Origin of the sequence: Rhodococcus sp. NyZ502 (assembly GCF_041464245.1) — a bacterium.
Classification (GTDB): Bacteria; Actinomycetota; Actinomycetes; order Mycobacteriales; family Mycobacteriaceae; genus Rhodococcus_F; species Rhodococcus_F qingshengii.
Map to the genome: position 1 here is coordinate 1,054,821 of NZ_CP167155.1, position 57,671 is coordinate 1,112,491.

The window sequence follows — 57,671 nt, forward strand, 5'->3', positions numbered from 1 at the left end:
CCACACAGATTTCCGTGAAAACCCGCGCGGATTTGAGATACGAATCGACGGAGATACGGCGGGCTGCTACCGAGGCTCCGGGCATCATGCCCTCGAACCCCTCGACTCCGGTGAGTATCAACGAAGGTGCCTGCGATGCTGCGCGTGCGACGTCGAGTGCTTGCTCGACAGTGCGAGCGCCCGCGCGTCCGCTGTCGTAGCCGAGTTCGACGAGAACCCGGATACGGCTGGCCGGTGAGACTTTCGCGATCAACTGTTCCATCAGGCGGACGCTCTCGACCGAGTCCACGAGGGTGGTGACGAAGAAATCGGGGTCGGTGGCCTGGGCGTCGCAGATCCACCGAATACCGGCGGGATCGAGAACCTGGCTGGCGATGATGATGGTGTCCACACCGAACTCACGCAGAATGCGTGCCTGCGCAACGGTTGCGGCCGTCATCGCCCAAGCCCCGGCGTCGAGTTGCCGTCGAACCAGTTCGGGGCTCATCGTGGTCTTCGCGTGAGGCGCCAGATCCACATCGTGGTCGGAGCAGAACTGCGCCATGAGGTCGACATTGTGCGCGATCGCTGCACGGTTGAGTGTCATCACGGGTAGCAGGAGGTTGCCGTCGAGTGCCGAGATCCCCAGCGGCTCGAGGTCGGAACCGTCGCGACCTTCGAGGTCTGTGCCGAAGGCCTTGTGCTGCCAACCGATCGGGGGGTTCGCGAAATCCGTCATGGCATCGATTGTGCCGTTGATTGCAGACGATGTGTTCATGTGTGGTGACTTTCTGTCAGAACTATGCAGGTCAGAATGAGATCCGGCTACGAGCGGCGTACCGGGCGACCAGGCAACGCGTCCTGGACCACGACACCGTCTTCGACGACGGGTACTCCGCCGACCAGCACGCGGCTGATACCGGTGGAGGGGCGGGTGCCGTCGATGTACGTGGCGTTGTCGGTGATTCGCTCGGGGTCGAAAACGAGGATGTCCGCGTCGCTACCGGGGCTGATCCGGCCTTTCGTCGCCATCGAGGGAACCGACTCCTCCAGAATCTGCGCAGGGATCAACGAGCAGCGCGCGATGATCTCCGACAGCGACAGCAGCCGACGCTCGCGGTACAGCGTACGAATCGCACGTGCGTAGGTGCCGGCGCCGCGGGGGTGGCCGAGTGCCTTCTTCGGCAGTGGCCACTGCAATGAGTCGGCAGGCGAACGGCCGGGCCAGGTCAGTGGCATCGCGTCGCTCGCGATGGCGGCGCGATCGAAAGTCATCGCCCGTTCGAGGAATTCGCGCTGCACGGTGTCGTTCTCGTCGAGGAACTCCACCAGCACCAACCCACCGGGGTCGGTGGCCCGAAGATGTTCCAGCTGCTTGCGGTCCGCGATACGTTCACCGGTGGGTACGAATGTCAGCGACCGTGGTGTCAGATTCATCAGGTGCAGCTTGTCGGGATCGAGAAACGCAGCTCCGACGGCCGTCGACCCGGAACCGTACGGATACGCCTCCGTCGTGACGCGCGATCCGGCTGCCTGAACCTGCGCCACCACCGACAGCGCGTGGTCGACGTGCATTCCCGAGGTGCTGTTGACGTGGCAGTAGTGCATGTGTGCGCCGGTTTCGGCTGCTGCACGGGCGATTTCGACGGCACCATCCACCGGGCTCGACGGATCGGCCGAGATGAGCGGGCGCGCATGGGTATAGGTGGGAACGCCGGCTCGGGCCGCGAGATCCGCCACCTGTAGGTACTCCGCCGGATCGGATTTCGGCGCGTACCCGACCACCACGCCGATGCCGAGAGCGCCTGCGGCCAGATCGTTTTCGAGGAGTTCGAGAATGTGGGCGCGCTGGGAGGCGGTGGGCTCGCTCTGCCAGCTCGGGGAACCGAGATGGTGCAGGAGCGTTCTGATGTCGCCGTCGGGATCGGCCCCTGAGAGTTCGATCATTCGGGCGTGCGCCCACGACGTCGCGTAGCCGTAGTTGATCGGGCGGCCCTCGGCGCCGGCCCGGGCATATGCCTTTGCAACAGGAATGACGCCGGCTTCCAGTTCGAGGGCCGTCGTGACTCCGTCCAATGCCTGAAGTCGCTGCTCGGCGATTTCCTGTCCGTGGCTGTGCAGGTCGATGAATCCGGGGCAGATGACCTGACCGGTCACGTCGATCGTCTGCCGGGCTTCGATCGCGTCGCGACCCCACGCCGAGACCTTGCCGTCGGTGATCGCGATGCCCCGAACCTCGTCGGTCCCCGATGCGGGATCGACGACACGGCCGCCGGTGAACACGATGTCGTGGACCTGCATCAGCGCTGCACTCCTGTCGTTGGTCGAACCGCCTGGCCCGGCGAATGTCCCGATGGTTTCACGGCTCGGGTATCGGATTCTGGTGTGAACGTCCCAAATGGAGGCCGACTCACCGTTCGAGCGGACAAGAAACGGATGCGCTCGAGTGTGAAGGTGAAAGCGAAGTTATCAATTCAGCCGATTGAGATCGATGGAGGACAGGAATGCACGTCTATATTTCGGTGGACATGGAGGGCATCGCGGGTATCGCGACGCTCGATCAGACGATCCGCGGCGGTGGCGGCTACCACCGTGCGCAGATGCTCATGACCGCCGAGACCAATGCCGCGATCGCCGGTGCGTTCGACGCCGGTGCGACGAGCGTCCTGGTCAACGACAGCCACGGAACGATGGACAATCTGCTTCACGCCGACCTGGATCCACGGGCGCGTCTGATCTTCGGAACACCGAAGATGCAGTGCATGGCGGAGGGACTGACGTCCGATCACGACGTCGCTCTGTTTGTCGGCTATCACGCACCAGCCGGTGGGCCCGGCGTCCTGGCGCACACGTTCTCGAGCTTGTTCGCCGACGTCCGCCTCGACGGCAAGTCCGTCTCGGAGACCGACGTCAACACCCTCTACGCTGCCACCCAGGGCGTTCCCGTCGGCCTGGTGACGGGTGACGACATCATCTGCGGCTTGGTCGACGCGGCCTCGCCGACAACCGAGACCGTCGAGGTCAAGAAGGCACATGGATGGTCGGCAACCAATTCGCTGCCGCCGTCGCTGGCGTGCGAGCAGATCCGAGCAGGAGCCGAGCGCGCAGTGCGTAAGGCCGACACACTGAAGCCGGTCGAGCTGCGTGACGAATGGACCCTCGAGATCGTTCACCCCACCACCACGGGAGCTGAACTCGCCGAGGCTGTTCCCGGCTCGCGACGGATTTCGGATCGTACGATTTCGCACACACTCGCTAGCGTCGACGACATTCTCGGTCTGATCACTGTCAATGCTCGGCTTGCAGCCGCAGGCGTCTCGACGATCGTGGCAGTCGCCAATCGCACGTGATGAAGTAGCGACTCCATCGCGAAATGCCGTCGACGCCTTGTGCGCCGGCGGCATTTGTCATCTCTTGGGGCAGAACATGTTCCGACCGACCAAACGTTGCTTCGGCTATTGGTGAAACGGACCAATGCGGTAGACGTGTTCGCTGTCACACTTCATCAGTCTTTTCAATGTTTCAGTCCATGCGGCACAAGACAATTCGGGAGGCTTGATGAAGGTGGAACGCGTCACAGTGGAAGCGCCGTCGCGGGCGAGCGACGGTCCGGTTCGAAATATGATGGACAACAAATCGATTCGTCGTACGACCACCGTTACGGTGGGGCTGCTCAGTACCATCTGGTTGATCGACATGGTGGATCGCGTCATGATCGGGCTTGCGCTTCCGATGATCGGCGACGAATTCTCGCTCAGCAGTACGCAGTTGGGTGGCGTGGTCTCGGTATTCGCGATCTTCTATATGCTCGGGCAGGTCCCCGGCGGAATGTTGGCCGACCGCTTCGGACCCAGGCCCCTGTTGATCGTTGCTTTGATCCTGTGGTCGGTGTTCACAGCGTTGACAGGGTTCGCGTGGGGTCTCGTCTCGCTGATGGTCATGCGTGCGATGTTCGGCATCAGCCAGGGGCTCTTTCCAGCGGCGTCGTTCAAGGCTTTGGCTGAGCGGACGCGTCCGAAAACCAGGGCGACCGCGATGGGTTTCATGCTCGGCGCCAACAACCTCGGCCCCGGCATCGCACCGCTGATCATCGCGCCGGTCCTCATGGCCGTGGGGTGGCGTGACGCGTTCTGGCTGGTGGCGATCGTCGGCGCAGTGATCGGCACGGTGGTGTGGTTGGTGCTGCCCGCACCGCTGGACACGGAAATCTCGGAAGATCCCGAGGCAGCCTTGCAACCTCTGGCGAGCGAGCACTCTCGCGCCGCGGTGTTCAAGTCCGCGTCGGTGTGGAAGTTCGCGATTCTGTTCTGCCTGGCCAACATGTCCGCGTACGGGCTGATGACCTGGGTGCCGAGTTATCTGCTCAACGACAAGGGACTCTCGCTGATCGACACGGGAATCTTTGCCGCAATCCCCTTCATCGTCACGGCGCTGGCCACGATTGTGGGCGGGCGGTTGGTGGACAAGTACTTCCACGACCGGGCCAGGATCCTTCTGGTTCCGTGTATGGCCACGTCGGCAGTCCTTTTGTTCCTGATGACCACCGCTGACACCGTCGCGATGTTCACGTTCTACGAGACGTTGGCTTTAGGCATCAGCGGTCTGTGTTCGATGTCGATCTTCGCGATGCCGTTGCGGGCACTTCCGGCCGAATTCCTCGGTTCCGGAATGGGTTTGATCAACGGTTGTGGTCAGTTCGCCGGTTTCATCACCCCGCTCGTGATGGGATGGATGGTGGACCAGTTCTCGTACATGGCTGCATTCGGAGTCCTGGTCGGAGCGACGAGCGCTGCCGCATTGGTGGCCATGATCGTTCCTCAGACCCCGGCGAAATTCTGACAAGGAGACCGAAGATGTCGGCAACGGACGGCACACGAAAGATCGAAGACGACGTCGTCACCGATTTTTCCGGGAAGATGAGTTACGGGGCCTACCTCGGACTCGACACCCTCCTGGATTCGCAGCACCCGGTGAGCGAGCCGGAACACCACGACGAACTCTTGTTCATCATTCAGCACCAGACCAGCGAGTTGTGGCTCAAGCTGTTTCTCCACGAGATTCGGGCGGCCAGAGCAGCGATCGCTGCCGACGATATTCGGGTTGCGTTCAAGCGGATCGCACGTGTCAAACACATTCAGGCCACCTTGACCGAGCAGTGGTCGGTGTTGGCGACACTGACGCCGGCGGAGTATGCGGAGTTCAGGGGCGTTCTCGGCAACTCATCGGGGTTCCAGTCGTACCAGTACCGCGCCGTGGAATTCGTGCTCGGAAACAAGAACGCGGGCATGCTGAAGGTGTTCGAATCGGATCCGTCCGCCCATCGATTGTTGGAGACCCTGCTCGGGGAGCCGACACTGTACGACGAGTTCTGGCGGTACCTGTCCAGGCAGGGGTACGACGTTCCGGCGTCGGCTCTCGAACGAGACGTCAGCGCGCCCTACGTGCGAAACGACGAACTGATTCCGCTGGTCAAAGTAATCTACGAGAACGTCGAACAGCACTGGACGGCGTACGAGGCGTTCGAGGAGTTGGTCGACCTCGAGGAGAGCTTTCAGCTGTGGCGGTTCCGGCACCTTCGGACCGTGCTGCGGGTGATCGGCATGAAGAAGGGGACCGGCGGTTCGAGTGGTGGTGCCGGCTTCCTGCAACGTGCGCTGGAGTTGAGCTTCTTTCCCGAGCTGTTTGCCGCCCGAACAGAGATCGGTACCTGACACACCTGCTTGATGGCACCCAGCTATTCGTGACACACGACGAATCCGAGCCCGAAGGACAGGAGTCTTGGACAAGATCCGACAGGGTCGCTTCGACCAAGCTTGACTGCGAAGTTGCAAGTCGGTGACAGGAGAGCGTCGGAGTGGACAAGAAATCAATGGTGGCAGACCTGGCGGCGTTGGTAACCGCCGAGTCGCCCAGTTCCGATCTCGGCGCAGTCGATGCATGTGCGGACGTGGTGGCCGAAATCGGCGAACGCCACCTCGGAAGCACCCCCGAACGTATCCGCATCGACGGGCGCCAGCACTTGCGTTGGTCGTTCGGCGCGGAGCCGAAGGTGATGCTCCTGGGCCATTTCGACACCGTCTGGCCGCTCGGAACGCTCGCGGAGTTGCCCTGGTCTGTCACCGACAACATCGCCACCGGACCCGGAGTCTTCGACATGAAGGCCGGCATCGTCCAGCTCTTCCACGCGCTCGCATCGCTTCCGTCGCTCGACGGGGTGGTCGTGCTCCTCAATTCCGACGAGGAAATCGGCTCCCCGACCTCGCGCGCACTGATCGAGGAGCAAGCACGTCAGGTCGACGCGGTGCTGGTCCTCGAAGCCGCAGCCGACGGCGCAGTGAAGACCGCGCGCAAGGGTATGTCGCTGTACTGCGTCGACATCGAGGGACGCGCTGCACACGCCGGACTGGAACCGGAACGAGGTGTGAACGCTGTAGTGGAGCTCGCACACCAGATTCAGGCCGTGGTGGAGCTCGCGGACCCGGCGGCGGGAACGTCGGTGGTTCCGTCCGTGATCAGTGGCGGCACGACCACCAATACTGTTGCAGCGCAAGCGCAACTGTGGTGTGACGTTCGCATGTGGTCGGCGAAGGAACAGGAACGCATCGACCGTTCGATCCGTGCACTGACACCGGCGCTGGCCGAAAGTCGAATTTCGGTGTCCGGAGGCCCCAACCGTGGACCACTGGAATCAGTGTCTTCGGAGAAGCTGTACTTTCTCGCTCACCAGGTCAGCAGTGAGAGCGGTTTGGGGATGCTGCGCGACTGCGCCGTCGGCGGTGCATCGGACGGAAATTTCACTGCCGCAGTAGGAACTCCCACGTTGGACGGCCTCGGTGCCGTCGGCGGTGGCGCCCACGCAGCGACAGAACACGTAGAGATAGATCAGATGATCCCGCGCGCCACCTTGTTGGCCGGTCTGGTGACTCGAATCCTGGAGGGAGGACTGTGACTATGACGTCGCCGAACAATGTCCAACGCAAGACCGTTCAACCATTCGGAGGTGTATCGCCTTCACGGATGCGGCAAGCAATCAGCCAGGCCGAGCAGGCCGCCCTGCTTGCATGTGTGACTATCGAAACCGTCACCGGGCATGCCGAGTTGGAACAGGTATTCGGTCTGTTCGAGAAGGTATGGCAGCCGGAGAGCGGTAACCCTCCCGTCCATCGGGACATGATGAAAGCGCTCGCACACTCCGGTAACTACGTCGCCGGCGCGTTTCGTGGTGGAGACTTGATCGGCGGCTCGGTTGCATTCTTCGAGGAACCGCAACATCGTTCTTTGCATTCACACATCACGGGGATCCTCCCGAACGTGCAGAACGGGCACATCGGCCTCGCGTTGAAACTGTTCCAGCGAGCGTGGGCACTGGAACGGGGAATTCTCCACGTGCGGTGGACTTTCGACCCGCTCGTCGCACGCAATGCCTACTTCAACGTCTCGAAACTCGGTGCGTTCCCGATCCAGTATCTGCCGCGTTTCTACGCGCCGATGAACGACAGTCTCAACGGCGGCGCAGACAGCGACCGATTGCTGATCGACTGGGAAATCGGTAGTAGCAAGGTTGCCGACGCCGTCGCCGGTTCGGGAGAAGTCCCGACTCCCGAGTCCTTGGGGGCGAGCGAACTGCTGTCCGTCTCCGAAGCCGGCCTGCCCGTGTTGAAGTCGACCAAGAATCGATTCGTCACGGTGGCTACACCGAATGACGTGTACACACTGCGTAAGTCGGACCCGGCGGCGGCGAACGACTGGCGCCTGGCAGTCCGCGAGACTCTCGGTGGTGTGCTCGCCGAGAACGGAGTGGTTCTCGCAGTTACCAGAACCGGAAAGTACGTGCTGGACCGTGCGCCGGGAACACAGGCAGGCAGGACAACAGCGGAGGTTACATCGTGAAGATCGACGGAGTTGAATTACGCCGGGCGGCAATGCCGTTGAAAGCGCCGTTCCGTACCTCGTTCGGCACCGAGACCACCAAGGACGTGTTGTTCGTCAAGGTGGTCACCTCGGAGTCGGAGGGCTGGGGCGAGTGCGTGGCGATGTCCGAGCCTCGCTACTGCTCCGAATACACGGACGGCGCCGCCGAAGTCCTTCGTAAGGTCCTGATTCCGTCTCTGGGTGAACTCACCGATCCCGACGTGCACGCACTGAGCGCGACGATGGAACAGTTCGCCGGGCACCCCATGGCCAAAGCGGCACTGGAAACCGCATTTCTCGACGCCGAGTTACGGGCTGCCGGGACGAGCATGTCTTCGTACCTGGGCGCGGTAGTCGATCGCGTACCCGCGGGTGTCTCGGTGGGTATCAAGAATTCGATCGATGAGCTGCTAGAGGAGGTAGGCGGGTTCCTCGATGCCGGGTACCTGCGCATCAAACTGAAGATCGAACCGGGCTGGGACATCGAGCCGGTTCGCGCCGTCCGCGAGAGGTTCGGCGACGACGTACTCCTCCAGGTCGACGCGAACACCGCGTACACCCTGGCTGACGCCCGTCATCTCCAGCGGCTCGACGACTTCGACCTCCTGCTGATCGAGCAGCCGCTTCCCGAAGAGGAACTGCGAGGCCACGCCAGGCTGGCCGAGATGATGCGGACGCCGGTCTGCCTCGACGAGTCGATCACCTCCGCGAAGGTCACGGCCGACGCGCTGGCCATCGGTGCGTGCAGCGTGGTGAACATCAAACCGGGACGTGTGGGCGGTTATCTGGAATCGCGTCGTATCCACGACGTCTGCAAGGCCAACGGAATTGCCGTGTGGTGCGGCGGAATGCTCGAGACCGGAATCGGCAGGGCCGCCAACGTCGCGCTTGCCGCGCTCCCCGGATTTGCCCTACCAGGCGATACATCGGCTTCCGACCGGTACTTCGCCGAAGACATCACCGAGCCGTTCGTACTCGACAACGGTTACGTGAAGGTTCCGGAAGGACCGGGTATCGGCGTCGAACCGATCCCCGACCTGCTCGAAGCAATTACCACGTCGGTCGAATGGATCGGCATGGATCGGCTTTGACGAATCACTATGACACACTTCGTTCACCGGACGAAGGAGTGATAGACGTGGGCACCGTACGACCTCGCATCAGTTTGGTGCGGCTTCTCGAAGACGTGGGAACTACGGTGCTGAATCCGGTTGTCGGCGACCCGGAGGCGGTCCAGGAGATCGCCTCGGTGGTCATTCACGACCCCGACGACGACTCACCCTCGACACCGGACTCCATGGTGCTGCTCGTCGGCGTCACCGGAGGCGAACGTATCGCGGAGTCCGTGGCCGGCCTGGCCGAGCGCGGAGTACGCGTGGTGGTCGCGCGAGTGACCGCCGAGGTCAGCGATGCGGACCGCGAATCCGTCATCGCCTCGGGCGTCGTGCTGTTGGCCTTGGCGCGAGGAGTCTCGTGGGTTCAGCTGACAAGCCTGCTTCATTCGGTGCTCTCGGCCCGAAACGAAGTCGGGCACATCCACTCACGCGGAGGCGGCCCGGCCGGCGATCTGTTCGCCTTCGCCAACGCTGTCAGCGCACTTCTCGATGCGCCGATCACGATCGAGGACCGCAGCTCACGGGTCATCGCCTTCTCCGGCCGCCAGGAAGAAGGAGACGGTCCACGTATCGCGACCGTTCTGGAGCGGCAAGTTCCTGACCAGTACATTCGAGTGCTCGAAGAGGCCGGGGTCTTCGACCGGCTCTATCGCAGCGACGATCCGGTGTGGGTCTCGGCCGAGACCCTCGGTACCAAAATGGGTCGTATCGCCGTGTCCATCAGAGCCGGCGACGAGTTCCTCGGCTCCATGTGGGTGGCAACCGGTGAGCCGATGTCCGACGACCGGATGCGTGCTCTGCGCGATTCAGCTGGGTTGATCGCGCTGCAGATGTTGCGGTTGCGCGGCGGCGCCGACGCCGAGCGCCGACTGCGCGCAGACCTGATCGCAACCCTTCTCGACGGTGGGTCAGGTGCGGTCGACGCGATGAATCGCCTCGGCCTCGGGACCGGCCCCGCACTCGTGATGGCTTTGGGTCGTAGGTCTTTCGAAGGATCGTCGAAGCCGGACGATGCCGCCCACGTGGTGCGACTGACCGACGCTCTGGCCATGCACCTCGGCGCCGTCCACTCGCAGTCGGCGGCAGCCTTGGTCAACGGAACCGGCTACGCGGTGCTGTCTGTGCGAGGGCATTCCCCGGCCGAGGCCGAGTTGCAGGCGTTCCGTGTGGCCTCGGACTTCCTGGACCGGACCGGAGCGTCCGGCGACACGATCATCGGGATCGGCCGGGTCGTGACCAGACCGGCGCAGCTGAGCCGATCGAAGCGCGACGCCGAACATGCCCTCGAAGTGTTGTTGGCGGGACGAGCGTCGGGCAGCGTCGCCACCTTCAGTAGCGTCCACGTCGATGCCATCCTGTTGGAGATCGCGTCGGAAGCTGCAGCCGAAGGGTTCTCGGACCTCGGACCGATCGAGGCGATCGCCAGCCACGACGCCGCTCATGCGACCTCGTTCGTGGACACTCTCGATGCGTGGCTCAACGCGTTCGGTGATGTCGGTGACGCCGCGGCGTCATTGCACGTGCACCCCAACACCTTTCGGTATCGTCTCAGCAAGTTGAAGGGTATGGCCGCGTTGGATCTCGACGACCCCAACGTCCGCTTCCGGTTGATGGTGCATCTTCGTCTGCGCGGTCCACGCTAGCTCGAAAGCCGAAAAATGCGGGTCGCACTGATTTCTCAGCGCGACCCGCATTCTTTGTCAGTGGGTTCGGATCAGCTGTTGTTGCGAAGTGCTTCGACAGCGATGCGGCCGACGGTTCCGATGGAGGCGTCGATCTTCGGGGCGCGGTGGGTGAGCTCGTGGGACTTGGTGAAGACACCGACGGCGTAACGCTTGCCGTCCGGGTACGCCACGACGCCGGCTTCGTTTCGTACCAGTCCCAGCGTTCCGGTCTTGGCGGCGACAGTGACCTCGTCGGGGAAACCGGACGAAAGGCGGTGCGGCCAGACCTGCTTGCTCATGATGGTTCGGACCTCTTCACAAGCCGATGCGGGGCCGGCTTCATCCCTCCAGATTGCAGCCAGCAACATTGTGATCTCACGAGGAGTACTGGAATTGGAGCGGGCGGGATCCATGACGGAAATTGTCCGAAGAATTTCGATGGGGGGCATTTCCAGCAAGGTGCCCTTGTCGACGCCGAGGTCGTCGTAGACCGTCTTGAAGAGGCCTCGGCAGTCACGGACCAAGTTGGTCTTCTCCAAACCGAGCCCGCGCAGCGTTGCGACGATGTTGTCGAGTCCGAGACGCTCGTACAAGAAATCCGTGGCGGCGTTGTCGCTGAAGCTCATCATGAGCAGAGCGAGGTCTCGCCAGCTTGCAGTCACGTCGTCGGCGCAGCCGCCGATACCGATGCCGCCGGAGCGGAACTCGGCGGTCACCGTGGCGTGCTCGGTCGGATCAAGGGTGCCTGCCGCTACTTCACGGGCGTACTGAAGCACAACAGGAATCTTGAAAACGGAGGCGAGGATGACACCTTCGTCCGCGCCGTAGCCGAACTCTTCGCCGGAATCGATGTCGCGTGCGTGGACGTAGGCATCGGTCTTCGCTTCGGCGAGTACAGCAGCGATCTCCTGCTGTGCGCTCTCAACGTACGTGGCGGTTTCGGTCATTCGAGAAGCCCTTTCGTCGGTATCCATGTATCTGGGTTATTCGTGGATCTGACGATAGTGAGTCGACGACGGGGGGTCTTGTACGAATCGACGAAGGTTGGCGCACGGTTCGGTGCTGATACGCCGAATCATCCGGGCGTCGGGGTGTTCTCCGGATCAGGACGCATAAGTTTCGAGGCGACATCCGACCAGTTCGGCGACGTCGCTGCGTCGCTTGTCGGAGACCACGCCTGCCAACAGGAGGGTGAACAATTCGTCGATACGGTCGTTCAAATCGCTTCGTCTGGTGAGCACGTTCGAAACCAGTTGAACGCCGGTGAATGCCGAGATCACTACGCGACCCACCGATTCCGGCTCCACATCGTCGCGGATGTCGCCTTCGAGCTTCGCGGCCTCGGCCAGTTTTCGAAGCTCGCGGATCCACGCGACGTACGGGCCTTGCGAACCGTCGGCAGAGGCCAACTCGAGGGTAAGTCGGATTCCCGCACGAACAATAGGTTCTGCGACGAGTTGGCGGCCCATCTCGTGGCACACCATGACGAGCTGTTCCAGTGCCGGTGCGCCTGTGGCTGCAACTGCGGTGAAGGCACTGATCGAGATCTGGTGCTGTTCTTCGATCACCGCCTGAGCCAGTTCGTCTTTGGACGAGAAGTGAAAATAGACCGCGCCCTTGGTCATCTGCGCCGCGGACACGATGTCATTCATGCTCGTGCTGCCGTACCCCGTGACTTCGAACCGATCAGCAGCACCTTGAAGAATCTGTCGGCGACTGATCTTGGCACGTTCCTGCATTGCTCCCTTGTCCTCCGACTGTTAACACGTGAACCAGTTTTAGGGCCCTAGGTCCCGGACCAGCGACCCACGGTAGCAGCGAATCTCGTGCTCGCGCGACAGCGCGAAACGGACTGTTCGGTGTGCAATCGCAGGTCACGGTCGGTAGGAGCGACAAATGCGACCGCCGCAACCTCCGTTGGAGGCTGCGGCGGGGAGTCCAGTTATCGGCCAGCGAAATTCGGTCGAAGGTATGCGATCAACGAGTCGAGACAGTTGCCTCGAAGCCGAGGTCGCGTAGCGCCGACTTGAGTTTGGTCTGTGCCTCGTCGAGAGATTCGGGTGACGGCGAGGTGTCGGCGCCACTGATGTCGAAGTTCCCCATGTCGTATGCGGGGAAAACATGAACGTGAAGATGCGGAACTTCCAGACCTGCGATGAGGAGACCCGCCCGAGGCGCGTCGAACGCCTTCCGCACGGCTTGGCCGAGGTTGCGGGCAACAGCGGTGACCTTGGCAAAGAGTTCAGGATCCACGTCCTGCCACTGATCGACCTCGGCTCGCGGAACCACAAGCACGTGGCCCTGCGTTACCGGCGCGATGGTCAAGAACGCGACGACGTCCTCGTCCTCCCACACGAAACGTCCTGGTAGATCCCCGTTGATGATGGCACTGAAGACTGAAGGCATACCCCGAGATTAGCCCGCGTCCGGTTGCCAGGAAACTCCCAGGCTGGACGCAGGTTCGTCGGAGCCGGCCCGACAAATCTAGGACGCATGACGACAGAAGCCATGCAGACCGCGGGCAGCACGGACGCAGAGGAGGTCTCCGCGACGACTGTAGTGCTGGACGTGGTCGTCCCGGTATACAACGAAGAGGCAGGCCTCGAGACGTGCGTGCGGCGCCTGCGCCGGCATTTACGCACGCAGGTGCCATTCTCTGCACGAATTACCATCGCGGACAACGCCAGTGTCGACGGCACGTTGGCACTCGCACGTTCCCTCGCCGAAGAATTCGACGACGTCCGGGTCGTCCACCTGGATGCGAAGGGTCGTGGTCGAGCACTGCGGCAGGTATGGAGCGACTCCGATGCCGACGTGGTCGCGTACATGGACGTCGACCTCTCGACCGACCTCAACGCCCTGATGCCGTTGATTGCTCCGTTGCTCTCCGGACACTCGGACATCGCCATCGGTTCCCGGCTGGCACGATCGTCCCGCGTGGTGCGCGGCCCCAAGCGTGAGTTCATCTCACGTAGCTACAACCTCATCCTCCGAAGCGCACTGCATGCTCGCTTCTCCGACGCCCAGTGCGGATTCAAAGCCATGCGCGTCGATGTTGCACGGCAACTACTTCCGCTGGTGGAGGACACCGGGTGGTTCTTCGATACCGAATTGCTGGTGCTGGCCGAGCGAGCGGGCATGCGGATTCACGAGGTCCCTGTCGACTGGGTGGACGACCCGGACAGTCGGGTGGACATCATTGCCACGGCAGTTGCCGACCTCAAAGGTGTGGTCCGTGTCGGGCGAGCACTGTCTACCGGTTCCCTTCCATTGGCCGAGCTCAGGGCTAGTTTCGGACGTGAACCGTTGGTTCCCGGAGTTCCACGAGGAATGGTCGGGCAGCTCTCACGCTTTGCCGTGGTGGGAGTCATTTCGACGCTCGCGTACGCGCTGCTCTACCTCGCTCTGCACTCGATCATGGGTGCGCAGTGGGCCAACGCCGTCGCATTGCTGGTGACCGCGGTATTCAACACCGCCGCCAACCGGGCCTTCACCTTCGGGATCCGAGGGTCGGAAGGATCCGCTCGTCACCAGATGCAGGGCCTGCTCGTGTTCGGGTTCGGTCTACTGCTCACCAGCGGATCGTTGTTCGTGCTCGACGTCATGGCGCCCGATGCTTCCAAGCACGTGGAGCTTGCCGTACTCGTCATCGCCAATCTTGTTGCCACAGTCAGTCGATTCATCGCACTGCGCTGGGTGTTTCGCACCGCACAATCCGTAGGAGCCAATCGATGACCGCCACTGCAGGGACACTCGCCGCGCCGCTGCCAGCGCCGGAACCGCAACGTCAGGTGCGCTGGGAACCGTGGGCACTGGGAGTGTTGTTGGTGGGCACCGGAGTCGCCTACATCTGGGGCCTGGGTGCGTCCGGATGGGCCAACTCGTTCTATGCCGCTGCGGTACAGGCAGGTTCGGTGTCGTGGAAGGCTTTCTTCTTCGGCTCCTCGGACGCTGCAAACTCGATCACCGTCGACAAGCCGCCCATGTCCCTGTGGTTGATGTCGCTGTCGGTTCGCATCTTCGGACTCAATTCCTGGGCGATGTTGGTGCCGCAGGCACTCCTCGGGGTCGGATCGGTTGCACTGTTGTGGGGAACGGTTCGACGGTATTTCGGTGCGGCCGCCGGCCTCCTCGCGGGCCTGGTACTTGCGCTCACACCCGTAGCGGCGCTGATGTTCCGGTTCAACAACCCGGATGCTCTGCTGGTGCTCCTGATGATCGCAGCAGTGTGGGCGATGATGCGCGCCGTGCAGGACGGCCACACCCGCTGGCTCGTGTTGGTCGGTATCTTCTGCGGATTCGGTTTCCTGACAAAGCAATTACAGGTCATGTTGGTGGTTCCACCGCTGGCGCTCACCTATCTGATCGCCGGACCGCCGAAACTGGGTAAGCGCGTACTCCAACTGTTCGCGGCACTGGGCGGACTGATCGTTTCCGCCGGATGGTGGTTGGCAATCGTCGAACTGTGGCCGGCCGACTCGCGTCCGTGGATCGGTGGTTCACAGAACAATTCGATTCTCGAACTGACGCTCGGCTACAACGGGCTCGGGCGCTTGAGCGGCAACGAGACCGGAAGCGTCGGCGGCGGCGGAATGCGCGGTGCTGGTGATGCCGCGGCCGGCGCTGCTGCGGGCGGTTTCCCCGGCATGGGCGAGGCCGCAGGTGGTATGGCCGGGGGAGGTATGGCACCAGGTGGTGGGGCCGGCGGTGGTATGTGGGGGAGTACCGGCATTACCCGACTGTTCGAATCGGCCCAGGGCGGACAGATCGCCTGGTTGATTCCTGCTGCACTGATACTTCTGGCGGCTGGAATCGTGCTGCGAGGCAGGGCACCCCGCGCTGATACACAGCGCGCGTCATTCATCGTCTGGGGACTGTGGCTGTTGGTGACCGGACTGACCTTCAGTTTCATGGCGGGAATCTTCCACGCCTACTACACCGTTGCGCTGGCGCCGGCGATCGCCGCGCTGATCGGTTCAGGATCGGTAGTGGCGTGGCGTCATCGTGACGTCCTCTGGGTTCGCATCATTCTGGCGGTGTCCTTGGCCGCAACCGTCGCGATGGCGTGGGTACTGCTCGGACGCTCGCCTTCGTTCGTACCGTGGCTTCGCTGGACCATTCTGGTGGTCGGCATCGTCAGTGCCGTGGCAGTGCTGATTCCGGCATTGACGCGAGGTCGATCGGCTGTGGCAGTGATTCTCGCAGCGATCTTCACCGGTCTGGCAGGTCCGACTGCATACGCGATCGACACGATCAACACTCCGCATACCGGTTCCATAGTTTCGGCCGGACCGAGCGTCGAAGGTGGAATGGGTGGGCCCGGCGGTGGCCGCGGAGGCTTCGGTGGATTCGGTGGCACGGCTGATGGCGGTAACCGTCGGACTGACGGGGCTGGGACCGGAATGCCGGGCACGCCCCCTGTAGGAATGGGTCAGATGCCCGGTGGTGCAACAGTTCCGGGCGGTACCACGCCGACCACCGACGGAACGCGGGGCGCAATGGGAGGCGGTGCCGGTGGTCTACTGCAGGGCAGCACGCCGGGAGCCGCTGTTGTGTCCACACTCGAAGAGAACTCCGACCAGTTCACGTGGGTAGCCGCGGCAATCGGGTCCAACAGCGCCTCGGGTTATCAGCTTGCGACGCAGTCACCGGTCATGGCTATCGGAGGGTTCAACGGGAGCGATCCGTCGCCGACGCTCGCGCAGTTCCAGCAGTACGTGGCAGAGGGCAAGATTCACTTCTTCATCGCAGGCGGTGGGATGGGTGGCGGTATGAACGCCGAAGGCACCGCTACCGCTATCTCGACGTGGGTGACCGAAAACTTCACCGCCACAACGGTAGACGGAGTAACCCTCTACGACTTGACGGTTGCAGGCTGACCATAATGAACGCACGCCAGGTCCGCATCGGAGGTGCTTCCTCCGATGCGGACCTGGCGTGAAGTTGTATGCCTGAGGTTCGTCCTCAGGTTTTGAAGGTGGTGTTCGCCGGCCGTGGTTGCTGCTGCGGGTCGATCGAGGGTGGTGGGATGAACCAGGGTTTGTTGTCGGCGCCGATGCGGATTTTCCATTTCCCGACGAACCCGGATTTGCGGTGCATCAGTCGGTGGTGTGAACGGCACAGCAGGACCAGGTTGTTCATCACCGTCGGGCCGCCGTTGGCCCAGTGCTTAATGTGGTGCGCATCGGTCCAGGCCGGTACGCATGTGCAGCCGGGGAAGGCGCAGCCTTTGTCTCGGGCGATCAACGCCACTCGCTGTTCGGGGGTGACCAATCGTTTTCCGGGTTGCGCATCCAAGGGTGCGCCGTGACTGTCGAGCAGGACGGTGGAGAGGAAGCAGTCGCAGCCGAGGAGTCTGGTCTGTGACACGGACAGTGGTCCGAGCCAGGGCATGTGCCCGACATCAAGATCCGACTGAGACTCTTCACCATCAGCAGTGGAGGGTGTTGCGGCGCAGTCACGGTGCTCAGCGAGATCACGCGCGTTGATGTGCACGTTCACGTGCGGGCGTTGGCCACCATCGGTACCGGTTTTCGCGCAGTCGAGGTAACGGCGGATCAGTTCGGTGAACCCGTCGGCCGTGCGCTTCGCCGTCGACCGAGCATCCGGGGTTCCATCAGGTGCCGGGGTCGGCATCGTCAGACTCGACAACGCCGACAACAACATTTCACCGGTGAGGGCATCGAAATCGCCGCGCACCACCACCCGACCGTTCAACGTCGACGCGATCCGCAACTCGTTGAGATCGACATCTTCGGCGGGCGGGATCTCATCCGATTCGAACAACCGCTCCAAGGTCGCGATCACGTTCCGCACTTTTGTCGTCGTCGCCTCAACTCCGGAAGCAGCCGCAAGCAGTAGGTCGATACAGCGAGGGAGCGCTTCGTCTGGCATGCCTTTCGGTGGTGATTCACAGAACGCCACGATCAACACGGCATGCTCGAACGAGCAGTCCCCGCAATCGAACCGAGCAGCCACCGCCGGAAACGGCCGCAAAGCTGCACCTAACGCGGCGATCTTCTTCCCGTCCCGAACCTGCAGCATCGTGTTGGCCGCCAACCAGGACCCCACTCCGCGGCTGGCGATCACCTGATCATCCGGGCGCATCGACATCTCGTCGACCACCGCCACCCGCACAGCCTCGAGACGCAGAATCTCCGCACTCGCCTCGATAGCAGCGGTACGCAACTCAGAAGCAGACAACTGCCACAGGCGTCCGCGTAACCCCACCGCAGAACCAGACACCACGTCCGACAACAAGACGCTCATTGAATCCCCCGATCCCCTCCCCAAATCATACTCGAACACGTGTTCGAGTCAAGAGTTGATTTCGCAGGGCTAAGCGCTGATACTGTCGAGGTCGTGGACCACGTCGCAGCAGGCGCCGAGTAATTCGCGATCATGGCTGATGAGTAATACACCGACGCCGGTTTCGGCGGCGCGACTCTCGATCAACCGAATGAGCGCGGCCGTCGTGGCGGCGTCGAGCATCGCCGTCGCCTCGTCACAGATGAGGTATTTCGGTTGTTGCGCCAGCGATCTCGCCAGGCAGGCGCGCTGTAGTTGGCCGTCGCTCACCTGGTGGGGTCTACGGGACAAGAGATCGGGAGTGAGGCCCACTTCTGCTGCCAGTGCGACCACATCGATTGACCTACTGGCAATATCGCTGGGTTGACCGATGATCGAGGCGAGCGTCTGCCGAGGGTCGGTCGATGCGCGAGGTGACTGAAACAGCATGGACACCGTCCCGCGTAGTGCCGCGGGTACCGAGAATTTGGTACCCACAACGGGTGATCCGTCGATCCGCACCTCGCCTGACCACGGTGCATCCAGCGAAGCGAGAATCCTTGCAAGTGTTGATTTTCCGGTGCCCGAAGGCCCGGTCAGGCCGATCAGCTTTCCCGACGGAATCTCGAGCGAGACGTTCTCGAGAACTGGCCGGTTGCGACGGTAACCGCTGGTGATTCCCAGAGCTTGCAGACTCATGTCAGCCCACCTTCCGCAGCGTTCGGTACGTGCGGTCACCCAATGTGACGAGTTCGGTCGGGCCACCGGATTGTTTCGACTCCGGGCGTCGTAGGTGATAGACGCACTCCTCGGGGAGATCGGTGAGTTGCGGTGGCGATCCCGGCATGGGAGTCAAACCTCTGGAAGGTAAGGCGCCGAGAAGGTCTCGGGTGTAATCGTGAAGCGGATCTTTGAACACCAGCGCGGCCGGACCGGTCTCCATGATGCGTGATGCGTACATGACGGCAAGTCGATCCGCGACACCGCTGCGGGTAAGGGATGCCAGGTCATGGGTGATGAGCAGGACAGCCGCCCCGGAGTCAGCGCACTCTCGAAGTAATCCCATGACGTGGTCGGTGAGTTCGCGGTCGAGGTTGGCGGTGGGTTCGTCTGCGACGATCACCGACGGATTCCCGGCCAGCGCACCGGCAATGGCCACGCGTTGCGCCATGCCGCCCGACAGTTCGTGCGGGTAGCAGTCCAGGGCCGACGGTTCGAGTCCGACGCGAAGTGCCAAGGCATCGCAAGTGTGATCGCTGCCGAGTGCGTCGATCGTCTCCTGTAGCTGCGATCGCGCAGTCCGGACGGGGGTGAGATGTGTTGCGGCGGATTGTGGAACGAGAGCCACGTGCCGCCCACGGAACGCGGTGCCGGAGAAGACGTCGATCTCGAGGTCCGGTGTTCCGACGGTGACCGTTCCGGTTCGAGAAGCATTCGGCGGCAACATGTTCATGACCGAGGTGGCGATGATCGACTTGCCACACCCCGATTCCCCGACAAGTGCGGTCACCGTGCCGGCTGGAACGTCGAGGTCGATGTCGCTCGCAGCGTGAACTACCGATCCTCCGAGTAGAGGGATCCTGACGGTGAGAGATTCGATGCGCAGGCCGTGGTTCACAGTCGCAACTCCGAAGGTCGAGGGGGCGTGAGCATCGACCGCAGGGCCGAACCGGCGACGGCAACTGCGACGGTGGCGATCACGAGAACTGTGGCGGGGAATACCAGCGTCCACCAACCGCCGAGGAGCAGAGAACTGCGTGCCTCTTCGAGAAGCGTCCCGAGACTGGGCTTGTGCGGGGGAAGGCCGAATCCCAGGAAGGACAACGTCGATTCGTGCCAGACGGCGTGGGGCAGCAGGAGAACGACTGCGATCAAAGCCTGTGGCGCCGTCGCCGGCACGAGGTGGCGCATGATCACGTGACGTCGACTGGCTCCCGCGAGAATGGCGGCGTCGATGTAGGGACGCTCGCGCAGACTCAAGATCTCGGAGCGGATGATCCGGGCCACTTGGGTCCAGTGGGTCAGTGCGATCGAAAGCACGATGGCGGCAATGCTTCCACGGAACATCGCGACGATGACGATGCCGAGCAACAGGTGGGGGAGTGCGTTGACGGCATCGGTGCCGCGCATGACGAACCTGTCCACCCAGCCGCCGACCAGTCCGGCCGTAGTGCCAACGGCGACGCCGATCACCGTGGCGAGCAGCGCGCAGGCGAGTGCGATCAGAAGTGAGGTTCTGATGCCTGCAGCTATGCGCACGAATAGATCTCGGCCCGCCGAGTCCGTTCCGAAGGGGTGATCGAACGACGGAGCCAGGCGAGCCGCCGAGAAGTCTGTGACTCGGTCGTCGACGTCGGCCAACCATGGGACCAACGCCGCGTACAGCGCCACGAGGATCAGCACGCCGAGGGCGATCTTGAAGCGTCGTTCAGCCATCGGTACTCACTCTCGGGTCGAGTACTGCAACGAGGACGTCGGCAAGCAGTGAGCCGAGCATGACCGTCAATGTCGTACCGACGGTGAGGAACGCGAGCAGTGCCATGTCGAGGTCACGGGCTGACGAGACGATGGCGCCGGCGATCCCTGGCCAACTGAAGACCTCTTCCACCAGCACTGCCCCGACTATCAGCTCGGGCAGTCGCACGCCGACGATGTTGACGAAAGGCGCCAGTGAGGTCGGCAGTATGTGGCGTTTCGTGATGGTCGGCGTCGGGATTCCGCGTGCTACGGCGCCCGCGACAAATCCCTCACTTTTCGAACCCACGACGGATTCTCGGACCGCGAGTAGGAGCCACGGCATCTGCGAGATGGAGAGGACCGTCACCGGTAGGACCAAGTGCCGGATCACCTGTCCCGGTGTAGGATCGGCACCCCCGTCGGTCAACCCGGCGACGGGGAGCCAGCCGAGAGTCAACGCGAAGAGCGCGATGGCACCCAGCGACAAGACAAACGGCGGAAGTCCTTGGACCACGACGCTCAGCCCGGACACGGTCTTGTCCAAGAATCCTCCACTGCGGATTCCGGCGAGAACACCGAGTGTCAGCGAGGCGAGAATCGCGATGAGGAGTGAGATACCGACCAGCAGCAGGGTCCATGGCAGACGCTCGGAGATAACTTGGGAAACAGGCTGATTGAACGATCTGGAGATCCCGAGATCACCGGTGAACACGCCCTGGAGCCAATTCCAGTACGTGCTGTACCAGGGGTTGTCGAAACCCATCTGATCGGCGATCAACGCTTTGTCCGCGTCGCTGGTCGTCATGTATCGCGTGCCCAGGTAGCCGACAAGTGGATCGAACGGTGAGATCGCGGCGGCGGCAAAGAGTCCCGCGGACACCACGGCGATCACCGGCACGATGAACAACGCCCGCCGACCGACCATCGTGAGGATGGCCTTTCGGCGGGAGTTGCCACGGTGGTCGAGCGATTGCCGCACGTCTACCCGAACGTCGACAGCTGTCATTGCCCTCTGGCCCACGTCTGCAGTGACCACCACGGGCCCCAGGTCACACCGTGTGAGTGTGGCTCGAGTACAGGTCCGGACATCTGCCAGTCGGAATCCTTCGAAACGTACGTATGGTCGAGGAATACGAGGATGACAAATCCGGGATCCTCGACGTACGCCTGCTGCACGTCGCGATACGCGGCGTCACGCGTTGCCTGATCCAGGCTGCGGCGTCCTACTTCCAGGCCTGCGTCGACTGCTGGATTGGAGTAGTCGCTGGCGTTGTCGTAGATGCTGCCGACCCCGGGCGCTATGTACTTCGAGTTCAGCGCGTCGTACGCCTGCGTGTCTGGATCGAAAGGTTCGTCTCCACCACCGAGAAGCGTCGAATCCTGGTTGATTCGAGGGTCTATGCGGTCCCAGGAGAGCGCTTCGAGATCCACCTCGATGCCGACAGCGAGAGCATCGGAGGCAAATGCCTGAGCGAGATCACGTCGAACGGTGTCGACGGAGTTGTACATGATCGTGAACTGCGCCCGCTGACCGTCTTTCGAACGGATTCCGTCGGCACCTTCGATCCAGCCCGCTTCGGTGAGAATTCGCTCGGCCTCAGCCGGGTCGTAGGCGAAGGTTGCGTTCGGGTTGTACGAATCGCCGTAGACCTCGGGGATCGGAGTGGCGGCGACGCGGCCGTGTCCGCCCAGGACGTTGTCGATCATCGACTGGCGATCGGCGGCTAGGTTGAGCGCCATCCGTACGGCTTTGTCGCTTGCCACGGGATTGTTCGTCGGAAGTGAGAGACCGCGCCAGTCCGCTGACTGATGGGCAGTCACCGACATGTTGTCTTTGCCTGAGAACGTATTGGCAAGCAGTGGAGGGAGATTGGTTCCGTCGATCTCGCCGGATACCATACGTTGGGCGCGGGTGTTGTCGTCCGGAACGTAGAGGAGAGTGAGCTTCTTGATCTCCGGTGCACCGTCCCAGTAGTTCTCGTTCGCCTCGAAGACCGCTCGATCCGGTGAGAGATCGACGAGTGTGTACGGACCCGTACCGACAGGCGCGGTGTTCAACGGCGATTCGGCGGCCAGTCCGGGTGTCGCGAGGGATTCCGACGGGACCATGCCGATCAGCATCTTCGTCAGCAGGGGCGCATACGAGTAGGCGAGACGAAACTCGACTGTGCTGTCGTCGACGGCCACGACGTCGCTGATCATGTCGTACGACGACCGCGCTTCGGAGGCGGAAGCCGGATCGAGGATCGCCTTGTACGTGGCAACCACGTCGTCGGCGTCGAAGGTCGACCCGTCGGAGAAGGTGACGCCGTCACGTAGCTTGACCGTCCAGACTGTCGCGTCGGCATTGGCAGTGGGCATCTCCGCGGCCAGAGACGGCTCGAATCCCGGCATGCCGGTCCCTCCGGTGAGCCGGACGAGGCCGTCGTACATCTTGGCCTCACCGGCAGCGCCGAAGCCTGCGACCGGGTTGTAGCCGCCCAGCTCGTAGCCGTCGGCCAAGACCAGGCCGTCGTTGTTGCCCGAGGAGTCGGTGCCAGTCGGGCTACTGCACGACGTGATCAGAAGTGCGCCGATTGCGGCGGTTGCGGTGAGCGTCAGAACGCCTGGTTTGTGGAGTTTCACGGGTGTCCTTTCCTTGGTGGACAGGTGTACGAAAACATCTGTTCACCTATTCAGGTATTCATATGATCTCATCTCGAAACGGATATTTCGCACAAAGGCCGAACGCTGGGACCTTGTCCCCGCCAGTGGCACTCCGAGAGCCCTGTTATCGCAGGCCGTAGTCTGTTCACCGTGCGCGTACTAGTAATCGGCTCCGGAGCCCGTGAACATGCCCTCCTTCTCTCTCTTGCTCGCGATCCAGGTGTCACGGCCCTGATCTGCGCGCCTGGCAATGCCGGGATCGCAAAAATCGCCGAGCAGCACCCCATCGACGTCGCTTCGGGTGACGCGGTTACCGCGCTGGCCCAGAAGGTCGAAGCCGACCTCGTCGTCATCGGACCCGAGGTTCCGCTGGTCCTCGGTGTCGCAGACGCGGTGCGCGCAGCAGGTATCGCCTGCTTCGGGCCTTCGGCCGACGCCGCCCGCATCGAGGGATCGAAGGCTTTCGCCAAGGACGTGATGGCTGTCGCCGGCGTCAAGACCGCTCACAGCGAGATCGTCGACAATCCGGCCAAGCTCGACGAAGCACTCGACCGCTTCGGTCCCAACTGGGTGGTCAAGGACGACGGATTGGCCGCGGGTAAGGGCGTAGTCGTCACGACGGATCGTCTCGCCGCGCGCGATCATGCCGCAGAACTGCTCGAGACCGGACACCCGGTTCTCCTCGAGTCCTTCCTCGACGGTCCGGAAGTTTCGCTTTTCTGCCTCGTCGACGGCGAAACCGTGATCCCGCTGCTCCCGGCTCAGGACCACAAGCGAGTAGGCGACGGAGACTCCGGACCCAACACCGGCGGCATGGGCGCGTACACCCCATTGCCGTGGCTGCCCGACGAGATGGTCACGCAGATTGTCGACGACGTCGTCAAGCCCGTCGCTGCCGAGTTGGTCGCGCGCGGTAGCAGTTTCTCCGGCCTTCTCTACGCCGGTCTGGCGATCGGTGTCGACGGCCCGGCCGTCGTCGAATTCAACTGCCGGTTCGGTGACCCCGAAACTCAGGCCGTGCTTGCTCTCCTCGAAACGCCGCTGGGCGGTCTACTCAATGCGGCCTCGACCGGAACACTCGATTCGGTCGGTCCGTTGCAGTGGCGCGACGGTTCCGCTGTCACGGTCGTGATTGCCGCGGAGAACTACCCGTCAACCCCACGCACCGGCGACGTGATCACCGGAGCCGACGCCGACGGAGTCCTGCACGCCGGTACCAAGAAGCGTGAAGACGGTGCCGTCGTCTCGGCCGGCGGGCGTGTGCTGAGTGTTGTCGGAGTGGGCAAGGATCTGACCGAAGCTCGCGACGACGCCTACGCAAAGATCGCCGACGTCAAGCTTCCCGGCGGTCATTTCCGCAAGGACATCGGACTCGGCGCCGTCGAAGGTCGCATCTCAATTCCCTGACTCGTTCTTTCGGAGGGCCGGTGAACTTTCTGTTCATCGGCCCTTTTCATGGAAAATCAACGGTTCCTCGAAGTTACCCACGAGTATGGACTTCTCGTTCGGTTTCTCCCGGTATATCTCAGCGCGGGGGTCACGGAAAGAGAAGGGCACACTTGAGCATTCGCGCTGGATCCAACGAACGGCACGCACGTACCAATTCCACGCTCTCGCGTAGAAACTTCTTGGCAGCAACAGGATTAGCTGTGGGGGCCGCCGCACTCTCGTCCTCGTGGACCACGGCGGCCGCTGCGCCCAGACGAGCATTGAACGACGGAGACCGTGTCCCCGCGCTCGTGATCGGCAGTGGATACGGCGGTGCCGTTGCGGCACTTCGCCTGACACAGGCCGGTATCGACACGCACATGGTCGAGATGGGGAAGTCGTGGACCACACCAGGGTCCGACGGCAAGATCTTCTGCCCGATGCTCTCGCCCGACGGTCGGTCCTTCTGGCTCAGAGACCGTACAGTTCAACCGGTTTCACACTTCTCCGGCGGCTCGGTGGACAAGAACATCAGCCGCTACGTCGGTGTTCTCGACGCCGAGGACTTCGGCGGGATCAAGGTCTACCAGGGCCGAGGGGTCGGCGGTGGGTCGCTGGTCAACGGCGGTATGGCCGTCACACCCAAGCGTAACTACTTCGAAGAGATCCTGCCCGGTGTCGATTCCAACGAGATGTACTCGACGTATTTCCCGCGCGCGAACGCTGCGCTCGGAGTCAACAACATCGACCCGGCCTGGTTCGAATCGACCGAGTACTACAAGTTCGCGCGGACGGGGCGAAAGACCGCTGAGAGATCCGGTTACACAACAACGTTCGTGCCGAATGTCTACGACTTCAACTACATGAAGCAGGAAGCTGCCGGCCAGGTCACCAAGTCTGCTCTGGTCAGTGAGGTCATCTACGGCAACAATGCCGGAAAGAAATCTCTGGACAAGACGTACCTCGCTGCGGCATCCGCCACCGGCAAGCTCACCATTTCAGCTCTGCACGTCGTGACCTCGGTTGCCCCGGCCGCGACCGGCGGTGGCTATCAAGTGGTGATGAACCAGATCAACGAGCAGGGCAATACCGTCGGCACCAAGACAGTGACGGCGGACAAGGTCTTCTTCGCGGCCGGCAGTATCGGGACCAGCAAGCTCCTGGTCGCGATGAAAGCGCAAGGGCAGCTGGCGAATTTGCCGGGTGCAGTTGGACAGGAATGGGGTCACAACGGCAACGTGATGGTGGGCCGCGCCAATCACATGTGGGACGCCACCGGTGCGAAGCAGTCCGCGATCCCCGTGATGGGTATCGACAACTGGGCCGACACATCCGCTCCCGTCTTTGCGGAAATCGCACCCTTCCCGGCCGGTACCGAACTGTGGGTCAGCCTGTACTTGGCGATTGCCAAGAATCCGCAACGTGCTCAGTTCCAATTCAACTCGGCAACAGGCAAAGTCGGATTGAACTGGCAGCGCTCGCAGAACCAGCCGTCGATCGACATGGCGAAGAAGCTCTTCGACAAGATCAACAAGAAGGAAGGCACGATCTACCGGACCGACCTCTTCGGCCCGACGCAGACGTGGGGCGATCAGTTGACGTACCACCCCCTCGGCGGTTGTGTGCTCGGCAAGGCGACCGACGGCTACGGTCGTCTGCCGGAGTACCCGGGTCTGTACGTCATGGACGGATCCCTCGTACCGGGCAATGTGGGAGTCAATCCGTTCGTCACCATCACCGCTCTGGCCGAACGGAATATCGAGAACATCATTGCGAACGACATGAACTAGGGCGGTAACTCGTCAGCAGGTGCGGTGCGGTGCGGCAGGTGCTGCACCGCACCGCTTCTGTATGTCCCGGAGTGTCACCGCGGTGCGTGATCTCGCAATGATCGATTGACTCGGTCGAGGATACCGACGGCAGTGGTCAATGTGTCGAGGTCGCCCTCGTCGAGGGCCGCCAATTCTTCGGCGAGAACGCCGATGCGTAGTTCGGATCGACGGTCTCGTCGCGCGCTTCGCTCGTCCTTCACGAAAAGTGTGCTCACTCGGCCGTCCGTGGGATCGGGTCGCCGCTCGATCAGGTCTTTGTCGGAGAGGATGCGCACCAGCGTGCTGACGGTGTTCGGGCGTCTGGAGAGGCGATCGGCCACGGCCCCGATGCGAGTGCCCGGATGGTGTGCGACATCGTGAAGTACTTCGGATTGTGCCTCTGGCAGAGTCGCGTCGGTACCCGACGTATCCATGTATTCCCGCAGCGCTCGACGCAATTCGAACGCCGCAGCGATGAGTGATCTCGATGCTTCTTCCGCGGTGGGCACGCGATCGGAGTAGCGATCGACCTCGTGTGATCCACGCCCTGGAACTGTATCTGACACAGATATAGTTTACAGTTCTTCAAAGGGTAGGGTCACCTAACCATGACGGAAGATGAAGCTGTCATGCTTCACGACGTACGGGACACGATCATGAATTTTCGACAGAAGTCACGCAGTGTAATGCTGATCGGCGCACTGACATTGGTGGCAGCTCTCAGTGGCTGCTCGAGCGAGGACGCCTCGCCCACAGATGCCGAGATCAGTGCGTCAGCTCCGGCGGACTCTGCGTTTGTCGCTCCGCGAGAAGTCCCGGTTGGAATGGGGAGCGGAAAGTCGGACGGCGAGTTCCCTCGTACCGTCTCACACTTCAAAGGGGACACCACGATCGAATCGCAGCCCGAAAAGGTTGTTGTCATCTCGACCGGGCAAGCAGATGCACTCCTGTCGCTCGGTGTCGTGCCCGCAGGTTCGACGCGTGGTGACGGTGCGGACCTGGTGCCTCCGTACTTGTTGTCTGCGTACCCCGAATTCCGTACTCAGCTAAGTGATGTCGTTGACGCAGGTGGACGCTTCACACCGAATTTCGAAGCGATCGTCACGCTCGATCCTGACCTGATCTTGATGAATGTTGCAGGAAAGGACGCTGATTCGCTGTACGACCAGCTTTCCGCCATCGCACCCACGGTGGCAACACAGGGAACCGGCGTCTACTGGAAGCAGGACTTCCTGCTGGTTGCCGACGGGGTAGGTAAGACGCAGCAGGCGACGGCACTGCTGGATACCTTCAATACCGATGCCGCGGCCCTCGGTGCTTCCCTCTCGTCGCCGCCGACGGTGTCGTTCACGCGCCAGAACGGAAATCGTCTGCGCATCTTCGGTATTCCTTCGTTCACCGGCAGTATCGCCGAGGATGCCGGCTTGACCCGTCCGCAGTCGCAGCAGTTCGACGACACTTCCCGAGACATCAGTGAAGAAGAGTTGAACGTGGCGGACGCCGACTGGATCTTCTACGGCGTGCAGGGCGGGGACCCGGCGACATTGACGAACGCGCCGTTGTGGGCGCAGTTACGTGGTGTGGTCGCCAACCACGCCGTCGCTGTTGACGACGACGTCTTCTACCTCAATACCGGGCCGACTGCGGCTCGTGAAGTGCTGAAGGTTCTGCAGAGCGCATTGCAGCAGTAGTCGATTCAGCTTGGTTGTGAGTGCCGACGAATCGGAAGAGGGCTCCACCCACCGTGACGGCAAGCGTCGCGAGAATGGCTCCGGCGATGACGTCGGTGAGCCAGTGCGCACCCAAGTAGAGGCGAGTCAGCGCGACGACGACGGTGACCGTCACGGCGAGGAGCATCAGAAGGCGTTTGACGGCCGCTGTTCGGTCGACGCTCACAACGAGAACGGCAATGCCGAACAGCGCTGCTGTGCCCGTCACGTGACCGGAGGGGAACGAGTGGCCGGTCTCGAGAATAACCTGGATGTTGGTCGGCGGACGTTCGCGACCGACGAGCGCTTTGATTACCGTGCTGGCGACCGCCGCCCCGCCAACGGTTCCGATCACGATCAAGCCCGGAACGACCGAACGCGCTCGCCAGGAGATGAGCACTCCGCAGGTGATCCCGAGTAGCGCGGTGGCGACCGGGCTACCGAGATCTGTGACGGCGACCGCGATCTGGTTCAGGGCGCCGCTCCGATGATCGACCATCCAGTCGGTCACCGGCCCGTCGAAGCTCGTCAACCACCCGCTTCCATACACCTGGATCGACAGCGTCACCAGTGCAAGCACGAGTCCGCACGTGCGAAGGGCTGTAGACCGAACGCTGGAAGCTCGGTAGATCGAACCGAACGCGAACAGAGCTGCGGCCACCACGATTGCGGCAACCGCGATCTCTGCGGTGGTGCTCTCGGTCAGGACTTCGGTGACCACGTTTCGCACGGTCGACACAGTTGCAGGCATGAATGCAGTGTGACGATCCGAAGCTGAAGAAACGCTGAACGGAACTCGGCCCTGGGTCTACCGTCTGCTCTACTGGGTGCATCCGAACAACTGCGTGGCGACGAAACGGGGCCGGTGGTGCGAGTACTGGTGGTCGAAGACGAAGTGCGCCTGGCCGAGACGATCCGGCGGGGATTGGTGGCCGAGGGATTCGTGACCGCGGTCGAACTCAACGGTGACGACGGATTCGCGACTGCGTGCAGTGACGAATTCGACGTGATCGTTCTCGACATCATGTTGCCGGGCAAACACGGGTACGACATCGTGCGGGATCTACGCGCCCGGGAGATCTGGACGCCGATCCTCATGCTGTCGGCAAAGGACGGCGAATACGACCTGGCCGATGCATTCGATCTCGGCGCCGACGACTACCTGGTCAAGCCATTCTCGTTTGTCGTGCTTCTCGCTCGGCTGCGCGCACTGGTGCGTCGCGGCGCTCCACAACGTCCGGCGATACTCTCCGTTGGACACCTGTCCCTCGACCCGGCCAAACATCAGGTGAGCAGAGCGGGAATCGAATTGACCCTGACGCCGCGGGAGTACAGCGTTCTCGAATTCTTGATGCGCAACAATGGTGTGGTGGTCACGAAGACCGAGATCGTTCGCTCCGTCTGGGACACCAACTACGAAGGTGACGAGAACATCGTCGAGGTGTATATCGGTTACCTTCGTAAGAAGCTCGACCTCCCGTTCGGAACTCAGAGCATCGAAACGGTCCGAGGCGTCGGGTACCGCTTTGTCGGCACTGCCTGATCTTCAGTCGTTCGGTACCGGAATCGTCACCTCGAATCGACTTCCACCGCCCACTCTCTCGTTGACGGAAATGGTTCCGTGGTGCGCCGCAACTATTTCCGACGCGATGGCGAGTCCAAGTCCGGACCCGCCTCCCTGCCTCGACCGCGGCTGGTCCAGGCGGACGAAGCGTCCGAAGATTCGTTCGCGTTCTGCTTCAGGGATTCCGGGCCCGTCGTCCTCGATCACGATGTGGGCTTCGTTTCCGGCTTCGGAGCACTCGAGATACACGAGGGTCTCCGCATGCCGCACTGCATTGTCCACGAGGTTTCGCACCATCCGCGTCAATGCTCTCGGGTCTCCGGAGACCCGAACCGGAGCCACGGCAGCGGCGACCGTAACTGCGGAGATACCGTCGATCCTTTTCTGCTCGGCGAACAAGATGTCATCGAGGTCGACGTCGACGACGATGCCGAACTTTTCGAGTTCGCTTTCGTCCGAGCGCGCGAGAATCAACAGGTCTTCGATCAACTGCCGCATTCGGCGCGCCTCGGGAAGTAGTGCGTCTTCGATCAACGCGTCGTCGAGGAGATCCGGGCGTCGGTGTGCCAGTTCGAGGGCCGTCGTGATCGTGGACAGCGGACTGCGTAACTCGTGTGAGGCATCGCTGACAAATCGTTGCTGGGCCAGCGCACCTTCGTCGAGACGCGCAAGCATGTCGTTCATTGTTGTTGCCAGTCGGGCTATCTCGTCGTTCCCTGACGGGACAGGCACTCGTTCACCTTGACGCCCACTCGAAATCGACGCTACCCGAGCGCGGATGCGTTCGACGGGAGCGAGGGCCGAACCGACAAGGCGGTAGGTGGCAAACGCAGCCAGCCCCAGGACCAGGGGTCCGACTATGGCCAGCAGAACGGCAACGGTCGTCACTACGGTTTCAACCGGTTCGCGGTCGGCGCCGACGAAGACGGTGACTGGTCCGGTCGGCGTCTGAGCGCCTCGCCCGATCAGCCAGTAGTCCTCGTCGTCGGACTTCTTGACCCTTCCGAGAGCGTCCGACTCGTCAGGGCCGAGAAAACGTTCGGACAGGAGGTCGCTGTCGGTTCCCGGTGATTGGGCGACTATTCGGTGATCGGCGTCGACGATCTGCACGATTCCGATCTGACTGTCTGTGGACAGAAGCGAAGGGTCGAGATCGGCCGGGTTTTTTCCGTTGAGCTGCTGGACCAATTGCGTGGCGCGAGCGTCGGAGCCGTTCAGCGCGGACAGATGCAGGGAGTTTGCCAGCACGAAAACCAGTGCAAGCCCGGCGATCACCAGGCAGAAGGCGATCACGAGTGTCGAAGCCACGGTCGACCGCGCGCGCACGCTCCACCGGGACGGGTGCAGAATCGACGAGGCAAGATGCTCCATGACGTCCAGTCTGTACTCTCCGGCGCAATCGCGGCGAACGTTCTCAGCTTCCCTTCAACAACCAGGTGCCACGCTGGCCGACATGGCGTTCACGCGTGAAATGGCGAGCAAGGTCCCAGAGGTCACACTGTACTTCTGGCTGATCAAGATTCTGGGCACGACGGTGGGGGAGACTGCCGCGGATTCACTCGACGCGGATCTAGGTATCGGACTGATCGGCACCGCTGCGTTGACTTCGGTGTTCTTGGTCGTCGCGCTGATCATCCAGTTCACGCGGAAACAGTATGTACCGTGGATTTATTGGCTGGTGGTAGTTCTGATCAGCGTAGTCGGAACGCTCATCACCGACATTCTGACCGACGATCTCGGTGTACCGCTCGAAGTGAGTACGGGAGTCTTTGCGGTTGCCCTGGCCGCTACGTTCGGGATCTGGTTTGCCAGTGAACGGACGTTGTCCATCCACAGTATTCGCACGCCGAAGCGCGAAGCGTTCTACTGGTTCGCCGTCCTGTTCACATTTTCACTGGGAACGGCGGCAGGAGACTTGATTGCCGAACAGGTGGACCTGGGGTATGCGAAGTCTGCTGTGTTGTTCGGCGTCGTGATCGCCGTAGTGGCCGCCGCGCACTTCGGCCTGAAACTCAATGCTGTACTTGCATTTTGGATCGCTTATGTTGTCACTCGTCCATTGGGAGCGTCCATCGGTGACCTGTTGACCCAAGACCGAGATGAGGGCGGCTTGGGATTCGGGCCGACGGTGGTGAGCATTGTCTTCACGATCGTGATCGTCGCGCTGGTCGCCTTTCTCACTGGCACCAAAGTCGATGTTCTGCCAGAACCGAGCAATGAACGGCAGCCCGCAGACGCACAAACGGGTGACGCGGTCCGGTGAGATCGGCGAGTTCGATCGCACTTGTTCGGACCGCGTCACCCGTCTAGAGGATCAGGCCACTCGCTTGGCGGTGCGGCCGCCGAATTCGAGCATCACGGCGCGACCGGTGTCGTCGGTGACGAAGCGTCCCAACGCCCGGGTGGTGTCGGCGCGCGCAGCGAAGTCACGGTCGTTGAGGAAGGCGATCGGGATTGCCGGCGGCCAGACGATGTCCTCGTATTCACCGAGATCCTGCGCGCTGCCCATCCGGATGCCGATTCCCTCGTCACCGGGGGCGACGGTCATCGTCAGTGAGCCGGCCTGATACTTGCCCAGGACTGCGTCGACGGCAGCGGGTTCGGGCTCGACCACGTCGAGGGATGCCGGCGTGGGTAGTTCAGTGAGGTTGGCCATGCACCAGTCGACGATCTTCTTGCCGATTCCGCCGCCGAGGGCGTTGGTCAGCACGGTGACGGCGAAGTTCTTCTCGGGCACTGTCATGAACTCGGAGACCTGGAGGTTGCTCACGTTTCCGCCATGCCGGACTACCTGTGTGGTTCCGTATCGAGTCAACAGCCATCCCAGGCCGACTTCTTCGAACATCATCGCGGCGGGACGCTGCGGCTTCTGCATCAACAACCGGGTGGACTCGTCGAGCGGCTGTCCTTCGCCGGGGTGTTCGCCAGACAGTGCGTAACGTGCCCAGACGAGTTGGTCTCGCACCGAGGACCACATTCCGCCGCAAGGGATCATGCCGCGGTCCAGCCCGGTTTCGTTGGACACGAACGGCACACCGTCGCGGATGTAGTGACCGAGTGCGAACCGGTGGGTCATCACGTCCCAGGGCAGGAAGGCCGAGTTCTTCATTTCGAGGGGGTCGAGCACGCGCTGCTTGACCAGCTCTTCGAAGGTCAATCCGCTGATCTTGGCCACGACATGTCCGGCGAGAACGAATCCGGAGTTGCTGTAGGAGAAGACTTCTCCGACGGGAAATTCTTGTCGCAGTTCGTTCAGCCGTGAAACCGAGCGTCCCAGGGCGTCTTCGCCCCAGCCTGCCGAGAGGCCCGCGTCGCCGGTGAATCCGCCGGTGTGGGTGAGGAGGTGACGCATCGTGACTGTGCGCGTGGCTGTTTCGTCGGCGAAGGTCAGTTCGGGGACGTACTCGACCAACGGGGTGTCGAGATCGAGTAGGCCGTCCTCGACGAGTGCCATCGCGGCTGTTGCGGCGAACACCTTTGTGGTGGAGCCGATCATGAACATCGTCTTGTCGGTGACCGGGAGTTGGGTTTCGACGCTCTCGATGCCACTGGTGACGACGATGTCCTTGTCGCCGTGAACGATGCCGACGGAGACGCCGGGGATGTTTGCCTCGACCCTCCACTGATCGACGAGTTCTTGAAGCTGTTCTTGCATCTTTGATTCCTCGAGTTCGCTGGCGTTCTGTGTTTCGGCGTTCTGTGTTTCCGTCATCGTATGTGTATCGGTCATCGTCACGCGTTAACCCGTGGTAGGAAGCGGAATCCGACGTACACTCCGTCTCGGTGCGGCCGTACCGTCGTCCAACCCGCGGCCCCGGGTTGACGGGTGGTCCAGGTCCCCGGGATCTGCGACGGTACGAGAGTGGCTACCGTTGCAGGCTTCTTCGGAGCTGTCTCGTCTTCCTCGGGATTCGGGATTACGTCGCCGATGACGGTGATCACGGCCTCGTCAGCGGACTCTCCACGACGGAACTCGATTGCTATTCCGCCCGAGCTGTACTTTCCCAGAACCGAATCCGGAATCGACTCCACACTCGCGGGGTTCGGGGCGAGGGCTTGCGGAGGTTCGAGTCCGACCAACGCGGCCGCGGCTTCGGTGAAGAGATCACGGTAGAGGCCGTCGGCCTTGCCGCCGCTGGTCAGCAGTGCGATCGCGACATTGTGGCGGGGGAAGATACGCAGATATGCGTGCTGCCCGATGGTGCTGCCGTCGTGCCCGAAAATCTCTTCGCCCGACCAGGTTTCGTGGAACCAGCCCAAGCCCCAACCCGACTTGTCCGGGAACAGTTCACTGATGTCGATTTCCGGTGTGCGCATCGCGGCGGCCGATTTTTCCGACACGATCCGTACGCCGTCGACGCTCTGTCCTTCGAGAAGACCGAGTTCCGCGAACGTGAGTAGATCTCCGATGCTGGCAGTGATGCAGCCGGCGGGCCCCATCGAGCGGGTGATCGGCCAGACGGGCATCACGACGGAGTTCCCCGTATGACCTGCTGCCACAGAGTATCTCGGTGTATCTCCGGTCAACGTGAGTGTGTGCGCGAGGCCGAGCGGATCGATGATCCGCTCCTTGAGGATGTCGTCCCAGATGCCGCCGCGAAGAACCTCGACGATACGAGCTGCAAGGACGTACGCGGAGTTCGAGTACGCGAAGCCGTCTTCGAGTGGATGAACCTGACGGAAGTCACGCAGGCCCTCGACGTAGCGTTCGACGACGTCGTCGCCGCGACCCTTGTCGATGAACAGGTCACCGTCGATTCCGTTGCGATGGTTCAGAAGTGCGCGAACCGTGATGCGGGCAGCTGTTTCCTCGTCCTGCAGTGCGAAGTCGGGCAGGATCGACCGGACGGTTGCGTCCAGGTCGAGCAAGCCCTCGTCGACCAGCTGCATGACCAGCATCGCGGTCCACACCTTGGTGATGGATCCGATCTGGAACAGGGAGTCGGTGGAGACCTCGACCCCGGTGTCTGCATTGATCACGCCGGAAGCAACCGTCGTGCGGGTGATTTCCTTCCCGCTGGAATCGAGTGTGAGAATACCGAATTGAGCACCGGTGACGCCGTAACGCTCACACAGTACGTCCAGCGAACGCTTCCACGCGTCGGCTCCGGCAGATGCGTTGGCCAGGCCGGTCTTGGGCAGCTTCGCGGAGGTGTATCGCTTGACCCATTCGATGAGTCGTGTGCTGTAGTCGATTCGGTGCGAGATCGAGCCGTTGACGAGGAACCCGTGGCTTGCACCGGGATACGCCACCAGACGGGTGGGTACGTGCTGCTGGCGCAGTGCGGCGAACCAGGCCTCGGCTTGACCCAGCGGGCACCGCTCGTCCGACTTTCCGTGCAGGATCAGCGTCGGGGTCACCACGTTCTTCACGGCGGCGAGCGGTGAGGCTGCCAGCAGCCCCGCGGAGTTCTCGGGAACAGTCGTGCCGGTGGCGAGTGACGCGAGGTGCGGACCGAAATCGCAGACTCCGGCCATGGCGTTGAAATCGCAGATCAGCCCGCCGGCAACTGCAGCGGCAAAACGATCCGTCGCGGACGTCAGGTGACACGTACTGTATCCGCCGTAGCTGTACCCGGTGATCGCCAGACGGTCCCCGTCGACAAGTCCCTCGGCGACAAGCGCGTCGATCGGCTCGAGGAAGTCGGCTTGGTCGGAGGTACCCCAGGCGCCGTTGACGGCGTACATGAAGTCTGCGCCGTACCCGTCCGACCCACGTGGATTGAGGGTCAGGATGCGCCAACCCTGGGCGGCGAGAACCTGGTGGGCGGGGTGATAGGTATCTGCAACGCCGGTCCACGCGTTGTGCGGTCCGCCGTGAATGTCGAGCAGAAGAGGTGCAGCGCCACTGGTTTCGGGAGCGGACAGTAACCAACCATGCACGGTGCGGCCGTCGGAGATGGTGAACTCGCGTTCCTCGGCGGCAAACAGTGTCACCTCGGGGAGTGCTTCTGCGGTGAATTTCGTCAGCGTGGTGACCGCGCCGCTGTCGAGATCGACGAGTGCGACCTCGCCGAAGGACTGCTGCGTGGTGACGATGACGGAGGCGACGCGGGCGTCACGGGCAACGGAGAGCGCCGAGACGACCTCGTTGGGATTGGCGACGAGGGATCGAGAGGTGCCGGTTTCGATGTCGGCCGCGTACAGATGCGTCCATCCACGATCGCGTAGGCAGAACACGATTTCGTCGCGAGTATTCGACAGTGCCGGTGTGCCGCCGGGGTAACCGGGTGCACCGGGCATCACGTTGCGATCGAGATGAGCTGTGAGGGTGACGTCGACCGGTGTCTCGGTTGGGCCGGGGACGGACAGCCGGATCAGGTCTGCAGTTCCGACACGGACCTCGGGAGTGCCGATGGCGACGACCGAATCTCCCTGCGGATGCCACAGTGTGGAGCCCTGCACTCCGGTGGCATGACCGAGTCGCTGCGGGGGAACCGACAGATCGTCGACGAGGATGCGGTAAGCGCTGAACGTGAGGTTCAGATCGCTGTCCGGTTCGAGATTCGCGGTGAAGGCAAGGGCCGTGCCGTCGGGTGACCAGGACGGAACGTCGGCATTCCAATCACCGTCGGTGAGCCGTCGAACTGCCTTCGTCTCCAGATCGACGGTGTGAAGGTGGCGCCGGAAGGTGCCGAGCCAACCGGCACCGTCCACCTTGTATCCGAGTCGGTCGGTGACGATGGGAGCATTCGGATCGGTGGAGTCCGAACGTGAGACCACAGCGGCGAACGCGATGATATTTCCGTCCGGGCTCCAGGCTGCTGCACCGGCGCCGAGGGGGAGTGATGCTGATGTGGTGAGAGTTTCGGCCTCGCCACCGGCGAGCGGGATCAGGTGCAGCTGCGCGGAGTCACCGACCTTACGCAGGAAGGCAATCGAGGTTCCGTCCGGAGAGAACCGAGGGGCAGAATCGGCGGGCCCTGCGGTGAGGCGGCGAGCCCGGGAATCGCGGGACACCGCCCAGAGCGATGTAGTTGCCTTTCCGGCAATTATTTCCGAGCGAACGAAGACGACCACGGTGCCGTCGGGAGAGATTGAGGTCTCAGTGGGTGTGACCACACGGTGGAGGTCGTCGAGAACAAATGGACGGTCAGTCATGTAGATCCTTCGAATCGGAGAAATAGATGCAGACGTAAAGCTTTGTCTTCCGGCTTATTTCAGAACGCGAATGCCAGGGCCGGCCAGGGTGCCGCCAACTGGTGCATACAGGGCCGTTGCGCCGTTGAAGAACATGAAGTTCGGCGACGTGGACACCGGAATGACGTCGGACGAGGTGAACAGTGCTTGTTCCGCTTCCTTCCACACCGAGCAGGATTCCTGCCCGGGCAGAACCGAGGCCTTCGCCGCCAGTTCGGCGTACTTTTGATTGTCGATCGATGCGAAGTTGACACCCGACGGTGGGGTGGGGCCGGCGAAGTACGGAACGAAGATGCTGGGGGTATCGCTCTGGACGGTCAGTCCGATCGAGATCGACCATGACGTCAGGTCTTTCGCTGCGAATGTGTTGGAAATGATGAAGTTGTTGTCACCACCACGAAGCTCTACCTTCGCACCGAGCTCCTGCCACTGCTTCATCGCGTATTCTGCTGCTGCAGAGGTGGTGTCGCGGTAGTTGGCAAAGATGACCGTCAATTGCAGCGCTTGACCGTCCTTGGTCAGGACACCGTCGGATCCGGGCTTCCAACCGGCGTCCGCAAGAGTCTTTTTCGCAGCGGCCATGTCGAACTTCGGAACTACACCGGTGACGCTGTCGAAGTCACACGCCCGCGGATCGACTACTGCCAGTGCCGTAGCTCGTGAGCCTTTGCCACCGGTGTTGATGTCCGTGTAATCGTCGAGATCGATCGCTTGCACGAGTGCGGTGCGTACGGCTTCGTCCTTGGTGGGGAGAGCCGCATTGTGGTTGAAGATGAACTGTCCGCTCAGGGTGTTGGACGTCATCGACTCGAGGCCTGAAGCTTCCACACGTTCGATATCCGCGCCGGCAACCGGGGCCGCGTTGACCGTTCCGGTGAGGACGAGATTCGCCGTCGTCGCGGCGTCGGTCACGACCTTGATCGTGACCGTCTTGGGCACTCCGAGCGTGTCCGACGTGGTTTCGCCGTTCGGCCCCCAGTTGTATCCGTCGCGGCGTTCGAGCGTGACGTGATCGTTGGCCACTACTTCGGTGATCTTGAACAGTCCGGTTCCGTTGCTGCTGCCTCGAACACTGGCAGGGTCGTCGAGGGCTGCCTGGCACGCCATCTTGAGAGCGCCGATGCGCTCGAGGAGGAAGGGCGCGGGTTCCGTTGTCTTGATCGTGAGCTCGTCACCATCAGCGGTTGCTACCGCAGTTTCGGGTACGGATGCTCCCAACCACGGCGAGCCGTTGGTCGTGTCGACGACCCAGTTGATGTTGTTTGCCGCTGTCTGGGCAGTGAAGGTCGTGCCGTCTTCACACGTGATCCCCTTTTTGAGGGTGAAGTTCAGCGAAGTTCCGTTCTCGCTCCATTTTTCGGCCAGATACGAGCCCGCTGCGCGGGTTTTGGGGTCGATGGCCAACAACGAGTCGTTCGTATAGCTGTTGATCGCCTGCGTGGCAGTCAGATTGGTGATCAGGGGATGAAGGTTGCCGGGATCGGTGTTCACGATCGTGGTGAAACTGCCGTCCTTCGCGTAGTCGCCGGAAGAATTGCCGCCAGGATCAGAGGTGCTTCCGCACGAGGCAACCGTGAGAACGCCGATCGTGACCAGAGCCGCAGTGGGCACTGAGCGAGCTTTCATCTGATGCACCTTTTGATCGAAGGAAGTCGTTGATCAATGTTGCGCGAGGGACGTGGCCCAGGTCTCGTTGAATCGACTCATGCTGAGCGCCTGAATCTGTCGGATCGTCACAATGGGTGGTCGTCGTTTCTTGCCGCACCACGGTTCGACTACCGTCGGAGTGTGCGCTCAGAATCTCGTCGATCAGATATCCAGACCTTCCATGTCATGGATGTATGGAAGGCCGCGACCGAACGTCAGCGGACACATGGTGACGTCCTGACCTTGGCGGCAGGTCAACCGTCGACGCCCGCGCCGGCACCGGTGCTACGTGCGACGCGAGAGATTCTGGGCACCGAACTACTCGGGTATACCGAGACTTTCGGGATCCTGCAGCTACGCGAGGCTATTGCGCGCTACCACAGCGAGCGATCGGGAATCGCCGTCGACGCCGAAGACGTGGTGGTGACGACCGGTTCGTCCGGGGCGTTCACCTTGCTCTTCCTGGCCGCGTTCGACGAGGGCGACACCGTGGTGGTTGCTCGACCCGGATATCCCGCGTACCGCAATACCCTTGCCGCTCTCGGCTGCAACGTCGTCGAACTCGACTGCGGGCCGGCGACTCGATACCAGCCGACAGTGGAAATGCTCGAGGCTTTGCCGTCGCCGCCTGCCGGTCTGATCGTCGCGAGCCCGGCAAATCCCACGGGCACGGTGATCTCGCCCGAGGAGCTCGCTGCATTGGCGACGTGGTGCGAGCAGCACGGAACTCTTCTGATCTCGGACGAGATCTACCACGGCATCGGATACGGCGATCAGCACACGTCGAGCGCCTGGGAGACCTCACGCGAATCCGTCGTGATCGGCTCGGTGTCCAAGTACTTCTCGATGACGGGTTGGCGACTCGGGTGGATGTTGGTGCCGACCTATCTTCGGCGCCCGCTGCAGAGACTCGCGTCGAACATGACCGTGTGTCCGCCCGCGATCTCTCAGTACGCCGCCGTCGAGGCATTCTCGGACGAGGCGAAGGTCGAGTTGGACGGGCACGTTCAGCGGTACGCCGTCAATCGTGAACTGTTGTTGACCGGGTTGCCGAAACTGGGCATCACCGAGTTGGCTCCCGCCGACGGTGCGTTCTACGTCTACGCGGACATCGGCCATCTGTGTGGCGACGAGGGCGCCACCGCGTGGTGTGCCCGGTTGCTGACAGATACCGGGGTCGCGCTGGCACCCGGAATCGATTTCGACACCGTCCACGGAAACCGGATGGTCAGACTCTCGTTCGCGGGTGCGACAGCAGACATCCAGGAGGCACTGGCCCGCCTCGAGAAGTGGCTCGGGTAACAAACAGCAGGGTCTTCGAGCTGTTTCGCCATGCGGAGGTGCCCTCTGCTGGCACGATGTCGTGGTGTCTTCTGCAGCTACGCCCAAGGGCGAACGACGTCGCCAAGCTCTGGTGGCGTCCGCTGCTGAACTTTTGCTGGAGGGCGGGTTCGACGCCGTTCGTCACCGAGCGGTGGCAACCAGAGCTGACCTTCCACTGGCTTCGACGACCTATTACTTCGACTCACTCGACGATCTGATCGCGTGTGCCGTCGAGCTCAACGGCAACGCCGACATGGAAGCGATGCGCGCCAGAGTGGCTGCGGTGACCCAACGTCGGCGGGGCGCGGAATCAACCGTCGAACTGTTGGTCGAGCTGCTGCTCGGAGACGAAGAGAAGCGGCCGGAGAGCCGCGAGCGTTTGATCTCGCGCTACGAACGATTCGTCGCGTGTGCCCGTCATCCCGCACTTCGTGACGTGCAGTTGCGCCTACGAGCCCAGCTCGACGACCTGTTGACCGATGCGCTTCGACGCTCGGGCCGGTCGGCTCCCGAGGGGCAATTGCGCCGTCTTGTCGCGATGGTCGACGGTGCGATGATCACGGCTCTGGGGGAGTACGACCCGGACCCACGGGGGTTGGCCAGGGGAATGCTCTTGGAATCGATCGACGTGATGGCGCCGCCGGTCTAGCTCGGTCTCTATCGGGGGTAACGGCACTGCTTGGCCCCCGTTAGACTGAGGCCTCGTGAGCCGCATCCCGAATGTCCTTGCCAACCGCTACGCCAGCCCGGAGCTCGTTGCTCTGTGGTCTCCCGAGTACAAGATCGTGCTCGAGCGTCAATTGTGGGTGGCGGTGTTGCGTGCGCAGGCAGAGCTGGGCATCGACATTCCGGCCGACGCCATCGACGACTACGAGCGTGTCATCGACAACGTCGACCTCGAGTCCATCGCGGACCGCGAGCGGGTCACCCGCCACGACGTGAAGGCACGCATCGAGGAATTCAACGCACTTGCCGGGCACGAGCAGGTCCACAAGGGCATGACCAGCCGCGACCTCACCGAGAACGTCGAGCAGCTGCAGATCGTGCGTTCTCTCGAACATGTCTACAACCACGGCATCGCCGTCGCCGCCCGTCTGGGTGAGCGCGCTGCCGAGTACTCGTCCATCGTTATGGCCGGCCGCTCGCACAACGTCGCAGCTCAGGCCACCACCTTGGGCAAGCGTTTCGCTTCGGCCGCCGACGAGCTGCTGGTTGCACTGACGCGTCTGCGCCAGCTGATCGACCGGTACCCGCTTCGTGGGATCAAGGGCCCGATGGGGACCGCTCAGGACATGCTCGACCTCCTCGACGGCGATGCGGCCAAACTCGAGCAGCTCGAAGCGAAGGTTGCGGAGCACCTCGGATTCGCTCACGTGTTGACCAGCGTCGGCCAGGTGTACCCGCGTTCCCTCGACCACGACGTCATCTCCGCGCTCGTTCAGGTCGGCGCGGGACCGTCGTCGTTTGCACACACGATCCGCCTGATGGCCGGCCACGAGTTGGTCACCGAAGGCTTCCAGCCCGGCCAGGTCGGCAGCTCGGCGATGCCGCACAAGATGAACACCCGCTCGTGCGAGCGAGTCAACGGACTTCAGGTGATCCTGCGCGGATACGGCTCCATGGCAGCCGAGCTTGCGGGTGCGCAGTGGAACGAGGGCGACGTCTTCTGCTCCGTCGTGCGCCGCGTCGCGCTTCCGGACGCGTTCTTCGCGATCGACGGCATGTTCGAGACCTTCCTGACCGTGCTGATCGAGATGGGCGCGTACCCGGCCGTCATCGAGAAGGAACTGACCAGGTATCTGCCGTTCCTCGCCACGACGCGCGTGCTCATGGCCGCCGTCCGCGCCGGCGTCGGACGCGAGACCGCACACGAGGCGATCAAGGAGAATGCCGTCGCAGTTGCGCTGGCGATGCGTGAAGAGGGCAAGGAGCCCGACCTGCTCGATCGTCTTGCCGCCGACGACCGTTTGCCGCTCGACCGCGTTGCACTCGACGAGGCCCTGGCCGACAAGGCTGCTTTTGTCGGTGCCGCTTCGGCTCAGGTCGATGCCGTTGTCGCCGAGGTGCAGAAACTTGTCGACGCCAACCCCGAAGCTGCGGCGTACGCGCCGTCGCCGATTCTGTAAGGGCTACGCCCCGTGCGCCTTTTCGGTGGTCACCACTACCGAAAAGGCGCACAGGGGCCGGAGACCATGGACTGCATCTTCTGTTCCATCATCGCCGGTGAGGCCGAGGCCAGCGTCGTCTACGACGACGCGAATGTCCTTGCCTTCATGGATATTCGGCCGTTCACATCCGGCCATCTCGTGGTCGTGCCGAAGCGCCACGCCAGTGGATTGTCCACGCTCGATCCCGACGACGGTGCCAGGATCTTCGCCGTCGCGCAGAAGATCGCCGTGGCGATGCGTACCGGATCTCTCCCCGTCGACGGAGTGAATCTGCACCTCTCCGACGGAGCTGTTGCGGGGCAGGAAGTCTTCCATGTTCATCTGCATGTCATTCCGCGAAATCGCGGCGACGGCTTCGGCCTGCGCGCCCTACCTCGCACGCCCAATCGGACAATCCTCGACAGCACGGCTGCCGTCATTCGAGGCGCACTGAACTAGAGGTTCACCCGGTGTGGGTGATTCGCGCCGAGGTTTCTCCCAGCACCATCTGGGTATGGCCGACATCGAACTGACGTATTCCTCCGGACTTGTCCCGAGGGACGGAGAGCTTCCCGCTCGCGAAACCATCGCAACGGTCTTCGACGAGCTCGACTTCCAAACAGCAGTGCAGGCGTACTTGTGGGCCATACCCATCGTGTCCTGGGCTCAGTGGATGGACGTGCATACCAACATCTTCGGAGCAACTGCCTCCGATATCGTCGTCTACCGCTCATATCGTGACCGACTAGGCCTGATCACCGCCAACGCGACGACTCCGTACATCTTGAACTTTTTCGATCTCGGTGCAACGGGGCCGTTGGTGATCGAATTGCCGCCAGGGCCGACCGCCGGGGGCATCGCAGATTTCTGGCAACGAGAATTCGCGGTGCTCGGTGAGATGGGCCCCGATGCAGGCAAGGGTGGCAAGACCCTGGTAGTCGGCCCAGGTCAGAGTGTCGAGGACACAGGTGATTACACCGTTGTCCACTCCCCGATGATGCACATCATGTTCGGCTTCCGCACGCTCGATCCCGACCCGGCGCGCTCGGACGCGTTGGTCGACGCCGTCCGGGTGTACCCGTACTCCGATCGTGAGAATCCGAGTCCGACGCGTCTGGTCTCACCGGACGGCAAGCCCTGGAGCGGAATTCAGCCGCGAGACCTTCGATACTGGGAACTCCTGCACGACATCGTGCAGGACGAACCTGTCGAAGAGCGCGACCGCTTCCCGATGGCGTGGCTTCGGCAGCTGGGGATTGAGAAGGGCAAGCCCTTCGCCCCGGATGATCGAGTGAGAAAGATCTTGCAACGGGCCGTCGAAGTGGGGGAGGTGTTCGCCCAGGCGAATGCGTTCGTCAAACGCTTCCCCGGTTCGCGCTACTGGCCGGATCGCCAGTGGGACTTGGCGATTGTCCTGGACAACTCAGCTCAGCGAGGGGACAACTACGACGAGTTCTACGAACGCGCGTCGTGGTTCTACGAGGCGGTCACCTTCTCCGAGGCGATGAAGAGTACGACGCCCGGACTCGGGCAGGCATATCTGGGTAGCTACGCCGACGCCGAGGGCCACTGGTTGGACGGAGCAAAGAGTTACACACTCCACGTACCCGCCGATGTCCCGGCAAAGTTGTTCTGGTCCGCGACGGTCTACTCGGTCGACACACGCTGCCTTGTCGACAACGAGCAGGGCCGAGGTGACCGTGGCTCGCGAGATCCCGATCTTGTTGTCAACGAGGACGGTTCGGTGGATCTTTACTACGGACCTACAGCTCCGGTAGGGAAGGAACCCAATTGGGTTCAGACCATTGCGGGTCAGCACTGGTTCTCGTACTTCCGCTTCTACGGACCGCTCGAACCGTATTTCGATCGGACTTGGAAGCTTGGTGACATCGAGCCGGCCTAGAGCGTGGTCTGTCTCACGGACTGCCGATCAGTTCGACAACGGAGTCCAGAAGGACACTGCGCCAGCACAACCAGTCGTGGCCGCCGTCGAAGATCCGACACGACACTTGCGCTCCTGCGGCCTCCAGCGCCTGTGCGACCGCTGCGCTGTGCCCGACCATGTCGGACTCGTGCTTACCTACTTCGAGGACAACGCGTAATCCGTCCGGTACGCCGTCGCGCTCGATGCGTGCGGCTATGTCTCCACCCGGCGGGCCGTCTTCCCCGCGCTTCAAGCCGGTTGGCCACCAGAACGAACCGGACCCGCTGGCGACCAGCGCGAAGTGTTCGGGGAATTCGAGTGCTGCGAACATCGAAGCCAGGCCGCCGAAGCTCTGCCCCGAGACCACCGTTCGCGTTCGATCAGACGAGAAAGGTGTGACGGCGCGCACCTGCGGAAGCAGTTCGTCGACGACTGCACTCCAGTAGTCGCGGTTGCACGGCAATTCCTGCGAACGGCGTTGATTGTCAACGGAATCGATGGCCAGCAGAACGCAGGATTTCAGTTTGCCGGTCTGGACCGCACGATCGAAGGCGGCGCCTGCCGGCATGACCTCGGCCCAGTGACGCCCGTCGAGAAGTATCACGAGCGGCCGTTCTTCGAGCGGTGTCAATCCGTCGTCCACGGTCTCGTAGATCCACACCGGCCGCTCGACGTCCAAAGTCGAACTAGCCCAGGTGAGCTGTACCGACTTCCTGAAAACTGGAGCATCCCAACCGAACTGGACCGGCGCCAAGGGCATCTCGGCGACGGAACGCCTTGTGTTCACACCTGCGGAAAGCGGATTGAGTGGGTCGGCAATTCGGTGCTCGAGCAACCCCAACCAGCGTGTGCGGCGGGTCGAGTCTTCCTTGCCTGCTCCCGGATAGTCGAACTCGTCGACTACGGACTTCGGTACCGGGATGATGCTGTAACTGCTACGCCAGGTGTTCGAGACTTCGGCGGTGTAGAACCACACCGGACTGTCTCCGAGTCGCTGCATCACGCTGAGTTGTTCTGCGTGATGGTCGGTCAGCGAATTTGCATCCAGGTAAACGCGCTCGACCTCGGTCTCCTCGGGCTGACGCCAGAGGAACGTAACTCGAACAGTCTGTGTATCAATGCTTTCGATGATCGGCGTTCCTTGTTGCACTATCCGATTCCAGGACGTCTCGATGTCGGGCGAGGCTGCGAGGGTAGCGGACAATTCGGTCACCGCCTGAGTTAGCATGAGCACAGCCTAACCTAATTTGATGGGCTTTTGAATTCGAGGAGTGGTCCGCCAGTGGGCGTCACAATGAAAAAATCACGCACCCTGAAGGTGCTCTCCGCAGTCTTGGTAGCAGGGTTCGCCCTCGTCGGTTGTAGTTCTGCGGATGCCGATTCCGATGCTGACTCAGCTGCATCGCAGGGTAATTGGCCGCGTACCGTGGAAACGCCGAAGGGGCCGGTGGAGATCACGTCGAAGCCGGAGAGGATCGTCTCGACCAGTGTGACGCTGACGGGCACGCTGTTGTCGATCGACGCTCCGGTGGTGGCTACCGCATCGACGGGACCGAACACCGACGTCTCGGATGCGCAGGGGTTGTTCACACAGTGGGGCGACATAGCAGAAGAACGCGGACTCGCAGTGTTGCCGATGGGCGGTGCGAACGCGGAATCCGTTCTGGCGCAGAACCCGGACCTGATCGTCGTCTCGGCAACTGGAGGTGACTCCGTCGTCGATCTGTACGAACAGTTCACGGCCATCGCGCCGACAATCGTGGTGGACTACGGCGGAAGTAGTTGGCAGGAAGTCGCCGCTGTGCTGGGTAAGGCGACAGGTCTCGAAGACAACGCGGCGGCCACGGTCGCGAAGTTCGACAGCGCAGTAGAGGCCGCGAAGGCCAAGATCACACTTCCCCCGCAGCCGACCACTGCGCTGGTCTACTACGAGGACGGCAGCGGTGCCAACATCTGGACGCACGAGTCGGGGCAGGCGAAGTTGCTCACGGCGATGGGTTTCACGGTCGCCGACATTCCCGAGTCCGCGAAGAGCAGTGAATCCATGGGTAAGCGCAAGGACATCATTCAGGTCTCGGCGGAGAACCTCTACGACGGTATCTCGGGCAACACCCTGATCTTGGTCAGTGCCGACGACGGTGCGGTGAAGGCGGTCGAGGCACTTCCACTGTTGGCCCAGCATCCGGCAATTCGTGATCACCACGTCTATGCCGTGGGTCTGGACACCTTCCGTCTCGACTACTACAGCGCAACCAACATGGTGAACCGGTTGGTCGAGCAGTTCAGCTGAGCCATAAGTACTAGGTCTTTCACCTTCAACTAGTGCTTTGGTAGGAGCCGGGAATCGAACATTCCCTTCACGTTCGCCGAATGTGGGACCAAGTGGTGCGCGCATGCCACCATGAACGTCAATCATCGGATGCGGAATGGGGAGTGGATGTTCGACTCGGCTGGTCAGAATGCCCCGGGGCAAGCCCTGGCATCGCGAGGGTGGGGACGTTTCAACCTGAACAACCCGGCCACGGCGGCCGTGATCGTCGGCCTGCTGAGTGTGCCGTGGGTGTTCGGTCTCGCCAGTCTCAAGACTGAACCCGAGACGAGCAATCGAGTGCTGAGCGATCCGGGAACCGTCGTCGGCATCATGGGTTTCCTGACGGTGTTGACCGTTGTGGCGTGTGCGCGCCGGCGGTACCCGATCGCGTACTACCTCCTGACGTTGGCAGGATCCGGCGGATTGATGCTCTTCCTCGGCAGTCGATCGCTGGGGGCCACGCCGCTTTTCTGGTTCGCGATCATGGCAGTGTCCATCCGAGTGACAGGCATGCGCCTGGTCGGACTGCTGGTCCTCGGAATGGCGATGGACGTGATCTTGGCGATGTATCTCACCGAACGGGACGGGCTGACGGTCGCCGAGGTTCAGGTGGGGGAGTTGCCTCACTTGTTCCTCGAACCGGCGGCAAACACCGTCACGAGTTTTCTGGTCGTCGCAGCCATGGGAAAGATCGTCGCGCGCCTGCGAAAACAAGCAGTGGAGAACAGTCAGGCAGTAGCGGATCTGCACCGGGACCGCGAACGCAAGATTGCGAATGCCGTTGTTGCCGAACGGCAGGACATGGCACGTGAACTGCACGATGTCGCTGCCCACCACATGACCGGCATGATCATCCAGGCTCGTGCCGCCGACAAGTTCTTCTCGAGCAATCCCGAACAAGCACAAGCCCTTCTGGGGGGCGTCATCGAGCAGGGTCAGCGGGCCCTCAACAGCTTGCGGCAGATCGTGGGGATACTTCGCCTGGGTGAGGAAGACCCCGATTTCCCGACGCCCATGGTCTCCGACATCGACGAGTTGGTGGACGACTGCAAGCGCACCATCTCGTCGATCTCGTTGGAGAAGGTCGGCCGCTTCGACGACCTGGACAGCGGAGTCCAGTTGACGTGTTACCGCATCGTGCAGGAGGCGTTGTCGAACGTCCTTCGCCATGCGCCGGGTAGCGAGTCCAAGGTGTGTCTGAGTCGAGAAGCCGGTGCGGTGAGGGTACGGGTGGTCAATACTCTCGGGAATGCTCGCCCGGCCTCCGACGGGCAAAACCTCGGAATTGTGGGAATGCGCGAACGCGCGACGCTCATGGGTGGTCAACTGGACGCCGGACCGAATTCGGAAGGTGAGTGGGCTGTGCAGGCACTGGTGCCGGTGAACGGGAGGATCAACGCATGATCGATGTCCTTATTGCAGACGACCAGCAGGTGGTACGGCAGGGGTTCGAGCTGTTTCTCTCCGGTCACCCCGAGATTCGCGTCGTCGGGCATGCCAAGACGGGAGTCGAGGCGTACGAGCAGGTGCGTGCACTGCGACCGGACGTCGTGCTGATGGATATCCGAATGCCGCACGGCGACGGGTTGACTGCGACCCGGGAGGTCCTTGCCGAGTTTCCCGGAACCCGCGTCATCGTGATCACCACGTTCGATCTCGACGAGTACGTTTTCGAGGCGCTCGACAGCGGTGCCGCAGGGTTCTTGCTCAAAGACGCCGATCCCGAAGAGCTCTCGTCGGCAGTGTTGACCGTGGCCGAAGGTGGTTCGGTGCTCTCGCCGAGATTGACGTCGAGACTGATCGTGGAGTTCGCGAGGCGCAAGCCGGCACCGATGTCCACGGCGCGCTCCGGATCGGATCACGGTCTCAGTGCGCGTGAGATGGATGTGGTGCAGTTGCTGTCACAAGGCTTGGGAAACAACGACATCGCAGATTCCCTCAGCCTCGAACAGAGCACGGTGAAGTCGCACATCAGCAACATCTGCAAGAAGCTGCAGGTGCGTACCCGTGTGCAGATCGTCATCTGGGCGTACCGAAACAACGTGATCGCCGTATCGCGCTGACGCATGGGACGCTGCGGCGCATCCGCCGCGGCACGGGCAGAGAAGTACACGTGCCCCGGGTCCGATCCCTCGTCGAACCCGGGGCATCCGTGCCACTCAGCCCAGCAGTTTGGCTTTGAGCGTCATGACAGTCGCCGGGCTCAGACCCAGGCCCTCGGTCAGGTACCGATCGACTGACCCGTAGGTCTGGTCCAACTGGGCGAGACCGGCATCGAGATAGCTTGCCTCGACACCCAACAGGGGCTCCATGTTGACGGCCATCTGTTCGCCCAGGCTCGCCGCGATGCCCGCGCGCGTGGCCTTCATGCCTTCGGCTGTGTACTCGTTGGTCAGCAAGTAGTCGTTCATGATCACCGCGCGGTCGACACCGGCGATACTCAGCAGCAGAAACGACGTCCAGCCGGTGCGGTCTTTGCCTGCGGTGCAGTGGAAGACCTGTGCACCTTCGGTTTCCGCGAGACCCGTGAGCAACTGCGCGAACCCGGCCCGCTCCGTCGCTCCGGTGACGAAGGCGCGGTTCATGTCCTGCATCATCGATCGTGAGTCCTCGGGGGACTTGATCTTCGCGATCATCTCGGCGATGTTCCCGGACAGGATCGGAATGTTCTCGTACGCAACCCCGTCGGGCAAGACATCGGGCTTACTGGCGATCTCGGGTTCCGTGCGCAGATCGTAAACCTTTGTCAGTCCCAGCTTTTCGAGATTGCTCATGTCATCGCCCTTGGGCGTGATCGCGTTCGCGCGGTAGAAGACTCCCTTGTTCACGGGCAGGCCGAAAGTCCCCGAGTATCCGGCGCCGGTGCCTGCGACGTCGCGGAAATTGTCGATCCCGGTCAGCCGCGGCGCATCTGGGGTCTGCTCGGAACTGCCGAGGTTGCTGGATCCGAAATCCAGCGAGCCGAACAGCGGAGCCGAGGGGCCAGGTTCGGCCTGCGCGATCGAGGCGCCGAAACCGGTGATGAGAAAGCTACTGGTCAACGCAATGGCCGCGGCAGACCGTAGTGAGCAGGTACGGGTGGATCGGGACATGTGTGAGCCCTTCGTCGAGCGGAGAGAGTGGCGAGTCGATGAGGTATCGCGAAGGCAAGGTAGCGAGTTCGCGTGTCCGATTCGAGAGGAATCTTGCTTTGCTCCCTCTCAGTGGGAGGCGTGCTGCTGTAAGCGTGGGCGGCTCGGGAGGCGCAGTTCATTCCTCGGGACCTGTGTTTGTGTAAAGGTCCAGTGCCCTGATATTGGTTAGCCTCACCAAATCAATTCCGGAGCAGTCCGGTGCGTTCAGATGGAGTTCAACATGCGGGTTCAAGGTCTGTCGCGGTTTCGCCGCGCAGTGGTGATCGGCGCAGCAGCTGCGCTGGCGGTCGGCGTCGCCGGCTGCAGCAACTCCGAGGAGGCGTCGTCCGAATCGTCGACGACAGCCGCGAGCTCGCAGACCCGTGTCTTCGAGGCACAGAACGGATCCATCGAGATCCCGAGCGACCCGCAACGGATCGTGGCCTGCGGATACGCAGTTCTGCCGCTGATTCAGGCGGGAGCGAACCTGGCAGCAGTATGCGAGTGGACCCGTGAACTCGGCAACATGGACGACAAGACCAAGGCCGCTTACGAAGCTCTGCCGAAGGTCGCGCCCGACGGCAACGTCTCCCAGCTCAACTACGAGGGAATCGTCGCTGCCGAGCCCGATCTGATCATCATGGGTGTTCCCGCTCGAGTCGAAAGCCAGCTGGACATGGCGCAGCTCGAGGCGGCCGCTCCCGTCGTCTTCCTGGGACCGACGGTTCCTGCTGATTGGCGAGTGCTGGGCGAGCAGTTCGCCGATGCCGCGAATGTCTCCGGCACCTACGGCGAGTTCAAGGACGACTACGACGCCAAAACCGCCGAACTGGCCGCGAAGTACAAGGACAAGCTCGGCTCGTTGACCTTCGGCGGCGTGTGCAACGTCTGCAAGCCGGAGGCCGGCACCTTCTCACGCGAGTACGCGTCTTCGTACACGACCAATCTCTTCGACGGACTCGGACTGCAGTTCCCCGGCACCCCCGCAGACCCCGCCGACATCCACGTCGAACAGGTATCCATCGAGAAGATCGGCGAAAATCTCGGAAATGTCGACGTGATCGTCTACGGCCTCAACGCCGACGGCTCGATGTCTCCGCAGTTGCAGGAGCTGGTCAATTCCGAGCTGTGGAAGGAATTGCCCGCAGTGAAGGCCGGCAACGTCGTCCAGGTCCAGCATTCGCTGGCCGCGACCTATCAGACGGCTCTTCTGACGCTGGATTCGATCGACGAGGGCCTGTCGAAGCTGCCCGCAAACCAGTAGTTCATCGACTGTGACGGTGGCCTCTCGCCTGCTGGCGAGGGGCCACCTGCATATCCGGATGAGCAGGGCGGACAGCTCTCCGAACGGCGAGGACGCTTACCTGTCCCGGCTACCGGGGTTCTGTACGAACTGCGAACGCCCGATAGGGTGACCGGGTGCGTCCTACACTTGATTCCTACACTCATCTGGCCGGTGGCAAGGTCCGTGACCTTTACACGATCGACGACGAGCATCTGCTGCTTGTCGCGAGTGATCGGATCTCGGCCTACGACCACGTGCTCAGCACGCCGATCCCGGACAAGGGTCGCGTGCTCACCGCGATGAGCGTGTTCTTCTTCAACGTCCTCGGTGGCACCAACCACCTGGCCGGCGAGCCCGACGACGATCGCATCCCGGAAGAGGTTCTCGGCCGCGCTCTCGTGGTGCGCTCCCTCGACATGGTTCCCGTCGAATGCGTCGTTCGTGGCTTCCTCACCGGCTCCGGCTTGGTCGACTACAACAACACCGGCGCAGTGTGCGGCGTCGCGTTGCCCGAGGGCCTCGTCGAGGCGTCGCGTCTGCCCGACCCGATCTTCACCCCGGCGTCCAAGGCGGCTCTCGGGGATCACGACGAGAACATCAGCTTCGATCAGGTAGTGGAGAAGGTCGGCCAGAAGCTGGCAGTGCAGCTTCGCGAGGACACTCTCGACGTCTATGCCCGCGCCTCCAACTTCGCAGCCGATCGCGGAATCATCCTTGCCGACACCAAGCTCGAATTCGGTCTCGACTCCGCTGGAAACCTCGTGCTCGCCGACGAGGTGCTCACCCCCGACTCGTCGCGCTACTGGCCTCTCGAAGGCTACGAAGCGGGCAAGGTGCAGCCCAGTTTCGACAAGCAGTTCGTGCGCGACTGGCTCACGAGCCCCGAATCCGGCTGGGACCGTAGCTCGGACACGACACCGCCGCCGTTGCCGCAGGAGATCGTCGACGCGACCCGGGCACGCTACATCGAGGCGTACGAGCGCATTTCCGGTCTGTCCTTCGACGATTGGGTCGGTCCCAGCGCATGAGCCTGATCCCGCCGGTCGCAAAGAAGGTCCCCACCGAACGTACCCATCACGGACACACGTTCGTCGATGACTACGAGTGGCTGCGGGACAAGGACAACGCCGAGGTAGTCGCATACCTCGAAGCCGAAAACGCGTACACCGACGAGCAGACGGCCGCGCTCGAGCCCTTGCGCGAGAAGATCTTCCAGGAGATCAAGTCGCGGACGCAGGAAACTGACATGTCGGTGCCCACTCGCATGGGTAAGTGGTGGTACTACTCGCGCAGCGTGGAAGGCAAGTCGTACACCGTCCAGTGCCGGTGCCCCATCGCCGGTGAAGACGACTGGACTCCGCCCGACCTGACGCCCGGCGTCGAGCTGGCCGACGAGCAGATCCTCATGGACGGCAACGTCGAAGCCGAAGGGCACGAGTTCTTTTCGCTCGGCGCGTTCTCCATCAGCGAGGACGGCACGTTGCTCGCGTACTCGGTGGACATCGTCGGCGACGAGCGGTACACCTTGCGGTTCAAGAACCTCGAGACCGGTGAGATGCTCGCCGACGAGATTCCCGATACCGCGCCTGGCGCCACCTGGGCGATCGACCACAGTCACGTCTTCTACATGACGGTCGACGACTCCTGGCGTCCGGACACGGTGTGGCGTCACAAGCTGGGAACGCCGCAGAGTCAAGATGTTTCGGTGTTCCACGAGCCCGACGAACGGTACTGGGTTTCGGTGGGGTCCACCCGCAGCGAGAAGTACCTGATGATCTGGGTCGGTTCCAAGGTGACCAGCGAAGGCTGGATGCTGGAATCGGCGAACCCGGAAGGCGACTTCCGCGTCATCATCCCGCGTCGCGAGGGCGTCGAGTACGGGGCCGAGCACGCCGTGATCGGGGGAGAGGACCGCTTCCTGATCCTCCACAACGACGTCGTCGACGGCATCAAGGCAGAGAACTTCGTGTTGGTGGAAGCTCCCGTGTCGGATCCGACGAACATGACGACGCTGATCGAGCACAGCGCAGACGTTCGTCTGGAAGAAGCCGAAGCCTTTGCCGGACACCTCGTCCTGAGCTACCGCCGCGAGGCGCTCACTCGGGTTGCCGTGTGGCCGTTGACGGATGACGGCTACGGCGAACGCCACGAGATCGACTTCGACGAAGAACTCTTCAGCATCGGCATGGGGTCCAACCCGGAATGGGCGCAGCCCACCATCCGGCTCGGCTTCACGTCGTTCATCACTCCCGGGCAGGTGTACGACTACTACGTCGCCAGTGGTGAACTGGCACTGCGCAAGTCGCAGCCTGTTCTCGGTGACTTCGATGCGAGTAACTACGAGCAGCGTCGCGACTGGGCAGTAGCCGACGACGGAACCCGCATTCCGCTCTCGATCGTGAGGCGCGTAGGTGCGCCGGAAGGTCCCGCGCCGCTGCTGTTGTACGGCTACGGTTCCTACGAGGCGAGCATCGACCCGTCGTTCTCGGTTGCCCGCTTGTCGTTGCTCGATCGCGGTGTCGTCTTCGTCGTCGCACACGTGCGCGGCGGCGGCGAGATGGGTCGTCACTGGTACGAAAACGGCAAGACGCTCACCAAGAAGAACACCTTCACCGATTTTGTCTCTTGCGCAAAGCATTTGATCGACACCGGTGTCACGTCGGCCGACCGGATGGTTGCCGACGGCGGTAGTGCAGGTGGATTGCTGATGGGCGCTGTCGCCAACATCGCTCCGGAACTGTTTGCCGGCATTCTCGCCAATGTTCCGTTTGTCGACCCGTTGACGTCGATTCTCGATCCGTCGCTGCCGTTGACGGTCATCGAGTGGGACGAATGGGGAGATCCGCTGCACAACAAGGACGTCTACGACTACATGCGCTCGTACAGCCCGTACGAGAACGTGGAAGCCAAGGACTATCCCGCCATTCTTGCGATCACGAGCATCAACGACACCCGTGTTCTGTACGTGGAGCCGGCCAAGTGGGTCGCAAAACTGCGCGCCACCAAGACCGGTGATGCTCCGCTACTTCTCAAGACCGAGATGAGCGCCGGACACGGCGGTGTCAGCGGTCGGTACGAGAAGTGGAAAGAGGTCGCGTTCGAGTTCGCCTGGGTGCTGGACACCGTGGGTGCGAACTAGCTCCGGTGTCAATCTGGTTCTGCGTCAATCAGGTTCTGCGGTAACGAACTTGAGGGCGCCCAGCGCGCCCGTACTCGGTCTCCCGGGTGAGCATGCCGTCGTCTGCCAGCTTTTCCAGGTAGCGCCAGGCTGTCACCCGGGACACGCCGACCGATGCTGCCACCTCTGCAGCGGTCACGGGTCCCTCAGAATCACGGACAGACGCTGCGACGAGTCCGAGTGTTTGAGACGCAAAGCCTTTCGGTGCCGCTGCTCGATCGTCGGACGTTCGTAGCGCAGACATCGCGCGGTCGATGTCGTGTTGACTGACCGCAGACTCTCCAGCGGGAAGCGCTGCACGATATTCGAGGTAGCGCTCGAGCTTGTCGCGGAATGCTGCGAAAGTGAACGGCTTGAGAAGATAGAGGACGATCCCGCGAGCCACGGCGCTTCGGACCACCTCCAGATCGCGCGCCGAGGTAACCGCGATGATGTCCGGACTGGGCCGCAAACCGCCCAGGGCGGAAGCCACGTCGAGACCGCTGGCGTCGGGCAACCCGATGTCGAGCAGGACCAGGTCGATGGGCTGGTCGGTGGCGTTGGCCGCCGTAACTGCACGCACGGCGGCGTTCCCGGAATGAACCACGCCGTGGACCACGAATTCCGGCACACGCTCGACGTACGAACGGTGCGCCTGGGCGATCAACGGTTCGTCGTCGACTATCAGCACACGGATCATCGCGGTGCTTCCACCTCGCGCAGCGGGATACGGACAACCAGCATGGAGCCCATCGCCGGCTCGCTGGTGAGCGTGCCGCCGTGCCGTTTCACAACTTGAGAGACCAGTGCGAGACCGAGTCCGCGAGAGCCGGATTTTGTGGAGTAGCCACGGCCCTTGGCCTTTTCGAGTGCTTCGGGTGTCATTCCCGGGCCGCTGTCGGCGACGGCAACAACCATCATCGAATCCTCTTCCATTACCGTCACTTCCACCCACGGAGACTCGCTCGCGCGCGATGCGTCAATAGCATTGTCCACGAGATTGCCGACCAGCGTGACCAACTCGCGTGCATTGAGCGAAGGAACCGGACCGAGCGCGGTGTCTTCGGTGATGGTCAGGTCGACCCCGCGTTCGGCCGCTTCACTCATTTTCCCGAGCAGCAGTGCGGCGAGCGCCGGCTCGTGGACCGCATTCATCAGACGATCTATCAACTGTTGGGACACTCGCAATTCATTGGTGGCGAAGGCCACTGCGTCTTCGTTCCGGCCCAACTCGACCATCGTGATGATCGTGTGAAGACGATTTGCACTCTCGTGGGCTTGCGATCGAAGCGACTCGGCAAAACTCCGTACCGAATCCAATTCCCCGAGTACGTTCTGCAATTCGGTGTGATCGCGAATTGTCAGCACGGTGCCAATTCTGTTGCCCTCCCACTCAACCGGGTGTTGGTTGACCACCAGCACACGCTTGTCGGTGAGGTGCACTTGATCCTTCGCGGGAGAGGCGTCGTCGACTCGCATGGTCTCGGGGATGGACGAAAGTGGCACGGGCCCGTCCGGTAGATCGAGGAGGCGACGCGCTTCGTCGTTGACGATATCCACTCGCGCATCTCTGCTTCGGCCTCGCCCGATCACCACCAGACCCTCACCGATGCTGTGCAGGACGGCGTCGTGGTGTTCGTACATGGTGCGCAGTTCATCCGGCGCCATCCCCAGGGTCTGTCGCCGGATACGCCGACTCACCAGAAGTGAACTCAGGAGGGCGGCAAGAAGACCGCCGCCGGCAACGAACAGGATGACCGGAACACTTTGGGCGAACTGCTTGCTGATCTGCTCGCGGGTGACACCGGCAGAAACCAGACCGACCAGGGTTCCGCCGGAATCGTAAACAGGAGTGACTGCGCGGATCGACGGCCCCAGCGACCCGGCGTACGTCTCTGTGAAGGTCACGCCGGCAAGTGCGCGGTCGATGTTCCCGGTGAAGAGTTGACCGATCAGCTCCGGGCTCGTGTGGGTGAACCGAGTGCGATCAGGCGCCATCACCACGATGAAATCGACGCCGGTTGCCTGTCGGATCTTCTCGGTCTGTGGTTGCAGAATCGCGGTCGGGTCCGGACTCGTCAGGGCTGCCGCCGTCGAATCCGACAGGGCGAGAGTCTGCGCTATCGAGCTCACCTGCCTGCGGATCGCGTCGTCGCTGTCTCGGCGTTCGTCGACAACTGCGAGCGCGGCCCCCACACCGATGACCAGCGCCAACAACGCCAATTGCAGGAGCAGGATCTGCCTGGCGACGCTCATACGTCGGCCGGTCTTTCGTTCGACCATCGAGCGCCTCCTGAACGTAATGAACACAAACTTCCGGGCCCACCTGTTTGCAACAAGAATTCTCCACGACTCGAAGTGATCCCGATCACTTCACAGATATCCGATCCAAAGGACACCCCATGAGCAGCACGGCAACAGGGACAGTAGACGGTTCCCCACAGCCCGAGGGCACCAAGGCAAAGCGCGACAAGACGCATTGGCTCTACATGAGCGTCATCGTCGCGGTCATCGGCGGCATCCTCGTCGGTTGGCTCGCACCCGAGTTCGGTAAGTCCGTCGGTGTACTCGGCACGTTGTTCGTCAGCCTGATCAAGATGATGATCAGCCCGGTCATCTTCTGCACCATCGTGCTCGGCATCGGCTCGGTTCGAGCGGCGGCCAAGGTCGGCAAGGTCGGCGGCCTCGCACTCGCCTACTTCATCGGGATGTCCACCATCGCACTCGCGATCGGCCTGGGCGTCGGCAACCTGCTCAACCCCGGCAGCGGCCTGAACATCACGCCCAATGCGGCCTCCGTGGCCAAGCTTGCAGATCAGGCCCACAGCGCGGGCGGTACCTGGGACTTCATCGCGTCCATCATTCCGACGTCGATGCTGTCCTCCCTCACAGCCGGCAGCGTGCTGCAGACTCTGTTCGTCGCCCTTCTGGTCGGCTTCGCGATCCAGTCGCTCGGCAAGTCGGGTGAACCGATCCTCAAGGCCGTCGGATACATCCAGAAGCTCGTGTTCAAGATCCTGACGATGATCCTCTGGCTCGCCCCGATCGGTGCTTTCGGTGCCATCGCCAGCGTCGTCGGCCAGACCGGTTTGAACGCCGTCGTCCAGCTCGGCACCCTGATGATCGGCTTCTACCTGACCTGCCTGATCTTCGTCTTCGGTGTTCTCGGAACGCTGCTGCGCGCCGTCACCGGATTCAACATCTTCAAGCTGGTCAAGTACTTGGCCCGTGAGTACCTGCTCATCTTCGCCACGTCGTCCTCCGAATCGGCACTGCCGCGTCTGATCGCCAAGATGGAGCACGTAGGCGTCGAGCGCACCACGGTGGGCATCGTCGTTCCCACGGGCTACTCGTTCAATCTCGACGGCACCGCGATCTACCTGACGATGGCCTCGATCTTCATCGCCGACGCCATGGGACAGCCACTCGGTTTCGGTGAACAGCTCTCGCTGCTGGTGTTCATGATCATCGCCTCCAAGGGCGCTGCCGGAGTCAGCGGCGCCGGTCTGGCCACGCTGGCAGGCGGACTGCAGAGCCATCGCCCCGAGCTTCTCGACGGCGTCGGACTCATCGTCGGAATCGACCGCTTCATGTCGGAAGCGCGAGCGATCACCAACTTCTCGGGCAATGCGGTTGCGACTCTCCTGGTCGGCGCCTGGACCAAGACGATCGACAAGGAACGCGTCGTCGAGGTACTCGACGGGAAGATTCCGTTCAACGAAGCCACGATGCTCGACGACGAGGACGAAGAAGAGCAGCACAAGCTCGAAACGGCTCCGACCGGCACCAAACAGTCGTTCGTGAGCCATCACTAGATCCGTCCGCTCTGCTGAACGTTTGACTGCGCTGCAGGCGCGGAACCCGATCTACGATCAGTGATCCTGGTCGTAACGATGAAAGAGACCGCCGCACCAACCGTGCGACGGTCTCTTTCTGTTCGTGGCTGCTATGTGTACCAGGTCGGTTCGGGAATCTCGCCGGTCAGAAAACGACTACCGACTTCACGGCGTTTGTACGCGAGCGGATCGTGAAGGGTATGCGTCCGAATGTTGC

At 62.2% G+C, this 57,671-nt stretch carries 48 protein-coding genes (2 of these 48 cut by a window edge); 26 read left to right on the plus strand and 22 right to left on the minus strand.

Going from position 1 to position 57,671, the window contains the following annotated elements; genetic code table 11:
* Together ACBG85_RS04910 and ACBG85_RS04915 are read right to left on the minus strand one after the other, a co-directional pair.
* Positions 1-757: the 5' portion of an alanine racemase gene (locus ACBG85_RS04910; protein ID WP_047269583.1), read on the minus strand. Its footprint begins 554 nt before the window's first position; 757 of the gene's 1,311 nt are visible here — the first part of the coding sequence; it begins with the start codon at positions 755-757; its stop codon lies beyond the left edge, outside the window.
* Between the two features lie 47 nt (positions 758-804).
* Positions 805-2,280, minus strand: a complete 1,476-nt coding sequence (locus tag ACBG85_RS04915; RefSeq protein ID WP_372026409.1) for an amidohydrolase family protein — start codon at positions 2,278-2,280, stop codon at positions 805-807.
* A gap of 203 nt (positions 2,281-2,483) precedes the next feature.
* Here ACBG85_RS04915 and ACBG85_RS04920 point away from each other — a divergent pair, with 203 nt between their 5' ends.
* The 7 genes from ACBG85_RS04920 to ACBG85_RS04950 all read left to right on the plus strand — a co-directional run bounded on the left by ACBG85_RS04920 (position 2,484) and on the right by ACBG85_RS04950 (position 10,648).
* Positions 2,484-3,329, plus strand: coding sequence for a M55 family metallopeptidase (locus ACBG85_RS04920; protein WP_058227616.1), 846 nt, complete (start codon positions 2,484-2,486; stop codon positions 3,327-3,329).
* Between the two features lie 208 nt (positions 3,330-3,537).
* A complete protein-coding gene (locus tag ACBG85_RS04925; protein WP_372026412.1) occupies positions 3,538-4,818 on the plus strand; it encodes an MFS transporter in 1,281 nt (426 codons plus the stop codon).
* A gap of 14 nt (positions 4,819-4,832) precedes the next feature.
* Positions 4,833-5,690: a tryptophan 2,3-dioxygenase gene (locus ACBG85_RS04930; protein ID WP_007734374.1), complete on the plus strand. Its 858-nt coding sequence runs from the start codon at positions 4,833-4,835 to the stop codon at positions 5,688-5,690.
* Positions 5,691-5,833: 143 nt separating this feature from the next.
* Positions 5,834-6,928: a M20 family metallopeptidase gene (locus ACBG85_RS04935; RefSeq protein ID WP_003945833.1), complete on the plus strand. Its 1,095-nt coding sequence runs from the start codon at positions 5,834-5,836 to the stop codon at positions 6,926-6,928.
* Positions 6,929-6,930: 2 nt separating this feature from the next.
* Positions 6,931-7,869, plus strand: coding sequence for a GNAT family N-acetyltransferase (locus ACBG85_RS04940; RefSeq protein WP_372026416.1), 939 nt, complete (start codon positions 6,931-6,933; stop codon positions 7,867-7,869).
* Positions 7,866-8,981, plus strand: a complete 1,116-nt coding sequence (menC, locus tag ACBG85_RS04945) for an o-succinylbenzoate synthase (protein WP_372026419.1) — start codon at positions 7,866-7,868, stop codon at positions 8,979-8,981. The genes ACBG85_RS04940 and menC overlap by 4 nt, the downstream gene beginning before the upstream one ends.
* 47 nt (positions 8,982-9,028) lie before the next feature.
* Positions 9,029-10,648, plus strand: coding sequence for a CdaR family transcriptional regulator (locus ACBG85_RS04950; RefSeq protein WP_058039306.1), 1,620 nt, complete (start codon positions 9,029-9,031; stop codon positions 10,646-10,648).
* Between the two features lie 71 nt (positions 10,649-10,719).
* On the opposite strand, the gene ACBG85_RS04955 is transcribed toward ACBG85_RS04950, so the two are convergent.
* From ACBG85_RS04955 to ACBG85_RS04965, 3 genes are all read right to left on the minus strand, one after another.
* Entirely contained in the window at positions 10,720-11,616 is an 897-nt protein-coding gene (locus tag ACBG85_RS04955; RefSeq protein WP_007734380.1) for a serine hydrolase, read from the minus strand.
* A 156-nt stretch (positions 11,617-11,772) separates the two neighbouring features.
* Positions 11,773-12,408 carry a ScbR family autoregulator-binding transcription factor gene (locus ACBG85_RS04960; RefSeq protein WP_064074149.1) on the minus strand — a complete coding sequence of 212 codons (636 nt, stop codon included), beginning with the start codon at positions 12,406-12,408 and terminating at the stop codon, positions 11,773-11,775.
* Positions 12,409-12,646: 238 nt separating this feature from the next.
* Entirely contained in the window at positions 12,647-13,075 is a 429-nt protein-coding gene (locus ACBG85_RS04965) for an HIT family protein (RefSeq protein ID WP_064074148.1), read from the minus strand.
* Between the two features lie 87 nt (positions 13,076-13,162).
* On the opposite strand from ACBG85_RS04965, the gene ACBG85_RS04970 reads away from it, so the two are divergent.
* Together ACBG85_RS04970 and ACBG85_RS04975 are read left to right on the plus strand one after the other, a co-directional pair.
* Positions 13,163-14,404, plus strand: a complete 1,242-nt coding sequence (locus ACBG85_RS04970) for a glycosyltransferase (protein WP_007734387.1) — start codon at positions 13,163-13,165, stop codon at positions 14,402-14,404.
* Entirely contained in the window at positions 14,401-16,548 is a 2,148-nt protein-coding gene (locus ACBG85_RS04975; protein WP_372026423.1) for an ArnT family glycosyltransferase, read from the plus strand. The genes ACBG85_RS04970 and ACBG85_RS04975 overlap by 4 nt, the downstream gene beginning before the upstream one ends.
* Positions 16,549-16,633: 85 nt before the next feature.
* Here ACBG85_RS04975 and ACBG85_RS04980 read toward each other — a convergent pair whose 3' ends face one another.
* From ACBG85_RS04980 to ACBG85_RS05005, 6 genes are all read right to left on the minus strand, one after another.
* Positions 16,634-17,938, minus strand: coding sequence for a DUF222 domain-containing protein (locus tag ACBG85_RS04980; RefSeq protein WP_372026425.1), 1,305 nt, complete (start codon positions 17,936-17,938; stop codon positions 16,634-16,636).
* Between the two features lie 69 nt (positions 17,939-18,007).
* Positions 18,008-18,655: an ABC transporter ATP-binding protein gene (locus tag ACBG85_RS04985; protein WP_372026428.1), complete on the minus strand. Its 648-nt coding sequence runs from the start codon at positions 18,653-18,655 to the stop codon at positions 18,008-18,010.
* Position 18,656: 1 nt separating this feature from the next.
* Positions 18,657-19,574, minus strand: a complete 918-nt coding sequence (locus ACBG85_RS04990; RefSeq protein WP_372026430.1) for an oligopeptide/dipeptide ABC transporter ATP-binding protein — start codon at positions 19,572-19,574, stop codon at positions 18,657-18,659.
* Entirely contained in the window at positions 19,571-20,392 is an 822-nt protein-coding gene (locus tag ACBG85_RS04995) for an ABC transporter permease (protein WP_372026433.1), read from the minus strand. The genes ACBG85_RS04990 and ACBG85_RS04995 overlap by 4 nt, the downstream gene beginning before the upstream one ends.
* A complete protein-coding gene (locus ACBG85_RS05000) occupies positions 20,385-21,419 on the minus strand; it encodes an ABC transporter permease (protein ID WP_081558750.1) in 1,035 nt (344 codons plus the stop codon). The genes ACBG85_RS04995 and ACBG85_RS05000 overlap by 8 nt, the downstream gene beginning before the upstream one ends.
* Positions 21,416-23,038, minus strand: a complete 1,623-nt coding sequence (locus ACBG85_RS05005) for an ABC transporter substrate-binding protein (RefSeq protein WP_372026436.1) — start codon at positions 23,036-23,038, stop codon at positions 21,416-21,418. The genes ACBG85_RS05000 and ACBG85_RS05005 overlap by 4 nt, the downstream gene beginning before the upstream one ends.
* Before the next feature lie 171 nt (positions 23,039-23,209).
* Between ACBG85_RS05005 and purD the strand changes: the two genes are divergently transcribed.
* Both purD and ACBG85_RS05015 read left to right on the plus strand, forming a co-directional pair.
* The gene (purD, locus tag ACBG85_RS05010) at positions 23,210-24,466 is read left to right on the plus strand and encodes a phosphoribosylamine--glycine ligase (RefSeq protein WP_007734401.1); all 1,257 of its coding nucleotides are present in this window, start codon (positions 23,210-23,212) and stop codon (positions 24,464-24,466) included.
* A 242-nt stretch (positions 24,467-24,708) separates the two neighbouring features.
* Complete coding sequence (locus tag ACBG85_RS05015; protein ID WP_007734403.1) at positions 24,709-26,277, plus strand: GMC oxidoreductase; 1,569 nt, start codon at positions 24,709-24,711, stop codon at positions 26,275-26,277.
* Positions 26,278-26,351: 74 nt separating this feature from the next.
* Here the strand turns inward: ACBG85_RS05015 and ACBG85_RS05020 are convergent, their stop codons facing one another.
* Positions 26,352-26,864 carry a MarR family winged helix-turn-helix transcriptional regulator gene (locus ACBG85_RS05020; protein ID WP_231917207.1) on the minus strand — a complete coding sequence of 171 codons (513 nt, stop codon included), beginning with the start codon at positions 26,862-26,864 and terminating at the stop codon, positions 26,352-26,354.
* A gap of 42 nt (positions 26,865-26,906) precedes the next feature.
* Here ACBG85_RS05020 and ACBG85_RS05025 point away from each other — a divergent pair, with 42 nt between their 5' ends.
* Positions 26,907-27,989, plus strand: coding sequence for an ABC transporter substrate-binding protein (locus tag ACBG85_RS05025; RefSeq protein ID WP_256933398.1), 1,083 nt, complete (start codon positions 26,907-26,909; stop codon positions 27,987-27,989).
* Here ACBG85_RS05025 and ACBG85_RS05030 read toward each other — a convergent pair.
* Positions 27,925-28,758: a phosphatase PAP2 family protein gene (locus ACBG85_RS05030; RefSeq protein ID WP_372026439.1), complete on the minus strand. Its 834-nt coding sequence runs from the start codon at positions 28,756-28,758 to the stop codon at positions 27,925-27,927. The genes ACBG85_RS05025 and ACBG85_RS05030 overlap by 65 nt on opposite strands.
* A 117-nt stretch (positions 28,759-28,875) precedes the next feature.
* On the opposite strand from ACBG85_RS05030, the gene ACBG85_RS05035 reads away from it, so the two are divergent.
* Positions 28,876-29,550 (plus strand): response regulator transcription factor, encoded by a 675-nt coding sequence (locus ACBG85_RS05035; protein ID WP_042453533.1) that lies wholly within the window; start codon positions 28,876-28,878, stop codon positions 29,548-29,550.
* Positions 29,551-29,553: 3 nt separating this feature from the next.
* Here the strand turns inward: ACBG85_RS05035 and ACBG85_RS05040 are convergent, their stop codons facing one another.
* Positions 29,554-30,942, minus strand: coding sequence for an ATP-binding protein (locus ACBG85_RS05040; RefSeq protein WP_372026442.1), 1,389 nt, complete (start codon positions 30,940-30,942; stop codon positions 29,554-29,556).
* A gap of 82 nt (positions 30,943-31,024) precedes the next feature.
* Between ACBG85_RS05040 and ACBG85_RS05045 the strand changes: the two genes are divergently transcribed.
* Positions 31,025-31,834: a hypothetical protein gene (locus ACBG85_RS05045; RefSeq protein ID WP_372026445.1), complete on the plus strand. Its 810-nt coding sequence runs from the start codon at positions 31,025-31,027 to the stop codon at positions 31,832-31,834.
* Between the two features lie 51 nt (positions 31,835-31,885).
* Here the strand turns inward: ACBG85_RS05045 and ACBG85_RS05050 are convergent, their stop codons facing one another.
* Genes ACBG85_RS05050 through ACBG85_RS05060 form a run of 3 tightly spaced genes read right to left on the minus strand, consistent with a single transcriptional unit; the run spans position 31,886 to position 38,337 of the window.
* Entirely contained in the window at positions 31,886-33,283 is a 1,398-nt protein-coding gene (locus tag ACBG85_RS05050) for a serine hydrolase (RefSeq protein WP_007734413.1), read from the minus strand.
* Positions 33,284-33,303: 20 nt separating this feature from the next.
* The gene (locus ACBG85_RS05055; protein ID WP_372026447.1) at positions 33,304-36,672 is read right to left on the minus strand and encodes a serine hydrolase; all 3,369 of its coding nucleotides are present in this window, start codon (positions 36,670-36,672) and stop codon (positions 33,304-33,306) included.
* 54 nt (positions 36,673-36,726) lie between these two features.
* Entirely contained in the window at positions 36,727-38,337 is a 1,611-nt protein-coding gene (locus ACBG85_RS05060; protein WP_042452661.1) for an ABC transporter substrate-binding protein, read from the minus strand.
* 162 nt (positions 38,338-38,499) lie between these two features.
* On the opposite strand from ACBG85_RS05060, the gene ACBG85_RS05065 reads away from it, so the two are divergent.
* The 5 genes from ACBG85_RS05065 to ACBG85_RS05085 all read left to right on the plus strand — a co-directional run bounded on the left by ACBG85_RS05065 (position 38,500) and on the right by ACBG85_RS05085 (position 43,731).
* Entirely contained in the window at positions 38,500-39,660 is a 1,161-nt protein-coding gene (locus ACBG85_RS05065) for a pyridoxal phosphate-dependent aminotransferase (RefSeq protein WP_037132442.1), read from the plus strand.
* A gap of 64 nt (positions 39,661-39,724) precedes the next feature.
* Entirely contained in the window at positions 39,725-40,330 is a 606-nt protein-coding gene (locus ACBG85_RS05070; protein ID WP_003945736.1) for a TetR/AcrR family transcriptional regulator, read from the plus strand.
* 55 nt (positions 40,331-40,385) lie between these two features.
* Complete coding sequence (gene purB / locus ACBG85_RS05075) at positions 40,386-41,807, plus strand: adenylosuccinate lyase (protein WP_003945775.1); 1,422 nt, start codon at positions 40,386-40,388, stop codon at positions 41,805-41,807.
* A gap of 66 nt (positions 41,808-41,873) precedes the next feature.
* Positions 41,874-42,287 carry an HIT family protein gene (locus tag ACBG85_RS05080; protein WP_372027827.1) on the plus strand — a complete coding sequence of 138 codons (414 nt, stop codon included), beginning with the start codon at positions 41,874-41,876 and terminating at the stop codon, positions 42,285-42,287.
* A 55-nt stretch (positions 42,288-42,342) separates the two neighbouring features.
* The gene (locus tag ACBG85_RS05085; RefSeq protein WP_372026451.1) at positions 42,343-43,731 is read left to right on the plus strand and encodes a DUF1254 domain-containing protein; all 1,389 of its coding nucleotides are present in this window, start codon (positions 42,343-42,345) and stop codon (positions 43,729-43,731) included.
* A 13-nt stretch (positions 43,732-43,744) separates the two neighbouring features.
* Here the strand turns inward: ACBG85_RS05085 and fes are convergent, their stop codons facing one another.
* A complete protein-coding gene (gene fes, locus ACBG85_RS05090; RefSeq protein ID WP_165638629.1) occupies positions 43,745-44,980 on the minus strand; it encodes an enterochelin esterase in 1,236 nt (411 codons plus the stop codon).
* 66 nt (positions 44,981-45,046) lie between these two features.
* On the opposite strand from fes, the gene fepB reads away from it, so the two are divergent.
* The 3 genes from fepB (at position 45,047) to ACBG85_RS05105 (ending at position 48,126) form a co-directional block, all read left to right on the plus strand.
* Complete coding sequence (gene fepB / locus ACBG85_RS05095; RefSeq protein ID WP_054188018.1) at positions 45,047-46,042, plus strand: Fe2+-enterobactin ABC transporter substrate-binding protein; 996 nt, start codon at positions 45,047-45,049, stop codon at positions 46,040-46,042.
* A 111-nt stretch (positions 46,043-46,153) separates the two neighbouring features.
* Positions 46,154-47,467 carry a sensor histidine kinase gene (locus ACBG85_RS05100; protein ID WP_003945842.1) on the plus strand — a complete coding sequence of 438 codons (1,314 nt, stop codon included), beginning with the start codon at positions 46,154-46,156 and terminating at the stop codon, positions 47,465-47,467.
* A complete protein-coding gene (locus ACBG85_RS05105; protein WP_003945911.1) occupies positions 47,464-48,126 on the plus strand; it encodes a response regulator transcription factor in 663 nt (220 codons plus the stop codon). The genes ACBG85_RS05100 and ACBG85_RS05105 overlap by 4 nt, the downstream gene beginning before the upstream one ends.
* A gap of 96 nt (positions 48,127-48,222) precedes the next feature.
* Here ACBG85_RS05105 and ACBG85_RS05110 read toward each other — a convergent pair whose 3' ends face one another.
* A complete protein-coding gene (locus ACBG85_RS05110; RefSeq protein WP_070162114.1) occupies positions 48,223-49,155 on the minus strand; it encodes a tyrosine-protein phosphatase in 933 nt (310 codons plus the stop codon).
* Between the two features lie 250 nt (positions 49,156-49,405).
* Here ACBG85_RS05110 and ACBG85_RS05115 point away from each other — a divergent pair, with 250 nt between their 5' ends.
* From ACBG85_RS05115 to ACBG85_RS05125, 3 genes are all read left to right on the plus strand, one after another.
* Positions 49,406-50,440 (plus strand): ABC transporter substrate-binding protein, encoded by a 1,035-nt coding sequence (locus ACBG85_RS05115; RefSeq protein WP_165638630.1) that lies wholly within the window; start codon positions 49,406-49,408, stop codon positions 50,438-50,440.
* Between the two features lie 155 nt (positions 50,441-50,595).
* On the plus strand, positions 50,596-51,489 hold the full coding sequence (locus ACBG85_RS05120) for a phosphoribosylaminoimidazolesuccinocarboxamide synthase (RefSeq protein ID WP_003945463.1): 894 nt from the start codon (positions 50,596-50,598) through the stop codon (positions 51,487-51,489).
* Positions 51,486-53,600: a S9 family peptidase gene (locus ACBG85_RS05125; protein ID WP_192711977.1), complete on the plus strand. Its 2,115-nt coding sequence runs from the start codon at positions 51,486-51,488 to the stop codon at positions 53,598-53,600. The genes ACBG85_RS05120 and ACBG85_RS05125 overlap by 4 nt, the downstream gene beginning before the upstream one ends.
* A 28-nt stretch (positions 53,601-53,628) precedes the next feature.
* Here the strand turns inward: ACBG85_RS05125 and ACBG85_RS05130 are convergent, their stop codons facing one another.
* Together ACBG85_RS05130 and ACBG85_RS05135 are read right to left on the minus strand one after the other, a co-directional pair.
* Positions 53,629-54,318, minus strand: a complete 690-nt coding sequence (locus ACBG85_RS05130) for a response regulator (protein WP_003945570.1) — start codon at positions 54,316-54,318, stop codon at positions 53,629-53,631.
* Complete coding sequence (locus ACBG85_RS05135; protein ID WP_064688544.1) at positions 54,315-55,901, minus strand: sensor histidine kinase; 1,587 nt, start codon at positions 55,899-55,901, stop codon at positions 54,315-54,317. The genes ACBG85_RS05130 and ACBG85_RS05135 overlap by 4 nt, the downstream gene beginning before the upstream one ends.
* Before the next feature lie 119 nt (positions 55,902-56,020).
* Between ACBG85_RS05135 and ACBG85_RS05140 the strand changes: the two genes are divergently transcribed.
* On the plus strand, positions 56,021-57,433 hold the full coding sequence (locus tag ACBG85_RS05140; protein ID WP_007734438.1) for a C4-dicarboxylate transporter DctA: 1,413 nt from the start codon (positions 56,021-56,023) through the stop codon (positions 57,431-57,433).
* A gap of 131 nt (positions 57,434-57,564) precedes the next feature.
* On the opposite strand, the gene ACBG85_RS05145 is transcribed toward ACBG85_RS05140, so the two are convergent.
* A protein-coding gene (locus tag ACBG85_RS05145; protein ID WP_054188015.1) for an acyl-CoA dehydrogenase family protein crosses the window boundary here: on the minus strand, positions 57,565-57,671 show its final stretch. The gene runs 1,117 nt beyond the window's last position; only the last 107 of its 1,224 coding nucleotides appear in the window; its start codon lies beyond the right edge, outside the window; its stop codon occupies positions 57,565-57,567.

Excerpts from the sequence above, each read along its gene's own strand:
- ACBG85_RS04915 (WP_372026409.1), bottom strand. The coding sequence starts at position 2,280 with ATGCAGGTCCACGACATCGTGTTCACCGGCGGCCGTGTCGTCGATCCC.
- ACBG85_RS04920 (WP_058227616.1), top strand. The coding sequence starts at position 2,484 with ATGCACGTCTATATTTCGGTGGACATGGAGGGCATCGCGGGTATCGCG.
- ACBG85_RS04925 (WP_372026412.1), top strand. The coding sequence starts at position 3,538 with ATGAAGGTGGAACGCGTCACAGTGGAAGCGCCGTCGCGGGCGAGCGAC.
- ACBG85_RS04930 (WP_007734374.1), top strand. The coding sequence starts at position 4,833 with ATGTCGGCAACGGACGGCACACGAAAGATCGAAGACGACGTCGTCACC.
- ACBG85_RS04940 (WP_372026416.1), top strand. The coding sequence starts at position 6,931 with ATGACGTCGCCGAACAATGTCCAACGCAAGACCGTTCAACCATTCGGA.
- ACBG85_RS04955 (WP_007734380.1), bottom strand. The coding sequence starts at position 11,616 with ATGACCGAAACCGCCACGTACGTTGAGAGCGCACAGCAGGAGATCGCT.
- ACBG85_RS04960 (WP_064074149.1), bottom strand. The coding sequence starts at position 12,408 with ATGCAGGAACGTGCCAAGATCAGTCGCCGACAGATTCTTCAAGGTGCT.
- ACBG85_RS04965 (WP_064074148.1), bottom strand. The coding sequence starts at position 13,075 with ATGCCTTCAGTCTTCAGTGCCATCATCAACGGGGATCTACCAGGACGT.
- ACBG85_RS04970 (WP_007734387.1), top strand. The coding sequence starts at position 13,163 with ATGACGACAGAAGCCATGCAGACCGCGGGCAGCACGGACGCAGAGGAG.
- ACBG85_RS04975 (WP_372026423.1), top strand. The coding sequence starts at position 14,401 with ATGACCGCCACTGCAGGGACACTCGCCGCGCCGCTGCCAGCGCCGGAA.
- ACBG85_RS04980 (WP_372026425.1), bottom strand. The coding sequence starts at position 17,938 with ATGAGCGTCTTGTTGTCGGACGTGGTGTCTGGTTCTGCGGTGGGGTTA.
- ACBG85_RS04985 (WP_372026428.1), bottom strand. The coding sequence starts at position 18,655 with ATGAGTCTGCAAGCTCTGGGAATCACCAGCGGTTACCGTCGCAACCGG.
- ACBG85_RS04995 (WP_372026433.1), bottom strand. The coding sequence starts at position 20,392 with ATGGCTGAACGACGCTTCAAGATCGCCCTCGGCGTGCTGATCCTCGTG.
- ACBG85_RS05000 (WP_081558750.1), bottom strand. The coding sequence starts at position 21,419 with ATGACAGCTGTCGACGTTCGGGTAGACGTGCGGCAATCGCTCGACCAC.
- ACBG85_RS05025 (WP_256933398.1), top strand. The coding sequence starts at position 26,907 with ATGACGGAAGATGAAGCTGTCATGCTTCACGACGTACGGGACACGATC.
- ACBG85_RS05030 (WP_372026439.1), bottom strand. The coding sequence starts at position 28,758 with ATGCCTGCAACTGTGTCGACCGTGCGAAACGTGGTCACCGAAGTCCTG.
- ACBG85_RS05040 (WP_372026442.1), bottom strand. The coding sequence starts at position 30,942 with ATGGAGCATCTTGCCTCGTCGATTCTGCACCCGTCCCGGTGGAGCGTG.
- ACBG85_RS05045 (WP_372026445.1), top strand. The coding sequence starts at position 31,025 with ATGGCGTTCACGCGTGAAATGGCGAGCAAGGTCCCAGAGGTCACACTG.
- ACBG85_RS05050 (WP_007734413.1), bottom strand. The coding sequence starts at position 33,283 with ATGACGGAAACACAGAACGCCGAAACACAGAACGCCAGCGAACTCGAG.
- ACBG85_RS05055 (WP_372026447.1), bottom strand. The coding sequence starts at position 36,672 with ATGACTGACCGTCCATTTGTTCTCGACGACCTCCACCGTGTGGTCACA.
- ACBG85_RS05060 (WP_042452661.1), bottom strand. The coding sequence starts at position 38,337 with ATGAAAGCTCGCTCAGTGCCCACTGCGGCTCTGGTCACGATCGGCGTT.
- ACBG85_RS05080 (WP_372027827.1), top strand. The coding sequence starts at position 41,874 with ATGGACTGCATCTTCTGTTCCATCATCGCCGGTGAGGCCGAGGCCAGC.
- ACBG85_RS05085 (WP_372026451.1), top strand. The coding sequence starts at position 42,343 with ATGGCCGACATCGAACTGACGTATTCCTCCGGACTTGTCCCGAGGGAC.
- fes (WP_165638629.1), bottom strand. The coding sequence starts at position 44,980 with ATGCTAACTCAGGCGGTGACCGAATTGTCCGCTACCCTCGCAGCCTCG.
- fepB (WP_054188018.1), top strand. The coding sequence starts at position 45,047 with ATGAAAAAATCACGCACCCTGAAGGTGCTCTCCGCAGTCTTGGTAGCA.
- ACBG85_RS05100 (WP_003945842.1), top strand. The coding sequence starts at position 46,154 with ATGAACGTCAATCATCGGATGCGGAATGGGGAGTGGATGTTCGACTCG.
- ACBG85_RS05105 (WP_003945911.1), top strand. The coding sequence starts at position 47,464 with ATGATCGATGTCCTTATTGCAGACGACCAGCAGGTGGTACGGCAGGGG.
- ACBG85_RS05110 (WP_070162114.1), bottom strand. The coding sequence starts at position 49,155 with ATGTCCCGATCCACCCGTACCTGCTCACTACGGTCTGCCGCGGCCATT.
- ACBG85_RS05115 (WP_165638630.1), top strand. The coding sequence starts at position 49,406 with ATGGAGTTCAACATGCGGGTTCAAGGTCTGTCGCGGTTTCGCCGCGCA.
- ACBG85_RS05125 (WP_192711977.1), top strand. The coding sequence starts at position 51,486 with ATGAGCCTGATCCCGCCGGTCGCAAAGAAGGTCCCCACCGAACGTACC.
- ACBG85_RS05130 (WP_003945570.1), bottom strand. The coding sequence starts at position 54,318 with ATGATCCGTGTGCTGATAGTCGACGACGAACCGTTGATCGCCCAGGCG.
- ACBG85_RS05135 (WP_064688544.1), bottom strand. The coding sequence starts at position 55,901 with ATGGTCGAACGAAAGACCGGCCGACGTATGAGCGTCGCCAGGCAGATC.
- ACBG85_RS05140 (WP_007734438.1), top strand. The coding sequence starts at position 56,021 with ATGAGCAGCACGGCAACAGGGACAGTAGACGGTTCCCCACAGCCCGAG.